The 54,241-nt window shown below is 60.6% G+C and carries 60 protein-coding genes and 1 tRNA gene (2 of these 61 only partly in view); 34 read left to right on the forward strand and 27 right to left on the reverse strand.

What is annotated here, in order from left to right; translation table 11 throughout:
• Window positions 1-87 carry the final stretch of a phosphatase PAP2 family protein gene (locus ACQZ6F_RS20135; protein ID WP_449093878.1) on the forward strand. 660 nt of this gene lie to the left of the window's left edge, so 87 of the gene's 747 nt are visible here — the last part of the coding sequence; the start codon falls outside the window, past its left edge; it ends in the stop codon at window positions 85-87.
• Between the two features lie 39 nt (window positions 88-126).
• On the opposite strand, the gene ACQZ6F_RS20140 is transcribed toward ACQZ6F_RS20135, so the two are convergent.
• Window positions 127-768 (reverse strand): DUF1007 family protein, encoded by a 642-nt coding sequence (locus tag ACQZ6F_RS20140; protein ID WP_449093877.1) that lies wholly within the window; start codon window positions 766-768, stop codon window positions 127-129.
• Window positions 769-988: 220 nt separating this feature from the next.
• A tRNA-Gly gene (locus ACQZ6F_RS20145) sits at window positions 989-1,063 on the reverse strand.
• A gap of 242 nt (window positions 1,064-1,305) precedes the next feature.
• On the opposite strand from ACQZ6F_RS20145, the gene ACQZ6F_RS20150 reads away from it, so the two are divergent.
• From ACQZ6F_RS20150 to ACQZ6F_RS20165, 4 genes are all read left to right on the forward strand, one after another.
• Entirely contained in the window at window positions 1,306-1,815 is a 510-nt protein-coding gene (locus ACQZ6F_RS20150; RefSeq protein WP_077472010.1) for a prolyl-tRNA synthetase associated domain-containing protein, read from the forward strand.
• A gap of 159 nt (window positions 1,816-1,974) precedes the next feature.
• Entirely contained in the window at window positions 1,975-2,949 is a 975-nt protein-coding gene (trxA, locus tag ACQZ6F_RS20155) for a thioredoxin (protein ID WP_449093876.1), read from the forward strand.
• Window positions 2,950-3,158: 209 nt separating this feature from the next.
• Complete coding sequence (locus ACQZ6F_RS20160; protein WP_068394584.1) at window positions 3,159-3,818, forward strand: LON peptidase substrate-binding domain-containing protein; 660 nt, start codon at window positions 3,159-3,161, stop codon at window positions 3,816-3,818.
• Window positions 3,819-3,828: 10 nt separating this feature from the next.
• A complete protein-coding gene (locus ACQZ6F_RS20165) occupies window positions 3,829-4,017 on the forward strand; it encodes a Trm112 family protein (RefSeq protein WP_037154712.1) in 189 nt (62 codons plus the stop codon).
• 34 nt (window positions 4,018-4,051) lie between these two features.
• On the opposite strand, the gene ACQZ6F_RS20170 is transcribed toward ACQZ6F_RS20165, so the two are convergent.
• Both ACQZ6F_RS20170 and ACQZ6F_RS20175 read right to left on the reverse strand, forming a co-directional pair.
• A complete protein-coding gene (locus ACQZ6F_RS20170) occupies window positions 4,052-4,735 on the reverse strand; it encodes a class I SAM-dependent methyltransferase (RefSeq protein ID WP_449093875.1) in 684 nt (227 codons plus the stop codon).
• Window positions 4,719-5,189, reverse strand: a complete 471-nt coding sequence (locus tag ACQZ6F_RS20175; protein WP_449093874.1) for an Rrf2 family transcriptional regulator — start codon at window positions 5,187-5,189, stop codon at window positions 4,719-4,721. Before ACQZ6F_RS20175 ends, ACQZ6F_RS20170 begins: the two co-directional genes overlap by 17 nt.
• Window positions 5,190-5,368: 179 nt before the next feature.
• Here ACQZ6F_RS20175 and ACQZ6F_RS20180 point away from each other — a divergent pair, with 179 nt between their 5' ends.
• The gene (locus ACQZ6F_RS20180) at window positions 5,369-6,019 is read left to right on the forward strand and encodes a glutathione S-transferase family protein (RefSeq protein ID WP_077472042.1); all 651 of its coding nucleotides are present in this window, start codon (window positions 5,369-5,371) and stop codon (window positions 6,017-6,019) included.
• Between the two features lie 58 nt (window positions 6,020-6,077).
• Here the strand turns inward: ACQZ6F_RS20180 and ACQZ6F_RS20185 are convergent, their stop codons facing one another.
• Entirely contained in the window at window positions 6,078-7,292 is a 1,215-nt protein-coding gene (locus tag ACQZ6F_RS20185; protein ID WP_449093873.1) for a ubiquinone biosynthesis hydroxylase, read from the reverse strand.
• A gap of 83 nt (window positions 7,293-7,375) precedes the next feature.
• On the opposite strand from ACQZ6F_RS20185, the gene tesB reads away from it, so the two are divergent.
• The 7 genes from tesB (at window position 7,376) to ACQZ6F_RS20220 (ending at window position 15,551) form a co-directional block, all read left to right on the forward strand.
• Window positions 7,376-8,260, forward strand: coding sequence for an acyl-CoA thioesterase II (tesB, locus tag ACQZ6F_RS20190; protein WP_449093872.1), 885 nt, complete (start codon window positions 7,376-7,378; stop codon window positions 8,258-8,260).
• Between the two features lie 214 nt (window positions 8,261-8,474).
• Complete coding sequence (locus ACQZ6F_RS20195; RefSeq protein ID WP_068394480.1) at window positions 8,475-8,825, forward strand: P-II family nitrogen regulator; 351 nt, start codon at window positions 8,475-8,477, stop codon at window positions 8,823-8,825.
• Window positions 8,826-8,852: 27 nt separating this feature from the next.
• Window positions 8,853-10,220 carry an ammonium transporter gene (locus tag ACQZ6F_RS20200; RefSeq protein WP_449093871.1) on the forward strand — a complete coding sequence of 456 codons (1,368 nt, stop codon included), beginning with the start codon at window positions 8,853-8,855 and terminating at the stop codon, window positions 10,218-10,220.
• Window positions 10,221-10,495: 275 nt separating this feature from the next.
• Window positions 10,496-13,168 carry a DNA translocase FtsK 4TM domain-containing protein gene (locus ACQZ6F_RS20205; RefSeq protein WP_449093870.1) on the forward strand — a complete coding sequence of 891 codons (2,673 nt, stop codon included), beginning with the start codon at window positions 10,496-10,498 and terminating at the stop codon, window positions 13,166-13,168.
• A 135-nt stretch (window positions 13,169-13,303) separates the two neighbouring features.
• A complete protein-coding gene (locus tag ACQZ6F_RS20210; RefSeq protein WP_449093869.1) occupies window positions 13,304-13,960 on the forward strand; it encodes an outer-membrane lipoprotein carrier protein LolA in 657 nt (218 codons plus the stop codon).
• A 196-nt stretch (window positions 13,961-14,156) separates the two neighbouring features.
• Complete coding sequence (locus ACQZ6F_RS20215) at window positions 14,157-14,960, forward strand: exodeoxyribonuclease III (protein WP_449093868.1); 804 nt, start codon at window positions 14,157-14,159, stop codon at window positions 14,958-14,960.
• A gap of 156 nt (window positions 14,961-15,116) precedes the next feature.
• Entirely contained in the window at window positions 15,117-15,551 is a 435-nt protein-coding gene (locus tag ACQZ6F_RS20220; protein ID WP_449093867.1) for an N-acetyltransferase family protein, read from the forward strand.
• A gap of 19 nt (window positions 15,552-15,570) precedes the next feature.
• On the opposite strand, the gene ACQZ6F_RS20225 is transcribed toward ACQZ6F_RS20220, so the two are convergent.
• Together ACQZ6F_RS20225 and ACQZ6F_RS20230 are read right to left on the reverse strand one after the other, a co-directional pair.
• On the reverse strand, window positions 15,571-16,026 hold the full coding sequence (locus tag ACQZ6F_RS20225) for a cyclic nucleotide-binding domain-containing protein (RefSeq protein WP_449093866.1): 456 nt from the start codon (window positions 16,024-16,026) through the stop codon (window positions 15,571-15,573).
• A 9-nt stretch (window positions 16,027-16,035) separates the two neighbouring features.
• Window positions 16,036-16,719, reverse strand: a complete 684-nt coding sequence (locus tag ACQZ6F_RS20230) for a response regulator transcription factor (protein WP_068394469.1) — start codon at window positions 16,717-16,719, stop codon at window positions 16,036-16,038.
• A 148-nt stretch (window positions 16,720-16,867) separates the two neighbouring features.
• Here ACQZ6F_RS20230 and ACQZ6F_RS20235 point away from each other — a divergent pair, with 148 nt between their 5' ends.
• Entirely contained in the window at window positions 16,868-17,416 is a 549-nt protein-coding gene (locus ACQZ6F_RS20235) for a L,D-transpeptidase family protein (protein ID WP_449093865.1), read from the forward strand.
• Window positions 17,417-17,561: 145 nt separating this feature from the next.
• On the forward strand, window positions 17,562-18,392 hold the full coding sequence (locus ACQZ6F_RS20240) for an aldo/keto reductase (RefSeq protein ID WP_449093864.1): 831 nt from the start codon (window positions 17,562-17,564) through the stop codon (window positions 18,390-18,392).
• Between the two features lie 75 nt (window positions 18,393-18,467).
• Here the strand turns inward: ACQZ6F_RS20240 and ACQZ6F_RS20245 are convergent, their stop codons facing one another.
• Window positions 18,468-19,103: an NADPH-dependent F420 reductase gene (locus ACQZ6F_RS20245; RefSeq protein WP_449094112.1), complete on the reverse strand. Its 636-nt coding sequence runs from the start codon at window positions 19,101-19,103 to the stop codon at window positions 18,468-18,470.
• A 90-nt stretch (window positions 19,104-19,193) separates the two neighbouring features.
• On the opposite strand from ACQZ6F_RS20245, the gene ACQZ6F_RS20250 reads away from it, so the two are divergent.
• The gene (locus tag ACQZ6F_RS20250) at window positions 19,194-20,090 is read left to right on the forward strand and encodes a LysR family transcriptional regulator (RefSeq protein ID WP_449093863.1); all 897 of its coding nucleotides are present in this window, start codon (window positions 19,194-19,196) and stop codon (window positions 20,088-20,090) included.
• 43 nt (window positions 20,091-20,133) lie between these two features.
• Here ACQZ6F_RS20250 and ACQZ6F_RS20255 read toward each other — a convergent pair whose 3' ends face one another.
• The gene (locus ACQZ6F_RS20255; protein ID WP_449093862.1) at window positions 20,134-21,588 is read right to left on the reverse strand and encodes an MFS transporter; all 1,455 of its coding nucleotides are present in this window, start codon (window positions 21,586-21,588) and stop codon (window positions 20,134-20,136) included.
• A gap of 136 nt (window positions 21,589-21,724) precedes the next feature.
• Between ACQZ6F_RS20255 and ACQZ6F_RS20260 the strand changes: the two genes are divergently transcribed.
• Window positions 21,725-22,651, forward strand: coding sequence for a LysR family transcriptional regulator (locus ACQZ6F_RS20260; RefSeq protein WP_449093861.1), 927 nt, complete (start codon window positions 21,725-21,727; stop codon window positions 22,649-22,651).
• On the opposite strand, the gene ACQZ6F_RS20265 is transcribed toward ACQZ6F_RS20260, so the two are convergent.
• Complete coding sequence (locus ACQZ6F_RS20265; RefSeq protein ID WP_449093860.1) at window positions 22,628-23,116, reverse strand: MarR family winged helix-turn-helix transcriptional regulator; 489 nt, start codon at window positions 23,114-23,116, stop codon at window positions 22,628-22,630. The genes ACQZ6F_RS20260 and ACQZ6F_RS20265 overlap by 24 nt on opposite strands.
• Before the next feature lie 82 nt (window positions 23,117-23,198).
• Here ACQZ6F_RS20265 and ACQZ6F_RS20270 point away from each other — a divergent pair, with 82 nt between their 5' ends.
• Window positions 23,199-24,101, forward strand: a complete 903-nt coding sequence (locus ACQZ6F_RS20270) for an EamA family transporter (RefSeq protein ID WP_449093859.1) — start codon at window positions 23,199-23,201, stop codon at window positions 24,099-24,101.
• Window positions 24,102-24,179: 78 nt separating this feature from the next.
• Here ACQZ6F_RS20270 and leuC read toward each other — a convergent pair whose 3' ends face one another.
• From leuC to rplS, 4 genes are all read right to left on the reverse strand, one after another.
• Complete coding sequence (leuC, locus tag ACQZ6F_RS20275) at window positions 24,180-25,589, reverse strand: 3-isopropylmalate dehydratase large subunit (protein ID WP_077471991.1); 1,410 nt, start codon at window positions 25,587-25,589, stop codon at window positions 24,180-24,182.
• Between the two features lie 276 nt (window positions 25,590-25,865).
• The gene (locus tag ACQZ6F_RS20280; RefSeq protein WP_077471990.1) at window positions 25,866-26,744 is read right to left on the reverse strand and encodes an amino acid ABC transporter permease; all 879 of its coding nucleotides are present in this window, start codon (window positions 26,742-26,744) and stop codon (window positions 25,866-25,868) included.
• A 34-nt stretch (window positions 26,745-26,778) separates the two neighbouring features.
• On the reverse strand, window positions 26,779-27,576 hold the full coding sequence (locus ACQZ6F_RS20285) for a basic amino acid ABC transporter substrate-binding protein (protein ID WP_068394448.1): 798 nt from the start codon (window positions 27,574-27,576) through the stop codon (window positions 26,779-26,781).
• A gap of 310 nt (window positions 27,577-27,886) precedes the next feature.
• Window positions 27,887-28,441 carry a 50S ribosomal protein L19 gene (gene rplS / locus ACQZ6F_RS20290; protein WP_068394446.1) on the reverse strand — a complete coding sequence of 185 codons (555 nt, stop codon included), beginning with the start codon at window positions 28,439-28,441 and terminating at the stop codon, window positions 27,887-27,889.
• A gap of 422 nt (window positions 28,442-28,863) precedes the next feature.
• Here rplS and ACQZ6F_RS20295 point away from each other — a divergent pair, with 422 nt between their 5' ends.
• Genes ACQZ6F_RS20295 through ACQZ6F_RS20310 form a run of 4 tightly spaced genes read left to right on the forward strand, consistent with a single transcriptional unit; the run spans window position 28,864 to window position 30,378 of the window.
• Window positions 28,864-29,187, forward strand: coding sequence for an ArsR/SmtB family transcription factor (locus ACQZ6F_RS20295; RefSeq protein ID WP_267552447.1), 324 nt, complete (start codon window positions 28,864-28,866; stop codon window positions 29,185-29,187).
• Window positions 29,184-29,594 carry an SRPBCC family protein gene (locus tag ACQZ6F_RS20300; RefSeq protein WP_449093858.1) on the forward strand — a complete coding sequence of 137 codons (411 nt, stop codon included), beginning with the start codon at window positions 29,184-29,186 and terminating at the stop codon, window positions 29,592-29,594. Before ACQZ6F_RS20295 ends, ACQZ6F_RS20300 begins: the two co-directional genes overlap by 4 nt.
• A gap of 37 nt (window positions 29,595-29,631) precedes the next feature.
• The gene (locus tag ACQZ6F_RS20305; RefSeq protein ID WP_449094111.1) at window positions 29,632-30,099 is read left to right on the forward strand and encodes a DUF1801 domain-containing protein; all 468 of its coding nucleotides are present in this window, start codon (window positions 29,632-29,634) and stop codon (window positions 30,097-30,099) included.
• 51 nt (window positions 30,100-30,150) lie between these two features.
• Window positions 30,151-30,378, forward strand: a complete 228-nt coding sequence (locus tag ACQZ6F_RS20310; RefSeq protein ID WP_449093857.1) for a hypothetical protein — start codon at window positions 30,151-30,153, stop codon at window positions 30,376-30,378.
• Window positions 30,379-30,426: 48 nt separating this feature from the next.
• Here ACQZ6F_RS20310 and ACQZ6F_RS20315 read toward each other — a convergent pair whose 3' ends face one another.
• Window positions 30,427-31,980 carry a winged helix-turn-helix domain-containing protein gene (locus ACQZ6F_RS20315; RefSeq protein WP_449093856.1) on the reverse strand — a complete coding sequence of 518 codons (1,554 nt, stop codon included), beginning with the start codon at window positions 31,978-31,980 and terminating at the stop codon, window positions 30,427-30,429.
• A 253-nt stretch (window positions 31,981-32,233) separates the two neighbouring features.
• On the opposite strand from ACQZ6F_RS20315, the gene ACQZ6F_RS20320 reads away from it, so the two are divergent.
• Window positions 32,234-32,956 carry an alpha/beta hydrolase gene (locus tag ACQZ6F_RS20320; protein WP_246662498.1) on the forward strand — a complete coding sequence of 241 codons (723 nt, stop codon included), beginning with the start codon at window positions 32,234-32,236 and terminating at the stop codon, window positions 32,954-32,956.
• Between the two features lie 128 nt (window positions 32,957-33,084).
• Here the strand turns inward: ACQZ6F_RS20320 and ACQZ6F_RS20325 are convergent, their stop codons facing one another.
• Window positions 33,085-33,645, reverse strand: a complete 561-nt coding sequence (locus ACQZ6F_RS20325; protein WP_449093855.1) for a YcxB family protein — start codon at window positions 33,643-33,645, stop codon at window positions 33,085-33,087.
• 277 nt (window positions 33,646-33,922) lie between these two features.
• On the opposite strand from ACQZ6F_RS20325, the gene ACQZ6F_RS20330 reads away from it, so the two are divergent.
• Window positions 33,923-35,110, forward strand: a complete 1,188-nt coding sequence (locus ACQZ6F_RS20330; RefSeq protein WP_449093854.1) for a GAF domain-containing sensor histidine kinase — start codon at window positions 33,923-33,925, stop codon at window positions 35,108-35,110.
• Between the two features lie 38 nt (window positions 35,111-35,148).
• Here the strand turns inward: ACQZ6F_RS20330 and trmD are convergent, their stop codons facing one another.
• The 5 genes from trmD to ffh all read right to left on the reverse strand — a co-directional run bounded on the left by trmD (window position 35,149) and on the right by ffh (window position 38,965).
• Window positions 35,149-35,829: a tRNA (guanosine(37)-N1)-methyltransferase TrmD gene (trmD, locus tag ACQZ6F_RS20335; protein ID WP_449093853.1), complete on the reverse strand. Its 681-nt coding sequence runs from the start codon at window positions 35,827-35,829 to the stop codon at window positions 35,149-35,151.
• A gap of 24 nt (window positions 35,830-35,853) precedes the next feature.
• Window positions 35,854-36,426: a ribosome maturation factor RimM gene (gene rimM / locus ACQZ6F_RS20340; RefSeq protein WP_077472039.1), complete on the reverse strand. Its 573-nt coding sequence runs from the start codon at window positions 36,424-36,426 to the stop codon at window positions 35,854-35,856.
• A gap of 184 nt (window positions 36,427-36,610) precedes the next feature.
• Window positions 36,611-36,967, reverse strand: coding sequence for a 30S ribosomal protein S16 (gene rpsP / locus ACQZ6F_RS20345; RefSeq protein WP_068394434.1), 357 nt, complete (start codon window positions 36,965-36,967; stop codon window positions 36,611-36,613).
• Between the two features lie 109 nt (window positions 36,968-37,076).
• Window positions 37,077-37,379, reverse strand: a complete 303-nt coding sequence (locus tag ACQZ6F_RS20350; RefSeq protein ID WP_068394432.1) for a chorismate mutase — start codon at window positions 37,377-37,379, stop codon at window positions 37,077-37,079.
• Window positions 37,380-37,396: 17 nt separating this feature from the next.
• Complete coding sequence (ffh, locus tag ACQZ6F_RS20355) at window positions 37,397-38,965, reverse strand: signal recognition particle protein (protein WP_449093852.1); 1,569 nt, start codon at window positions 38,963-38,965, stop codon at window positions 37,397-37,399.
• A gap of 375 nt (window positions 38,966-39,340) precedes the next feature.
• Between ffh and ACQZ6F_RS20360 the strand changes: the two genes are divergently transcribed.
• The gene (locus tag ACQZ6F_RS20360) at window positions 39,341-40,333 is read left to right on the forward strand and encodes a hypothetical protein (protein ID WP_449093851.1); all 993 of its coding nucleotides are present in this window, start codon (window positions 39,341-39,343) and stop codon (window positions 40,331-40,333) included.
• Window positions 40,330-41,349: an MBL fold metallo-hydrolase gene (locus tag ACQZ6F_RS20365; RefSeq protein ID WP_449093850.1), complete on the forward strand. Its 1,020-nt coding sequence runs from the start codon at window positions 40,330-40,332 to the stop codon at window positions 41,347-41,349. Before ACQZ6F_RS20360 ends, ACQZ6F_RS20365 begins: the two co-directional genes overlap by 4 nt.
• Before the next feature lie 82 nt (window positions 41,350-41,431).
• Here the strand turns inward: ACQZ6F_RS20365 and ACQZ6F_RS20370 are convergent, their stop codons facing one another.
• A complete protein-coding gene (locus ACQZ6F_RS20370) occupies window positions 41,432-41,875 on the reverse strand; it encodes an SRPBCC family protein (protein WP_449093849.1) in 444 nt (147 codons plus the stop codon).
• Window positions 41,876-42,099: 224 nt separating this feature from the next.
• Here ACQZ6F_RS20370 and ACQZ6F_RS20375 point away from each other — a divergent pair, with 224 nt between their 5' ends.
• From ACQZ6F_RS20375 to ACQZ6F_RS20405, 7 genes are all read left to right on the forward strand, one after another.
• Window positions 42,100-42,681 carry a hypothetical protein gene (locus ACQZ6F_RS20375; protein WP_449093848.1) on the forward strand — a complete coding sequence of 194 codons (582 nt, stop codon included), beginning with the start codon at window positions 42,100-42,102 and terminating at the stop codon, window positions 42,679-42,681.
• A 128-nt stretch (window positions 42,682-42,809) separates the two neighbouring features.
• Window positions 42,810-43,715: a diaminopimelate epimerase gene (gene dapF / locus ACQZ6F_RS20380; RefSeq protein ID WP_449093847.1), complete on the forward strand. Its 906-nt coding sequence runs from the start codon at window positions 42,810-42,812 to the stop codon at window positions 43,713-43,715.
• Window positions 43,712-44,986 (forward strand): tRNA (N(6)-L-threonylcarbamoyladenosine(37)-C(2))-methylthiotransferase MtaB, encoded by a 1,275-nt coding sequence (gene mtaB, locus ACQZ6F_RS20385; RefSeq protein ID WP_449093846.1) that lies wholly within the window; start codon window positions 43,712-43,714, stop codon window positions 44,984-44,986. The genes dapF and mtaB overlap by 4 nt, the downstream gene beginning before the upstream one ends.
• An 18-nt stretch (window positions 44,987-45,004) precedes the next feature.
• Window positions 45,005-46,510 (forward strand): signal recognition particle-docking protein FtsY, encoded by a 1,506-nt coding sequence (ftsY, locus tag ACQZ6F_RS20390; protein ID WP_449093845.1) that lies wholly within the window; start codon window positions 45,005-45,007, stop codon window positions 46,508-46,510.
• Window positions 46,511-46,548: 38 nt separating this feature from the next.
• Window positions 46,549-47,226 (forward strand): septation protein A, encoded by a 678-nt coding sequence (locus ACQZ6F_RS20395; RefSeq protein WP_449094110.1) that lies wholly within the window; start codon window positions 46,549-46,551, stop codon window positions 47,224-47,226.
• Window positions 47,223-47,813, forward strand: a complete 591-nt coding sequence (locus ACQZ6F_RS20400) for a DUF2585 domain-containing protein (RefSeq protein ID WP_077471976.1) — start codon at window positions 47,223-47,225, stop codon at window positions 47,811-47,813. The genes ACQZ6F_RS20395 and ACQZ6F_RS20400 overlap by 4 nt, the downstream gene beginning before the upstream one ends.
• A gap of 120 nt (window positions 47,814-47,933) precedes the next feature.
• Window positions 47,934-48,329 (forward strand): hypothetical protein, encoded by a 396-nt coding sequence (locus ACQZ6F_RS20405; protein WP_449093844.1) that lies wholly within the window; start codon window positions 47,934-47,936, stop codon window positions 48,327-48,329.
• Window positions 48,330-48,369: 40 nt separating this feature from the next.
• Here the strand turns inward: ACQZ6F_RS20405 and ACQZ6F_RS20410 are convergent, their stop codons facing one another.
• The 5 genes from ACQZ6F_RS20410 to ccmA form a co-directional block, all read right to left on the reverse strand.
• Window positions 48,370-48,987, reverse strand: coding sequence for a DsbE family thiol:disulfide interchange protein (locus ACQZ6F_RS20410; protein WP_449093843.1), 618 nt, complete (start codon window positions 48,985-48,987; stop codon window positions 48,370-48,372).
• On the reverse strand, window positions 48,984-49,157 hold the full coding sequence (gene ccmD / locus ACQZ6F_RS20415; RefSeq protein WP_077471973.1) for a heme exporter protein CcmD: 174 nt from the start codon (window positions 49,155-49,157) through the stop codon (window positions 48,984-48,986). Before ccmD ends, ACQZ6F_RS20410 begins: the two co-directional genes overlap by 4 nt.
• Before the next feature lies 1 nt (window position 49,158).
• The gene (locus ACQZ6F_RS20420) at window positions 49,159-49,920 is read right to left on the reverse strand and encodes a heme ABC transporter permease (protein ID WP_174072492.1); all 762 of its coding nucleotides are present in this window, start codon (window positions 49,918-49,920) and stop codon (window positions 49,159-49,161) included.
• A gap of 79 nt (window positions 49,921-49,999) precedes the next feature.
• Window positions 50,000-50,659: a heme exporter protein CcmB gene (ccmB, locus tag ACQZ6F_RS20425; protein WP_449093842.1), complete on the reverse strand. Its 660-nt coding sequence runs from the start codon at window positions 50,657-50,659 to the stop codon at window positions 50,000-50,002.
• 247 nt (window positions 50,660-50,906) lie between these two features.
• The gene (gene ccmA, locus ACQZ6F_RS20430; RefSeq protein WP_449093841.1) at window positions 50,907-51,554 is read right to left on the reverse strand and encodes a heme ABC exporter ATP-binding protein CcmA; all 648 of its coding nucleotides are present in this window, start codon (window positions 51,552-51,554) and stop codon (window positions 50,907-50,909) included.
• Between the two features lie 262 nt (window positions 51,555-51,816).
• On the opposite strand from ccmA, the gene acnA reads away from it, so the two are divergent.
• Window positions 51,817-54,241, forward strand: partial view of an aconitate hydratase AcnA gene (gene acnA, locus ACQZ6F_RS20435; RefSeq protein WP_449093840.1) — the 5' portion only. 266 nt of this gene lie beyond the right edge of the window; 2,425 of the gene's 2,691 nt are visible here — the first part of the coding sequence; the start codon lies at window positions 51,817-51,819; its stop codon lies off the right edge, out of view.

Here is a 54,241-nt window from a genome sequence, read left to right on the forward strand (position 1 = left end):
GGCTGCTGGCTTATCGCCCGGCGCTTCATATCGCCGTCGCGCGGGCCCAGTGGTGCGCCGCAAGCTGATCGGCCGCCACTGGAATGAGAGAGGCGTCAAATCGCCGGTGTCACGCAGGGCGCGATATCAGCACTGGACTTCGAGCCGTGTCGCCACGAGCAGCGAATAGTCCGTACCCTTCGGATCGCTGAAGAACATGCTGGTGAGTGCCGCCTGGTTTTCCGCCATGACTTCCTTCGGATTGGGCCTCACGACCTTGCGCTTGCAGCGGCCCGAGGTTGTTCCCGAAATGGTCATATCGTTGTCGGTGGCGAAATCGACGGCCGTGTAGAGCGTCTTGTCATAGATCCCGAAGATCGTGGTTCCCTTGAGGAAGGTCTTCTGCTCGGGCTTCAATGAGAAGGTGAGAATCAGCGAGCCGTCCTTGTAGTCGGCCTGAATGGCGTCGGGCTTGGCCATGGGCACTGCTTTGCCGTTGCTGGTGACGTTGGTGTAATAGCCGTATTGCGCCAGCGAATCCCTCACCGTCTTGCCCACGGCCTTGAGTTCGCTTGGCGTGAGCGTCTGGTCGCCGGCCTTGTCGTAATCCATGAGGACCGAGGAGGAGAACACCTCGTCGAAGTTCCAGACATTGCGCAACTCGCTGATGGAGCCGTCAGGCGCCGCCACGACCTCGAATTTTGCGTCGATGAAGATGTGCGGGTGGGCAAGCGCGGGCACGGGCAGAAGCGACAGTGCCGCAATCAGCAGGAGCGTCTTTCTCATCATGCCAGCAATACCGCGTTCCACCAGTCCATTTTATCTGGAGACCTGAACGTCAATTGAGACTGATTTGAGACCCAGGGAACATACATAGCCATCGACCTCTCCGATTCGGAGGATACTGGCAACGGGATCGCGCCCGTGTGTGCATAACCGTACTTGCCGGCGATGACCAATGCCAAGCCATTGCTGGCTTATTTGCTCTGAAATCTGTTTCGGAGGAAATTGGAGCGGGCGAAGGGATTCGAACCCTCGACCCCAACCTTGGCAAGGTTGTGCTCTACCCCTGAGCTACACCCGCTCATTGCCACAACAGTCCGGGGTAGTGTGTTGGACCGTGTGCGTCGTCTTGCGGCGACGGGCGCTATATGGCCCAACCGTTTTTCAAATGCAACAGGGAAATGACGAGTTCGCCAAGAAAAATCTCAAGCCCTTTGCTGCAACTCCCGGAAAGCCCTGAAACAGCAGGCTTCGGCCTCTGAAAGATTGCAATGAAATTGTGGGCGACGTATCAGGGGCGAACAATTTCCATCGCGAGGCGCCATGACCGAGACCAGCCCGAAGACACGCGACGATCTTTTCCTGTTCCTGGATGGACTCGGCGTTGCCCACAGCACCAAGGATCATGCCCCGGTCTTTACCGTTGCCGAATCGGTGTCCCTGCGCGACGAGATTCCCGGCGGCCACACGAAGAACCTGTTCGTGAAGGACAAGAAGGACAATTTCTTCCTGCTGACCGTCGAGGAAAATGCGAGCGTCGACTTGAAGACGGTGCACACGCTGATCGGTGCGGCCAGCAAGGTTTCCTTCGGCAAGCCGGAAAAGCTGATGGAATATCTCGGCGTCATCCCCGGTTCGGTGACGGCATTCGGGGCGATCAACGATACCGGCAACAATGTCACCTTCGTCCTCGATGCCGACCTGATGGCGCATGACATCGTCAATTGCCATCCTCTGTCGAACGATGCGACGACATCGATTGCCAGCGCCGATCTGCTGCGCTTCATGGAGGCGACGGGTCATGCGCCGCTGGTCTTGAAAGTGACAGGTTAAGGTACGATTTTAGCGCTAAGATTAAGGCGAGCGGCTTGTCTTTCGATTGTCCAGTCGCTTTGACTATTTCACGGAGCGTACTGCCATCCGGATGTGATCAATCCGTTTGGGAATCATGCTCTTCACAAGATCAAGGATGCCGGCAGGCGGGAGACACTCATGAGCGGTCCGAACAATCCCTATAACGCTTCCTTCGGTGGGCAGATGTCGGCCTCGGCTTCGTTCGGAGCTGCGCCCGCGGCATCCGGCGCTTCGCCGATCAAGGACACGACGACCGCGACCTTTGCCAAGGACGTCATCGAGGAATCGCGCAACCAGCCCGTGCTGGTCGATTTCTGGGCGCCCTGGTGCGGTCCGTGCAAGCAGTTGACTCCGGTGCTCGAAAAGGTCGTCACCGAAGCCCAGGGCCGCGTGAAGCTGGTCAAGATGAATATCGACGACCATCCGTCCGTTGCCGGCCAGCTCGGCATTCAGTCGATCCCCGCAGTCATTGCCTTCGTCGACGGCCGTCCGGCCGATGGTTTCATGGGTGCGGTTCCTGAAAGCCAGGTCCGGCAGTTCATCGATCGCCTCGGCGGTCCCGCAGGCGGTGCCGATGATCAGGCTGCCGAGATCGCCGCTGTCCTGGAGGAGGCCGGTGGCCTGCTTGCAGCCGGCGATATCAATGGTGCGGCCGAACTGTTCGGCGCAGTGCTCCAGGCCGACCCGGAAAACCCGAAGGCGCTTGCCGGCATGGCGGAATGCATGATTGCCGCCGGCCAGAGCCAGCGGGCGCGTGAAGCCTTGACGGACCTGCCCGAGACGCTTGCAAACGATGCCGGTATCCAGGCGATCGTCAAGAAACTCGATCAGATCGACGAAGCCCGCAAACTCGGCGACCCCGTTGCGATCGAACAGGAACTGGCCACCAACCCCGACAATCACGAGCAGCGTGTCAAGCTCGCCAAGATCCGCAATGTCGAAGGCAAGCGCGATGAGGCGGCAGAGCATCTGCTTGTCATCATGCGCAAGGATCGTGCTTTCGATGATGATGGCGCTCGCCGTCAGCTGCTCGAATTCTTCGATGTCTGGGGTCCGAAGGATCCGGCGACGATCGCGGCACGCCGCAGGCTTTCATCGATCCTGTTTTCCTGAGGGAGAACGAGGCCTTCGCACGATCGACCGCCAACGGGCGGTCGAAAGCGGAATGGGTCCATCGGTGCTCCGGCGCAAAATAGTCTTGTGTTTTCGGCAGACGGGCCCACATTGTCGGGTGCGCGGCGTGAGATGGGCAACGGCCGCGAGTATGTCGTTCCTGCGCGCCCATTGCGGCGCGCGGCGCAGTGATCAGCGGGATGGAAAACATGCAAGTCGGTAATGCCAGATATCTAAAGCCGAGCGATCTGCCCGAAACCGTAGCCGTTTTTCCCTTGTCCGGGGCGTTGCTGCTGCCCGGCGCGCAGCTTCCGTTGAATATTTTCGAGCCGCGCTATCTCGCCATGTTCGACATGGCCATTGCCGGCAACCGCTTGATCGGCATGGTTCAGCCGGCGATGGGCGAGCCGGCCGAGTCCACCAATCTGTCGCATGTCGGCTGTCTCGGGCGTATCACCTCCATCTCGGAAACCGGCGATGGGCGCTATATCGTTTCCTTGACCGGCATTTGCCGCTTCCGGCTGATGGAAGAGGTCACCGGTCATCAACCCTATCGCACATTCCGCATTACGCCGTTCATTTCCGATCTCAAATCGCGCGATGAAGAGGATACGGTCGATCGTGCGGCGTTGCTCGCAGCTTTCCGGGCCTATCTGGACGCAGACAATCTGGAAGCGGATTGGGACAGCGTCGAGCGGGCCGACAATATGATGCTGGTCAATTCGCTGTCGATCATGGCGCCCTTCGATCCAGCGGAAAAGCAGGCCCTTCTCGAGGCGCCTGATCTCAAGACCCGCGCCGAGACCTTCATCGCCATCGTCAAGATCGTGCTTGCCGGCTCGGGTGACACCGATCCCATCATGCAATAGGAATTTGCCGATGGATGTCACGGTCAGCAAAGTCGATCCGAAACTTCTCGACCTGCTCGTCTGCCCCTTGACCAAAGGGCGGCTGAGCTATGACCGCGAGAAGAACGAGCTTATCTCGGAAAAGGCACGTCTCGCCTATCCGATCCGCGACGGCATTCCGATCATGCTGATTTCGGAAGCACGCCGCATCGAGGATTGAAACCCGCTTCGGTGGACGTCGGCAGGGCCGCTCGCTAGGCGTAGGCCACCCATCCCTTGAAGCTGAATGCGGCGTAGAACAGGGTGACGTCGGAAAAGCCCGCCTCGCGCAGCATGGCTTCCTCCTCCTCGGGCGACAAAATATGTAACCGCTCGCGCATGGCATTGCGCGCATTTTCCAGCCTTCCGATGTCCGCTCCATCCGGTGCGCCATAGGCGACGTGGCGATCAATCCACATCGAACGGTCCGGCTCGGTTTGGGGAAAGCTGACATGCGCCAGAATGAACGGCGCGCCGGCCTTCAGGCGGCGGCGAACCTCCTTCAGTGTTTCTAGGCGCTGCGGCAGCGGCACATGATGGAAGGTCAGCAGGCAGGTAGCGGCGTCAAACGGCCCCTCGGGTGCGACATCGATGTTGCCGTTGTGAAGGCGGATTCGTTCAGCGCGGTCTCCGGCCACCTGTCGGGCGAGCAGCAACATGTCGGCGGAAGGGTCCACGCCGTCGAAAGACCAGCCGCGTTGCATGTCCACGAATGCCTTCAGCTCCAATCCTCCGCCGGCCCCCAGGACGAGCACCCGGCCGTTTTCGGGCGTCCGCTCGGCGAGCAGCATCGCCGTCATGCGATGGAGGCTTGAGAACCCAGGCACCTGCCGGGGCGGGCCTTCGAGGTAAGATCTGACGGCATCTCCGGCGAAGTTGGATTCATGATTTTGAGCCATGCGCAGCCTCCAGTTTCGGCAGGTGCTGGCGATCCGCTATTCCCACCTGAACATCGGCATGGAGTTTGGCGAGGGTGATCTCACCGAAGCGGGTCATCATCAGCAGTTGAGCTTCCTGCAGCGTTTTGTCGAGGTTTGAATTGACGGCCTGCTCCACGAGGCAATCCGGTGCCTCCGAGCGTCTGCCGAAAGAGACGAGTGCCGGGCTTCCAAGCGCCAAATAGATATCGAGGAGGGTGATCTCGGAAAGATGACGGGACAGTACCCAGCCGCCGCCATGGCCCTTCTCGGAGCGCACATAGCCCCGATCGCGCAGTCCGGCCATGATCCGGCGGACGACGACGGAATTGGTGTTCAGCGAGCGCGCCATGGCTTCCGACGTCACCGGCGCGCGCTCATATGCCATGTGCAGCAGGATGTGCAGCACATCTGAAAGGCGACTATCTCTACTCATGTAACTTTTACTATTACATGATGGGATGTGAGTCAAATCGCGGCAATGCCGGCGCAGCCGCAGCGACAACATTTGGTTCAGGGAGTGCTCGATCCGATCGCAGGGGCTATTTCGACTATGGGGTGTCGGGATCTCGGCTGGCCAATCGTCTTTTAGACAGACACGCTATGGAGGATGCCATGACGATTACCATTACTGCGTTTGAACGCTCGCCCGATCGTGGCAAGGGTCTGGCTCGCGATATGCGCCTTCGCTGGGCGCTCGAAGAGGTCGGCCAACCCTATGACGTTCGTCTTGTCTCGTTCAAGGAGATGAAGGAACCTCGACATCTCGCGCTTCATCCGTTCGGACAGATCCCGACCTATGAAGAAGCCGACCTGGCCTTGTTCGAGTCGGGTGCGATCGTGCTCCACATCGCCGAGCGCCATGGGCGCCTGCTGCCGGACGAGGCGAATGGACGGGCGCGCGCCATCACATGGATGTTTGCCGCACTCAACACGGTCGAGCCACCGATTTTCGAGCGCAGCCTTGCCACGATCCTCGAGCGCGAGGAACCCTGGTACGAGAAGCGTCTCCGCGCCCTCGACGAGAACATCCGGCGGCGGCTGGCCGGCCTTTCCAATCGGCTCGGCTATGCCGACTGGCTCGATGGCGAATTCAGCGCCGGTGATCTTCTGATGATTACGGTCCTGCTCCGATTGAAGTCATCGGGCATCGTGGACGAATATCCGAACCTTTCCGCCTATGTCGCCCGCGGCGAATCGCGGCCCGCGTACCAGCGCGCTTTCGCCGCTCAATTGGCGGTCTTTACCGCGTCTTTATCCGGCTGAAGCGAGGTCTGCTTCCCCCAATAGCGGGCATTTTGATTGCTGGCTCAGTCTCTGTCCGTCAGATAGCCTCTCCGGCGAGCAGGCGCGGATTGTTCTTGGCGGTCGTGCCTGCCGCCTGTCCGATGAAGAAGGATTTGAGGTTCGGCAGGCGTTCGACGATCCCCAGCCCGAAATCGCGGGCGATGCGCAGCGGCGTGTTGTCGTTGGAAAACAGCCGGTTCAGCACATCGGTCGTCACCCCCATGCGGAAGGTGTCGAAGCGCCGCCAGGTCTGGTAGCGCTCGAGGATATTGATCGAGCCGATATCGAGGCCAAGGCGATCGGCTTCGACGATGGTTTCGGCGAGCGCCGCCACATCCTTGAAGCCGAGATTGAGGCCCTGGCCGGAGATCGGGTGGATGCCATGGGCGGCATCGCCGGCAAGCGCGAAGCGCGCTGCGACGAAGGAGCGGGCAAGGGTCAGGCCGAGCGGAAAGGCGCGGCGGTCGCCGATGGTACGCAGGGCACCGAGCTTGTGGCCGAACCGGCGCTCCAGCTCCTCGTCGAAGACCAGATCGTCCGAGGCGACCAGCCGATCCGCTTCGGCTGTGCGTTCCGTCCAGACGAGCGAGGAACGGTTGTTCTTCAGCGGCAGGATGGCGAAGGGTCCCGACGGTAGAAAATGCTCTTCGGCGCAGCCGCCATGCGGGCGCTCGTGCTCGACGGTGACGACGATGCCGGACTGGCCGTATTCCCAATTGACCGTCTTGATACCTGCCATGTCACGCAGCTTGGAGCGCACGCCATCGCAGGCGACGAGAAGCCGCGTCTCCAGCGTGGTGCCATCCGAGAGCGTGAGGGTGGTCTTGCTATCATCCGTGACGAAACCGGTGGCGCTGAGGCCATGCTTGATGGTGACACCCAGGCGCTCGCAGGCGCCGCGCAACGCGCCAACCATGGCAAGGTTCGGGATCATATGGGCAAAGGGCTGTCCCTCGGTCACTTCGCCGTCAAAGGTCAGGAAGACGGGGCGCACGGGATCGCTGGTGCGCGAATCGGTGACGATCATGCGGGTAATCGGCTCGGCCTCGGGCGCGATCTCATCCCATACACCCAGGACATCGAGCATCTTGGAGGCGGCGGCAATGATCGCCGAGGCGCGCGTGTCCTTCTTCCATGCGGTTTCCGGAGCGGCTTCCACGATCATGACATCGAGGTGAGGAGCTGCTTGTTTGACGGCGACCGCTGCGGCAAGACCCACATATCCGCCACCCACTACCAGCATGTCCAACATAGCGCTTCCCTGTGTCCTACTGTCACTTCCTGTTCTATATAGAGCATCCTGTTCGTGGTTCCTACCATCGGAGTTCAAGCAAAATGTCGCGAGAGACCGAGAAGCTCACCCCCATGGAAGTCGTGCTGGCGACGCTCGATCTGGAAACGATCGAGATGAACCTGTTTCGCGGCAACAGTCCGCAGGTGGGCTGGCAGCGCGTCTTCGGCGGCCAGGTCATCGGCCAGGCGCTGATGGCGGCGCAACGAACGGTCGATGGCGATCGCTTCGCGCATTCCCTGCACGCCTATTTCATGCTGCCCGGCGACCCCGCGGTTCCGATCCTCTATCAGGTGGATCGCCTGCGCGACGGCTCCAGTTTCAACACCCGGCGCGTGCTGGCGGTTCAGCACGGCAAGGCGATCTTTGCGCTGACGGCGTCGTTCCAGGTCGATGAGCCCGGCTTCGAACATCAGGGGGAGATGCCTGACGTGCCGATGCCCGAGGATCTGATGGGCGAACAGCAAATCATGGAACGCTATCTGGCGCATGCGCCCGAGAATGTGCGCCGCTATTGGGAGCGCAAGCGGGCGATCGAGATCCGCCCAGTGTCGATCGAGAGCTATTTTTCTCGCTCGCAGCCAAGCCAGCGGCAGAATATCTGGGTGCGCCTGACGGGCCCGGTTCCGGACGACCGCCTCTACCACAATGCCGTGCTCGCCTATCTCTCCGACATGACCTTGCTCGATGTCGCGCTCAACGCGCATGGCACATCTGTCCTGGATCAGAGCATTCAGGTGGCAAGCCTCGACCACGCCATGTGGTTCCACCGCCCGTTCAAGCTCGACGACTGGTTGCTCTACAGCCAGGAAAGCCCCAGCGCCTCCGGTGCGCGCGGTTTCACCCGCGGCAGCCTGTTTACGCGATCCGGTGTCTTGATTGCGTCCGTCGCGCAAGAGGGCCTGATTCGTAAAAAGGCAAATGATTAAATAAAGTGCAAACTTATAAATTTGCACTTTATTTGTGCGACAACTGCGCCGCGAGTTGCCGCTTTATTGAGTTTCTGTAATAAATCCCTTTTATTTCAATAGTTTATAAATGTGTCACGAATCTGGCACGCCCCTTGAATGTGTATACCCGGTCGCTGCTGAAACTTTCGTCGGCGGCAAGGAGAGTCGGCTCCATGCCGAGGGTAAACAAAGGATGGGAAACCAGATGAAAATTGTGATGGCCATTATCAAGCCGTTCAAGCTCGATGAGGTCCGTGAGGCCCTCACGGCTGTCGGCATCCAGGGCCTGACTGTGACCGAGGTTAAAGGCTACGGGCGCCAGAAGGGACACACCGAGATCTATCGCGGCACCGAATACGCCGTCAGCTTCCTGCCGAAGCTGAAGATCGAGGTCGCAGTCGCGACCGAAATCGTCGACAAGGCCGTCGAGGCCATCGCGACGGCCGCCAAGACCGGCCAGATCGGCGACGGCAAGATCTTTGTCTATTCGATTGACCATGCCGTGCGCATCCGTACCGGCGAAACCGATTCCGAAGCTCTGTAAGACACGGCTGATCAGGGAGTTATTTGCATGTCATTTTCCAAGCTTTCCTCCACCTTGACACGGGTGGGTGCGCTTTCTGCGGCCCTGCTCGCGCCGGCGATCGCGTTTGCGCAGGACGCCGCTCCGGCTGCTGCAGCCGCTGCTGCTGCCACGCCCGTGCCGGACAAGGGCGATACCGCCTTCATGTTCATCTCCACCATTCTCGTGCTGTTCATGCTCGTGCCGGGTCTTGCGCTGTTCTACGGCGGTCTCGTCCGCTCGAAGAACATGCTCTCGGTCCTGATGCAGTGCACGATGATCGGCGCTGTCGTGATGATCCTCTGGGTACTCTACGGCTATTCCTTTGCCTTCGGCGGCGGCACCAGCCCTTATTGGGGTGGCACGGCCAAGATGTTCCTCTCCGGCGTCACGCCCACGAGCACGGCTCCGACCTTCTCCAAGGGCGTCGTCATTCCTGAATTGATCTTCATGCTGTTCCAGATGACGTTCGCCGCCATCACACCGGCGCTGATCATCGGCGCCTTTGCCGAGCGCATCAAGTTCGGCGCGGCCGTGCTCTTCTGCGCGCTGTGGGCGACCTTCGTCTACTTCCCGATCGCTCATATGGTCTGGGATTCCAACGGCATGCTCTTCAAGATGGGCGCCCTCGACTTCGCAGGCGGCACCGTCGTTCACATCAATGCCGGTATCGCAGGCTTCGTCGGCGCCCTCATGGTCGGCAAGCGCGTCGGCTTCGGCAAGGACATGATGGCCCCGCATTCGATGACGCTGACCATGGTCGGCGCTTCCATGCTCTGGGTTGGCTGGTTCGGCTTCAATGCCGGCTCGAACCTCGAAGCTTCGGGCGGCGCGATGCTCGCCACCGTCAATACCTTCGTCGCAACGGCCGCTGCCATCATCTCCTGGTCGCTGGTTGAAACCTTCACCCGCGGCAAGGCCTCCATGCTCGGCGGCGCTTCCGGCATGGTTGCCGGTCTCGTTGCCGTCACGCCGGCTGCCGGTATCGTCGGCCCGATGGGCGCGATCGTCCTCGGTCTGATCGTTTCGCCGCTTTGCTACTTCTTCGTATCCGTCGTGAAGAACAAGTTCGGCTATGACGATACGGCAGACGTCTTCGGCGTACACTGCATCGGCGGTATCTTCGGCGCACTTGCGACCGGCGTATTTGCCAGCGCATCGCTGGGCGGCGTCGGCTATGCCGATGGCGTGACGATGGGAAGCCAGGTCGTTGTCCAGGCAACTGCAGTCATCACCACGATCCTGTGGTGCGGCATCGGCTCGGCAATCCTCTACAAGCTGGTCGACGTCATCATCGGCCTGCGCGTTGCGCCGGAAGCCGAACGCGAAGGTCTCGACCTCGCTTCGCACGGCGAAGCTGCCTACCACAACTCCTGATCCGGGCTTGCGATGCCGGGGTAAAAAGCCCGGCATCGCTGAACATCCCGTCGCGTCCTGTCTGATTGCAGACAGGACGCTTTTGGCCCGAACTTCGGTTCGGGTCTTTTTTGTTTTGAGGCCCGGATATCCACCGCAGAACCCCTTGATTCGCCCGGTCTGGCTGCATGGTTAACATGCCATTAACCCTCCTCTGATTAGGTAGGGCTAACCTGCCGGCGAGTGGGCATAGACCGATTCGCTTGCGCTTTCGACACGGAACGGGGCTGGATATCATGGGCAGAAGCAATTCGGCGGCGTTGAGCGGTCGCCCCGACCGTTTATCGCTATCGAGTGTGGTTTGGCGTCAGGTCAAGGGTCTGACAGGCTTCGCGCTGCTGTTGCTGCTGGCGCTGGCCGTCGCGGCACTGGCGACCTGGAATGTCATGGACCCCAGCTATTCCTACGCCACGGCCAACGCCCCGACGAACCTGCTCGGCTTTCCCGGTGCTGCCTTCGCCGACATCATGATGCAGGCTCTCGGGCTTGCTTCCGTCGTCGCGATGCTGCCCGTTGCCGCCTGGGCCTTTGCGATGATAGCGAACCGCAAGCTCAATCGCGTGCCGTCACGTCTCGGCGCGTGGCTCGGCGGTTGCGTCGTAGCGGCCGGCTCCATCGCGTGCTTTCCCGCACCGCCCACCTGGCCGATCCCGAACGGCATCGGCGGCGTTGTTGGTGACATCTTGCTGCGCTTTCCCGCCCTTTTCATCGGCACCTATCCCAGCGGTGTCGTCGCCATCGTGATCGGGTCGGTTCTGGCCGTCCCGGCGATCTGGCTCATGCTCTTTGGCGCCGGCGTGATCGGGGAAAGCCTTGTCGAAGAAGAGGATGGCGAAGACGACTACGAGGAAACGCGCAGCCGCGCGCGTCGGGTCGGTGATGAGGACGAGGATGACGACCGCGGCGGCTTCCTCGGCAACCTTCTGGCCTTCGGTGCAGTCATGCATGCCTGGTACAATACCCAGGCCCGCCTTCGCCGTTTGTTCGGCATGGGGCCGCGCAAGCGCCGCGACCATGCTTTCGATGCCCCCTATGATTTCAATGACGACGAATTCGGCACATTGAACGAACCCATGCGCGCCAAGGCGCCGATGGCGCGAGGTGACCGTGTCGAGCCATCGCTTGAGAGCTCGGCTGCGCGCCGCGTCGTTTCCGCTCCCTCCATCAGCCTCGGTGACGATGATGACGAGGACGAGGATGCGTCCTATGAGCGCGACTTGCCGCGTCCGGCCGGCATTCTGGCCGACGACGAGGACGAGGATGAATGGCCGCTGCGTCCGGCAACGCCGAAGGCGGCAGCGGGACAACGCGTCATCCCGCCAGCGTCGCGCCCGAAGCCCGGCGTGCGGGCCGAGCGCGAAGCGCAGACTTCCTTCATTCGCCCCTATGGCTTCCAGCTTCCGGCCGTGCACCTGCTCGCCGAACCCAGGGCGGTTGCGCGCGATGCGACGCTTTCGGCCGATGCGCTGGAACAGAATGCCCGCATGCTCGAAGGCGTACTCGAAGACTTCGGCGTCAAGGGTGAGATCATTCACGTCCGTCCCGGCCCGGTGGTGACGCTCTACGAACTGGAGCCGGCGCCGGGCATCAAGTCCTCCCGTGTCATCGGCCTTGCCGACGATATCGCCCGCTCGATGAGCGCGATCGCCGCCCGCGTCGCCGTCGTCCCCGGTCGCAATGCCATCGGCATCGAATTGCCGAATTCGACGCGCGAGACGGTCTTCCTGCGCGAGCTCGTCGCCAGCCGCGATTTCGAGACCTCCAAGGCCAAGCTCGCCATGGCGCTTGGCAAGACGATCGGTGGCGAGCCTGTCATCGCCGATCTCGCCAAGATGCCGCATCTGCTCGTCGCCGGCACCACCGGCTCGGGCAAGTCCGTCGCCATCAACACGATGATCCTGTCGCTGCTCTATCGCATGACGCCGGAACAGTGCCGCCTGATCATGATCGATCCGAAGATGCTGGAACTCTCCGTCTATGACGGCATTCCGCACTTGCTGTCGCCTGTCGTCACCGATCCGAAGAAGGCCGTCGTTGCGCTCAAGTGGACCGTCCGCGAGATGGAAGAGCGCTACAAGAAGATGTCGAAGATCGGCGTGCGCAACATCGACGGCTTCAATTCCCGCGTCGAGCAGGCCGTCGCCAAGGGCGAGGCGATCAGCCGTACGGTGCAGACCGGCTTCGACCGCCAGACCGGCGAAGCCATCTACGAGACCGAAGAGTTCGATCTGAAGCCGATGCCCTACATCGTCGTCATCATCGACGAAATGGCCGACCTGATGATGGTCGCCGGCAAGGACATCGAAGGCGCGGTGCAGCGCCTGGCGCAGATGGCGCGTGCAGCCGGCATTCATGTCATCATGGCGACGCAGCGTCCGTCCGTCGACGTCATCACCGGCACGATCAAGGCGAACTTCCCGACACGCATCTCCTTCCAGGTGACGTCGAAGATCGACAGCCGCACCATTCTTGGCGAGCAGGGTGCCGAACAGCTGCTCGGCATGGGCGACATGCTCTATATGGCGGGCGGCGGGCGCATCCAGCGCGTCCACGGCCCGTTTGTCGCCGACGGTGAAGTCGAGGATATCGTCGCCTACCTGAAGACGCAGGGCTCGCCGCAATATCTCGACGCCATCACCGCTGATGACGATGAGGATGAAGACGGCCATGGTCCGGCAGGAACTGCCAACCTTTCCGATTCGGAAGATCCCTACGATCAGGCGGTCGCGATCGTTCTGCGGGATGGCAAGGCTTCGACCTCCTACATCCAGCGCCGCCTCGGCATCGGCTACAACCGCGCGGCATCGCTGATCGAGCGTATGGAGCAGGAGGGCCTGATCGGCCCGGCCAACCACGCCGGCAAGCGCGAAATTCTCGTTCCCACCGAAGCGGACATTCTGGATCGTTGAGGCGATCTGGCTTTCCGCGTCGGATATTCCGCCTATGTTCAAGGACATTTGATAGCGACCCCAGCGAACCACGGGCCGCCGCGCCATGAAGACGCCGATTTTGCGCGCCATGGACAAAGCATGAAGGAGAATTCGATGACAAAGATTGATGCGCAGCCCTCGACCCGACTTTCCCTGAGCCGCCGGCATTTCCTCGGCGCCATGGTCGCGGTCGGTGCGGCAGGCGCTCTGCCGGTTTCGGCTCTTGCTCAGGCCCAGGCGCAGGCCGCCGCCGTCAATCCCAATATTGCCCAGGCCATCGCCGATCACTTCTCGTCCATCAAGTCGATGAAGGGGGGCTTTCTGCAGATCGGGCCGCGCGGCGACCAGATGAGCGGCACGTTTTTCATCCTGCGCCCCGGCAAGATGCGCTTCAACTACGATCCGCCGTCTCGCATGCGCGTTATTTGCGATGGCAACAATGTGCAGGTCATCAACGACCAGACGAATACGAAGAATATGTATCAGCTGTCGAAGACGCCGCTGAGCCTTCTGCTTGCCAACAAGATCGACCTTTCCGCCGATATGGTGCGCAATGTCGAATCGCAGCTCGACTTGACCAAGATCACGCTCGGCAACCGCACCGTCTTCGGCGATTCCACGATTACGATGATCTTCGATTCGAAGACCTATGACCTGCGCCAATGGACCGTTATCGATCCGCAGGGCAAGACGACCGATGTCATCATCAACAATGTGAAGACCAATGTGGCCTTCGACGACAGCGTTTTCCGCATCGACTACATCCGCTGATCGCTGTCTGGATCTTTGGTAGCTGAGGAAGCGCCGAATGGCGCTTTTCTTTCCGCTGCGGCCGGTCTAAAGCCTTATCCTGAGTAGAGTGTTTCACGGAATCGCTGAACCGCTCCAGCTGTCTGTTTTGACACAATTCCGGCCGGAAAACCGCTGCGCACTTTTCCTGGAATTGCTTTATGGGAAAGGCGTTGGCATGGGATTTTCGATTGCGACCTGGAATATCAATTCGGTGCGGCTGCGCATGCCCATCGTCGAACAGTTCCTGATGCAGGGCCAGCCCGACATTCTCTGCCTGCAAGAGACCAAGGTTCCGAACGAGCTTTTTCCCTACGCGCCGCTGCGCGCGCTTGGCTACGAGCACATCATCATCCATGGCCAGAAGGGCTATCACGGCGTGGCGATCGCCTCGCGTTTTCCGCTGACCGAAGATCACCGCCAGGATTATTGCAACGTCGGCGACAGCAGGCACATCTCGGCGATCTTCGAGCGTGGCGGGCGCCGCATCCGTGTGCATAATTTCTATGTTCCGGCCGGCGGCGACGAGCCTGATCGCAGCATCAATCCGAAGTTCGGTCACAAGCTCGATTTCATCGAGGAAATGAAGCACCTGAGCGCCAATGCCGAGCCGAATACCTCGGCGATCCTGGTCGGTGACCTCAACATTGCGCCGCTGGAGCACGATGTCTGGTCGCACAAGCAGCTGCTCAAGATCGTCAGCCATACGCCGGTCGAGACTGATGGGCTGATCGAGGTGATGAAGCGAGGCTCCTGGCTCGATCTGATGCGCCTGAAGGTGCCGGAGAGTGAAAAGCTTTATACGTGGTGGAGCTACCGCGCCAAGGACTGGGAAGCTGCCGACCGCGGCCGCCGCCTCGACCACATCTGGTCGTCTTCCGATCTCGGCCCACACCTGCAGCGCATCGAAATCCTGAAGGCGGCGCGTGGCTGGGATCGCCCATCCGACCATGTGCCGGTCACGGCGCATTTCGATCTCTAGCGGGCGGCAAGGGTAGTATCTGCTGCTCCGTGATCGATCCACATGGCCGCCGTCAAACAAGGGCGCCAAAGGCTGGATTCGATCCGCCCACAGGTCTATCCTGCCATCATGAGTGGAAATAGAGATCCCATCCTTCGGGCAGCGCGACGGGAAGACATGGCCAACCTGCGTGCTGTTCTTCACGACACGTTCAACAGCACCTGGCGTCCCAATATCACTGAGACCGCTGCGCAGGCATTTCTCCAGGAAGAAAAGCCTACCGCCTATGTCGATATGCGCGGGCTTCAATTCCGGGTGGCTGAGGTTGCCGGTGAGGTCGTCGGCTTCGTCGATTGGGAGGACGACTTCGTGCACGCCCTCCACGTGCATTCAGCGCATGCCCGACAGGGAATCGGACGACGCCTGATGGACCATGCGGAGAAGCACATCGCCGCTGCCGGCTTTGCCACGGCACGGCTGGAAACCGATACATTCAATCATCCCAGCCAGGCCTTCTACGCAGCCCGAGGCTATCGCGAGGTTGATCGCTATCCGGACGAGGATTGGGATAGCGGGCTGACGACGGTCTTGCTCGTAAAGGCGTTGTCCTGAGGCGGGTCGTTGGTGAGGATCAGGAAAACCGGCCGAGAAGGGCTGCTGCCTGCCGGGCAAGCGCTGCGAAGTTTTCGCGAATGCGGTTCTGGATCAGCAGGCCGGCATCGGGATATTCCTCAATCAGCCGATGAAAGAGAGCCCGTGTAATGCGGATCACGTCGGATTCTTCAGCGGCAACCGCTGTGTATTTCCGCTCCACCAGCGTCACCATTGCCAGCTCGGACAGCATCGTTCCGGCTTGTACCACCGCTTCCACCTGTTTCTGCCCGGCGGGATCGATGGTGCTGAGTTCGAAGCTGCCGCGCGTGACGACATAGGCGCATTCGGCCGGCGACTTCTCCCGAAACAGGGTCTGGCCCTCGGTCACATGACGACGATCGGCGCCGAAGGCAATCAGCCGCAACGGCTCATCGCCCATGCCGTGAAACAGCGGCAGTTGCGACAGCAGCCGGATATCGTCGTTCAGCGCCATGTCTGTGGCCTATGGAATGATCTTGTAGCCACCGTTTTCCGTCACCAGGATTTCAGCGTTGGATGGATCGCGCTCGATCTTCTGGCGAAGGCGGTAGACGTGGGTTTCGAGCGTGTGCGTTGTCACGCCGGAATTGTAGCCCCAGACTTCTTCGAGAAGGATGTCGCGGGTCACGACCTTCTGGTCGGCGCGGTAGAGATAGCGGATGATCGCCGCTTCCTTTTCCGTGAGGCGGATCTTCTGCCCGTCTTCGGTGGTGAGCAGCTTCTGGCTCGGCTTGAAGAGATAGCGGCCGACGGTGAAAGTCGCGTCTTCGCTCTGCTCGTGCTGGCGCAGCTGCGCGCGGATGCGGGCGAGCAAGACGGCGAAGCGGAAGGGCTTGGTGACGTAATCGTTGGCGCCGGCTTCGAGGCCGAGGATGGTGTCGGAATCCGTGTCGTGGCCCGTCAGCATGATGATCGGCGACTTGAAGCCGTTCTTGCGCAACAGCTTTACGGCTTCGCGGCCATCCATGTCAGGCAGTCCGACATCCATGATCAGGAGATCGACAGGCACGGTGCGTGCGGTCTGCACGCCCTTTCCGGCCGTCATTTCCTGCAGGACGTTGAATTCCTCATAAAGCGATAATTGCTCGACCAACATTTCACGCAGGTCGTTGTCATCATCCACCAGGAGAATGGTGCGTGCGGTCATGCCGTTCGGATCCTCGTTCTAATCCCACCTAAGTCCTACGCCAAATTGCATTTTTAGCAAGTCGCGACGCGGCTCAGGCTTGGTGGTTTGGTTGTAACTGCTATGATTTCAAATGAAATCACGCGCAAAGCAAAAACATGTGAGGAAAATGGAAAAGACAAGGGCAGGGGCCAGGCGGTCCGCTTCCACGATCGTCGTACGTCCTGCGCCGGGTAAGAAGACGCGCGCGCTGGTCAAGGTCGGACCGTTGACTGTTCAGGCCGCGATCGGCCGATCCGGGCGCAGCATATTGAAGCGCGAGGGCGACGGCGCGACACCGATTGCCTCCATGAAGCTGCTTTATGGCTTCATGCGTGGCGATCATGTCCGCCTCCCGCAGACGGCTCTGCCGATGCGGCGTATTCGCAAGGACATGCTGTGGTGCGACCAGCCCGAGGATGCCAATTACAACAGGCTGGTGAAGGCTCCCTTCAAGCCCAGCCATGAGGAGATGCGACGGGGCGATGGGCTCTACGACATATGTCTCGTGCTCGACTGGAACGTGAGTTCGCGCCGGCGTCATCGCGGCTCGGCAATCTTCTTCCACCTGATCAGGCCCGGCTACGAGCCGACGGCCGGTTGCATCGCCGTCAGCCCTGGCGATATGCGGCGCATCCTGCCGCTGATGCGCAAGGGAACGACCGTCCGGGTTGTCTGAATGTCCGGCCGGGGTTAAACTCTCGGTATTCTCCACTATATAGGTTTTCGACCGGCGGCCCGCGCGGGCCAGGACGGGGACCCTTTCTTTCCGGATTTAATTCGCGCCTTCACTCCATCCACTTCCCATCACCTGGAGATTTATCGTGACCACACAACCGACAATCACTTTCAACGACGGCAAGTCCATTCCGCAGGTCGGCCTCGGGGTCTGGCAGACGCCGGAAAACGTCGCTCCTTTGGCCGTCAGCACGGCTTTGAAAGCCGGCTATCGCCATGTCGACACGGCAGCCATCTACGCCAATGAAGATGGTGTCGGCGAGGGCATGCGCCAGTCTGGCGTCGCCCGCAAGGACATCTTCCTGACCACCAAGCTCTGGAACGAGGCGCAGGGCTTCGATTCCACGCTGAAGGCCTTCGACGAAAGTCTGAAGCGGCTCGGCACCGATTATCTCGACCTCTACCTCATTCACTGGCCGTCGCCGCACCGCGACCGCTACCTCGATACCTGGAAGGCATTCGTGCGCCTCAAGGAAGAGGGCCGCGCGCATTCGATCGGCGTCTCCAACTTCGCCAAGGAACATCTCGACCGGATCATCGGCGAGACCGGCGTCACGCCGGTTTTGAACCAGATCGAGCTGCATCCGACCTTCCAGCAGAAGGCGCTGCGCGAAGTACATGACAAGCTCGGCATCAAGACCCAGTCCTGGAGCCCGCTCGGCCAGGGCAAGCTCCTGACAAACGCCGTGATCGGCAAGGTCGCCGCAAAGCATGGCCGCACGCCGGCGCAGATCATCATTCGCTGGCATATCGACAACGGCCTGATCGTCATTCCGAAGTCGGTTACGCCGAGCCGTATCGAAGAGAACTTCAAAGTCTTCGACTTCAAGCTCGACAGCGATGATCTGGCTGATCTCGACAAGCTCGATTCCGCCAGCGGCCGTATCGGCCCGGATCCGGTGAAGGCGAGCTTCTGATCCGGTTCGTCGGACTTTATTGATAGTGAGAGGCCCGGAGCGAGGAGCTCCGGGCCTCTTTTGTCTTGAACGACGTCAGACCTGAACCCAGGCGGGAGCCACGGAAGGTCCCTTGCCGAGGAAGAAGCCGAAGTGGATGTTCATCTCGCCAATGGGCTCGATGAAGCGGGCATTGGTGAGCGGACCTGCGTCGACGGGTTCGAAGCCGATCGATTGAACGAGGCTGGATACTGCCGCCTTGGCCTTCTCATCGTCGCTGGCCACGAAGGCCTGCAGCACCTTGCCTTTGCGTGCTTCAACCGGCAGGAGTGTCGCGAAGATGGTGTTGAACGCCTTCACCACGATGGCATCGGGCGCCAGCGCCTGGATTTCCTCGGCCGCCGATGTCGAGTGGCCGACAACGAGACCGCGGAAGTCCGCCGTGATCGGGTTGCTGATATCGACCAGTATCTTTCCCTTGAGATTGCCGGCTTCCCTGAGGGCGTCGGCCACCGCGCCATAGGGCAGCGCCAGTATGACGATGTCGGCGAGCTTGACGGCGGCGGCAATCCCACCCGCTTCGACATTCGCGCCCAGTTCGGCGGCAAATGCGGCCGCCTTTGCCGGATCGCGGTGGCCGATCACCACGCCCGAGCCCGTTCCAGCCAGCAGGCGTGCCAGGCCCGCACCCATATTTCCAGTACCGATGACAGCGATTTTCATGGTCGTCAGCTCCTTGTTGTTGCTGACGAATAGATAGTATTATCGCCATATCGGGATAAATGATCTAAATAGAGCTATACTTGAAATAGAACGTTTCTAATGGATCGCTTTTCCAGCATGAGCATTTTCGTCAAGGCGGTCGAGCTTGGCTCGTTCAGCGCTGCTGCCGATGCATTGAACATGTCGCCGCAGCTCGTCGGCAAACATGTGCGATTTCTCGAACAGCATCTGGGCGTTCGGCTTTTGAACCGCACCACGCGCCGCCAGCACCTGACGGAGATCGGCAGCCAGTTCTACGAGCGCTCACGAAATATACTGGCCGAAGTCGAGGCAGCGGAGGCTTTGGCGGCGGAAACGCGGGCGGTGCCCAGGGGAAAGCTGAAGGTCAATGCCCCCGTCACGTTCGGGATCAATGCCCTGGCGCCGAAACTGCCGAAATACCTCGGTGCCCATCCCGAGGTTTCGATCGACCTGTCGCTGTCGAACCGGTTGGTCGATCTGATCGACGAGGGCTATGATGCGGTCTTTCGCATCGGCGAACTCGCCGACAGCGGCTTGATCGCCCGCCGCCTCGCCCCCTATCGGCTCGTCATCTGCGCGGCGCCGAGCTATCTGCGCTCTCGCGGCGTGCCGTTAAAACCGAATGATCTTCAGGGTCACGACTGCCTCATCTTCTCGCACACCATGTTGAGGACGCATTGGGACTTCGAAGGGCCAGGCGGGAATGTCAGCGTCCCTATCTCGGGCCGGCTGATGGTCGATAATGGCGAAGCGCTGCTGCAGGCGGCGCTGGCAGGGCAGGGTATCATCCTTCAGCCGTTCGAGCTTGTTCGATCGAGCCTGGAGGCCGGGACGCTCTTGCCTGTCCTGCCTGAATACAGCGTGCCGACGCGACCGCTGCATATTCTCCACGCGCCCGATCGCCGTATCACGCCGAAGCTGCGTAGCTTCCTCGACTTCGTTTCCGCCGAATTCGGCAGTCACGGATCGTCTTGATCGGATGGCGGGCTTATCCTCCGCCATCCCCTTTGCTTCACTCTCACGAGACTTCCTGCGAGAGCACGGTGCGCTTTGCAAATGCCAGGCCCGTGATGGCGATCGCGAGCGTTGCGGTGATCACCAGGGCGCCGACCGCGAAGGTGATCTGCATCCCGCTCGCCACCGCTTCGGGCGCCGCCACGGTCACGTTGGCGGTTCCCGATGCCAGCGTGAAGATCGCGCCCATGACGGATGCGCCTGATATCAGCCCGAGGTTTCGCGACAGGCTCAGCATGCCTGAAATCACACCGCGCTGCTCGGAGCTTATGTCTTTCATGATCGTGGTGTTGTTGGATGCCTGAAACAGCGCATAGCTTGCCGTGGTGATGACGAGCGGACCGACATAGCCGGCAATCCCGAAGCTTCCCTGCAGTGCTGAGATCAGCGACAGGCCGATGATCATGCCGATGAGGCCTGTTACGGTCATGCGATGTGCGCCGAAGCGATCGACGATGCGGCCGGCGGGTATGCCCGTCAGCGCCGATACCAGGGGGCCGGCGGACATGATGGCACCGACATGGGCCGCATCGAAGCCGAGGGCGTGGGAGAGATAGAAAGGCCCGACCACCAATGTTGCCATGATAACCGTCGTGACCAGCGTGCTCATGGCAAGGCTCGTACTTAGCGATGAGTTTCTGAACATCGACAGGCGCAGCAGCGGCGACTTCACTTTCGTCTCGGCGAAGGCGAAGAGTGCTGCGCCCAAGGCCGCGGCCAGCAGCAGGCCGATATTCAGCGCGCCGAAGCTGCCATGGCCCATTGTCATGGCGAGCGCATAGGCGGCAAGCGTCAGAGCCAGCAGCAGCGTGCCGACCGCATCGGGGCGTCCCCGGACGACCTTCCGGTCGGGGCGATCTGCCGGCAGGAAACGGGCGGCGAGCAGGAGGTTGATGATCCCCAGCGGCAGATTGACCAGGAAGATGGTTTCCCAGCCGTACCAGGCAATCAGGATGCCGCCGAGCGACGGGCCGAGTGTCGTACCGATGGCGGACATGGTGCCGAGCAGGCCCATGGCGCTGCCCGTCCGCTCCTTCGGCACGGTCTCACCGACCATCGCCACCGTCAGTGCCATCATCATGGCTGCACCGAGGCCCTGCAAGGCGCGTGCTGCTATCAGCAGCCACAGCGTCGGCGCTATGCCGCAGAACAGCGAGGCGAGGGTGAAGAGCGCTATACCCGTCAACAGCAGTCGCCGCCGTCCCACGATGTCGCCGAGTTTACCGACGCTGACGATCAGCGTGGTGATGGCGAGCAGATAGGCAAGCACGATCCACTGCACCTGCTGGAAGGAGGCGCCGAAAGCCTCTGCCAGCGTCGGCAGGCCGACATTGGCGATGCTGGTATCGAGCGAGGGCATGAGCATGGAGAGCGAGAGGCTGGCAAGCGCCCACCGGATGGAAGGTTCTGGTCCTGTGCGCCGGGCTTTGCCCGGTTCTTCAATGATTGGCTTCAACATGAGCTCCAATTCTGGCGGTATAAGAAAGTCCCGGCAGAAAGGTAGCCATTGCGGCGATATGGCGGAACGCGCAGCATTTGCACTTCATTCGTGCGTTTGACGCTATATACTGGTGAATTTATGCTATGGTCGCGCCATGTCCACGCCCGATCTCAACCTGCTGGTCACTCTCAACGCCCTGCTTGCGGAGGGCAGCGTCGCGCGCGCTGCCCGGCGATTGCGGCTGAGCCCTTCCGCCATGAGCCGGGCCCTGGCGCGCCTGCGCGAGACGACGGGTGATCCATTGCTGGTGAGAGCCGGTCGCGGCCTTGTACCGACACCGCGAGCACTGGAGTTGCGCGAGCGTGTCGGCCAGCTCGTGGAGGAGGCCGAGGCAGCCTTGCGGCCCTCCGAGACGTTGAATTTGAAACAGCTCGTTCGGACCTTCACGCTGCGCGTCCGCGAGGGCTTCGTGGAGAATTTCGGCGCCGAACTGATCACCCGGATCGCGGAGCAAGCGCCGGGCGTGCGGCTCTATTTCACGCAGAAGCTGGACAAGGACAGCACGCCGCTGCGTGACGGCACGATCGATCTGGAAACCGGCGTCGTCGGCGACGATACAAGCCCGGAACTGCGAACGCAGGCCCTGTTTCACGACCGCTTCATCGGCGTAGTCAGGCGCGGCCATCCCTTAAGCGAGGGGCCAATGACGCCGGAGCGCTATGCTGCCGGGCAACACATTCTCGTTTCGCGGCGCGGCTTGCGGAAAGGACAGATCGACGAAACGCTGGAACGGCTGGGGCGCGAACGGCAGATCGTCACCATCGTCGGCAGCTTTTCGGCGGCGCTGGCCCTGGCGCGCTCCTCCGACCTGATCGTCAGCGTACCCGAGCGCTATACCGGCAACCTCAGGGCCGGCATGCATAGTTTCGCGCTGCCGGTGCCGACATCGGATGTGACGATCTCGCTGCTCTGGCACCCGCGGCTCGATGCGGATCCGGCGCATCGCTGGCTGCGAGGCTGCATTCGGGATGTCTGCGCCGAGCGGTGTTCGGATCTCTTAGCGAGATTCGAAGCTGGCTAAATAATTGCGCAGCAGGCCGTCGAGGGCAGCTCTTTCCTCCTGCGAGAGGGCGGAAACAAGCCGAGCTTGCGTTTCGACATGCGCCGTCACGGCGGCATCGATGAGCTTGAAGCCCTCCGGCGTCAGGGAAATCAGAAAGCTGCGGCCGTCATTCGGGTTCTGGGTGCGAGCGACGAGACCGGCCTTTTCGAGCTGGTCGATGCGGTTGGTCATGGTGCCCGATGACACCATCATCGTATCCATCAGGTCGCTGGGAGAGAGGGTGTAGGGTTCGCCTGAGCGGCGCAGGGTCGCCAGCATGTCGAAGTTCGCCGAATTCAGGCCGAAGCGTCCGAAGGTCTTCTCCATCTCGCGCGAGAGATGAAGCGTGAGATTGCGCATGCGCCCGAAGAGGCCCATGGCCGTCGTGTCGAGATCGGGCCGCTCGCGGCGCCATTGGTCAAGAATTTTGTCGATACGATCCATGCCTGGACATCGCCATGAATTTATCTTGACGTCAAGATATTTCGGTTTATCTTGAGGTCAAGATAAATTTGGGGCCAGGGCCATGAACCGTAATGTCGACCTTCTGCTGACGGCCATCGCGCCGGCGATCTGGGGCAGCACCTATCTGGTGACGACGCAGCTCCTGCCCGCCGGCTATCCCCTCACGGTCGCAACCCTGCGTGCGCTGCCGGCCGGGCTTTTGCTGCTGCTCATCGTGCGTCGGCTGCCGCATGGGATCTGGTGGATCAAATCGCTCGTCCTCGGCGCGTTGAATTTCTCGATCTTCTGGTGGCTGCTGTTCATCTCGGCCTACCGCCTGCCCGGTGGCGTGGCCGCGACCGTCGGCGCGGTCCAGCCGCTGATCGTCATCGTGCTGGCGCGACTGCTGCTCGGCTCACCGATCAAGAGCCTCTCCATCATCGCCGCTGTCGCCGGCATCGGCGGCGTGGCGCTGCTGATCCTGACGCCAAATGCAACGCTCGATCCCATCGGCATTGTCGCCGGTATTGCCGGTGCCTTCTCCATGGCTGGCGGAACAGTGCTCAGCCGCCGCTGGCGGCCGGCTGTCTCGCCGCTCACCTTCACGGCGTGGCAGTTGACGGCCGGTGGCGTCTTGCTGCTGCCATTCGCCCTTCTGCTCGAGCCGCCGCTGCCGCATCTGACCGGCGCCAACATCATCGGCTTTGCCTATCTCGGGCTGATCGGCGCGGCGCTTACCTATATCCTCTGGTTTCGCGGCCTGTCGCGGCTCGAGCCTTCGGTGGTTTCGCCACTCGGCTTCCTCAGCCCGACGACCGCGGTGATCCTGGGCTGGGTGGTTCTCGGCCAGCAGCTGAGCCCGATGCAGATCTTCGGCATCGTTGTCGTGCTCGGCAGCGTCTGGCTCAGCCAGCGCGCGCAGCAAGTACAACCAGCAGCGACGCCTGTGTTAAGCGAAGGTCAAGCCGCCGCATCGAAACACTAAACTCGGAATCGAACTCTTCGCGACAAACGAAAAGGGCGGCCTAAGGGCCGCCCTTTCCTATTCATGCTTTGAAGCGGATCAGTTCCACTCGCGGATATCGACGAAGTGTCCGGCGATCGCAGCGGCCGCGGCCATGGCCGGCGAGACCAGGTGCGTGCGGCCCTTGAAGCCCTGGCGGCCTTCGAAGTTGCGGTTCGACGTCGATGCGCAACGCTCGCCCGGCTTCAGGCGGTCGTCGTTCATGGCGAGGCACATGGAACAGCCAGGCTCGCGCCAGTCAAAGCCGGCCGCCTTGAAGATCTTGTCGAGGCCTTCGGCTTCCGCCTGTTCCTTCACGAGGCCGGAGCCCGGAACGATCATGGCGTCGACGGTGGAGGCAACGGTCTTGCCTTCGACGACCTTGGCGACGGCGCGCAGGTCTTCGATGCGGCCGTTGGTGCAGGAGCCGATGAAGACGCGATCGACGTTGATCTCGGTCATCGGCGTGCCCGGCTTCAGGCCCATATAGTCGAGGGCGCGCCACTTGGACGTACGCTTGGTCTCATCCTGGATTTCGTCCGGGTTGGGAACGACACCCTGAACGGAGATGACGTCTTCCGGCGATGAACCCCAGGAAACGATCGGCGGCAGCTGGGCGGCGTTGAGCGTGACGATACGGTCGTAATGTGCGCCTTCGTCCGATGTCAGCGTCTTCCAGTAGGCGATCGCTTGTTCCAGCTCTTCGCCCTTCGGCGCGCGCGGCTTGCCCTTGATATATTCGAAGGTGATCTCGTCCGGCGCGATCAGGCCGGCGCGGGCGCCGCCTTCGATCGACATGTTGCAGATGGTCATGCGACCTTCCATCGACAGCGCGCGAATGGCTTCGCCGGCATATTCGATGACGTAGCCGGTACCGCCGGCGGTGCCGATTTCGCCGATGATGGCAAGGATGATGTCCTTTGCGGTGACGCCGGGCGGCAGCTGGCCGTCGACCTGCACCAGCATGTTCTTGGCCTTCTTCTGGATCAGCGTCTGCGTGGCGAGCACATGCTCGACCTCGGAGGTGCCGATGCCGTGCGCCAGCGAACCGAAGGCGCCGTGCGTCGAGGTGTGGCTGTCACCACAGACGATGGTCATGCCTGGCAGGGTGAAGCCCTGCTCAGGGCCGATGATGTGAACGATGCCCTGACGCTTATCGTTCTCGGAGTAGTATTCAACGCCGAATTCGGCGGCATTCTTGGCCAGCTGTTCGACCTGGATGCGGCTTTCCTCGTTCTTGATGCCGAGGTGGCGATCGGCCGAGGTCGGAACATTGTGGTCGACGACGGCAAGCGTCTTCTGCGGTGCGTGGACCTTGCGACCGGTCATGCGCAGGCCTTCGAATGCCTGCGGCGACGTCACCTCATGAACGAGGTGGCGGTCGATATAGAGAAGACAGGTGCCGTCATCCTGTGCGTCGACCAGATGGTCATCCCAGATTTTATCGTAAAGTGTGCGTGGAGCGCTCATGGCTACAGATCCATATTGGCAGTGTCGTAAATGGGGATTGACGGATCAGGACCGCCGGCCTCGGGTGTGATCAGCGAAGTCGGCTGTTGAGCGCGCCAGAAATCATCGCAAAGAAGCGTGCCGGCAGGCGCTTATGGTCCTGCAGCACGAAAGCCGTGACGTAACGTCCGTCTTTGCTCATGATCTTACTCATGGCCATGCTCATATCAATTTTCAAAACCTTCGGCAATGGCGACGATAGGCTCTATCGGTACGGCCGGCATTTGACCGAACCGATCACACCTGTGCCCCGGGTGGCTGGCCCGCAGCCATCCGGGGGAAGGCGGAGCGATCGCTGCCGGAGCGGCGACGCATCCAGGCTTCGAGCTGCCGCAGCAACAGAGACAGGCCGACTGTCAGCAAGAGATAGATGAAAGCGAGGATCGACAACGTTTCGAAATAGCGGAAATTGGCCGAATAGTAGAGCTTGGCGAGCTGGCTGATATCGGCAACCCCGAGGACTGATACCAGCGAGCTGTCCTTGACCATCGCGATGAAATCGTTGGAGAGCGGCGGGAGGATGACGCGGATTGCCTGCGGAAAGACGACGAGGCGGAAGCGCTGGAAGCGGCTGAGGCCGAGTGCCTTTGCTGCCTCGATCTGGCCCTGGTCGACCGCCTGGATGCCGGCGCGGAAGATTTCGGCGATGAAGGACGAATAGGCGATCGTCAGCGCGATGATCGTGCGCCAGACGAAGGGCACGTCGCGGGTGATGAGCGGATTCGTCCAGCCGGCGGAGACCAATGGGGACGTGATGAAGTTATAGACGGCAACGAAGGCCGGCGTGCCGACAAAGGCGATATAGGAGAGCAGTACCAATATCGGGATGCCGCGCACAATCTCGATATAGAGGCGTGCCACTTGCCGCAGCACGAGGAAATCCGACAGGCCGAGCAGTGCAAGCCCCAGGCCAAGCAGCATGGCAAGCGTGAAGGCCACCAGCGTCACGAAGATTGTGACGCCGATGCCGTTCAGCAGAAGAGAGAAAATCTGGGTATAGAGGCCGTTCGCCGCAATTGCGAAAGAGGCGCCGATACCGAGGATGGCAAGGACGACCAACCACCAGGGAAAGTCTTCCTTGCCGCGGTGCCCGCCCGGGCCTGCCAAAGGTGCCATCAGAGCGGGCTTCCGGTATGTCGATCTGCAGCGTTCATTGGCCCATCTTGTAGTCGAGGAACCACTTCTTGTTCAGCGCTTCGAAGGTCCCGTCGGCCTTGAGGCTGGCAATCGCCGCGTTGACCGGAGCGACGAGATCGGAGCCCTTCTGGAAGATGAAGCCGAAATCCTCGGAGCCGAGGGGGCCGCCAATCAGTTTGAGGCCACCGTTGGAGGCATCGACATAGCCCTTGCCGGCCGTGCCGTCGGTCAGCACCATGTCGACGTCACCGGTCTTCAGAGCCTGCACGGTGGCGCCGAAGGTTTCGAAGGTCTTGATGCGCGGGTTCTGCTCGTTGCCGTCAAGGACCGAATAGACGGCGGTGTAGAAGGGCGTTGTGCCTGGCTGCGCGCCGATCAGGCCGTCCTTGAAGGCGGCGAAGCTCTTCGCCTCGGTGAAACGCTTCTCGTCACCGCGCACGAGCATGAACTGCTCGGAGCGCATATAGGGGTCGGAGAAATCGACCTTCTGCTTGCGGTCATCCTTGATGGTGATGCCGGTCATGCCGATGTTGTACTGGCCTTCGGAAACGGCCTGGATCATCGCGTCCCAGCTGGTGTTTTGGTACTCAACCTTGAAATTCAGGCGCTTGGCGATCTCGTTCATCGCGTCATATTCCCAGCCGATTGCCTTGTTGGTCTTTGGGTCGATGAACTGGAGCGGTGGGTAAGCATTTTCCGTAACGACGATGACGGTCTTGCCGTTAAGGTTCGGCAGGTCAGCGGCGAAGGAGGTGAAAGGGGCAAGCACGAGGGCGCTGAGGCCCAGAAGGAACGAACGACGGAATGCCATGGAAATTTCCCCGATTAGCGTGGCGCGAAAGTGTCATATTTGGAAAGCCAATGGCAAGGCTGTTGCCATGGCGGCAATCATAAAAAATGGGAAGGGAATTCTAAAAACAAGCGGTTGGTAGAAAATTTTTTACGGCATAATAAAGCAATTTTTTTCATAAATTAATCAAAATAATTGCTTCATGTAAATCATAAGAACATCTTTTATAGAAGCAGCCGGCGCATTTCTCTTGGAAATCCTCGAGGCGTCAGGCAATAAAAAAGGCGACCCGAGGGCCGCCTTTTTCATCGTGATCCCGATGGATCGAGACTTATTCTGCTGCCGGTTCAGCGGCTGCGGCGGCTTCAGCAGCTGCTGCTGCTTCGGCTGCGGCCTTTGCTTCGGCGGCTTCTGCTGCTGCCTTTTCGGCTGCCAGAGCCTGGGCTGCTGCAATCTTTTCAGCTTCGATGCGAGCCTTTTCCTCGGCAACTGCCTGGCGCTCGGCGTCGTTGAGCTTGCGGGCGCGGGTACCGGTGTTTTCAACGATACGGGCAGCCTTGCCGCGCAGGTCGCGCAGGTAGTACAGCTTGGCGCGACGGACCTTACCGCGGCGAACGATTTCGACGCTTTCGATCATCGGCGAGTAGATGGGGAATACGCGCTCGACGCCTTCGCCGTAGGAGATCTTGCGAACGGTGAAGTTCTCATGCAGGCCGCCGCCGGAGCGAGCGATGCAGACGCCTTCATAGGCCTGAACGCGGGTACGGTTGCCTTCCGTGACCTTCACGTTGACGCGAAGGGTGTCGCCAGCGGAAAAATCAGGGAGCGTGCGCTTGGCTTCGATCTTGGCAGCCTGTTCGGCTTCCAACTGCTGAATGATGTTCATGTTATCAACCTCGTTGTTGCTTCAACAGCCAGAGCGCCCAGAACGATCTATCCCCGGCCGGACCTCTAGAGGTCTCGCCTCGGATATATGCCTTTAAAGGCAGGGGCGAATACGTCTGCTTTTCTTTGGTGGTTGATGGGAAACTTCCCATGCCGGCCGCGCACATATCGCATTGTCATGGCTTTGTCACCCCTTTGCGGGGAATTTCGTCGCCTTTGTTGGATCTGGCGGGTTCAAAGGGCAGTTTTTGCCGCGAATTGGCTCGCATCGGAATTATCACCCGCCAAGGCAAATAGCCACGGGCGCTTGGGCATGGATGGTCGATCGCGCCTCTGGTGCGGATTCTTGTGTCCATGCCGCTTGACTCATTCATAGCTAACTGGCTATACGTTAATCCATAGCCAACGAGGTATGGGTTCCAGGTGGCAAACATTCATGACGCGCTCTTTAAAACGCTTGCCGATCCCACCCGCCGGGCCATTTTCGAACGGCTGTGCCGCGAAGGTGAGAAGACGGTCGGGGTTCTGACGGAGCGGGCCGGCGTTTCGCAACCGGTTGTCTCGAAGCATCTGGCGGTGCTGAAGCGGGCCGGGCTGGTGCGCGACCGTCACGAAGGCCGCCAGACACATTATAGCGCGCAGCTTTCGGCGCTTGCGCCGCTGATCGATTGGACGAGCCAAATGGCCGGTTTTTGGGAAAGCCGGTTCGATGATCTCGAAGATCTTCTGAAAAGGATGGACCAATGAACGACACATCGACTGAAATTCGCACCGTCGTCGTCGAACGGGAGGTGGCGTTTCCGCCGGAAAAGATCTGGCGCGCACTTACGCAGCCGCACCTGATCCAGGAGTGGCTCATGAAGAACGACTTCAAGCCCGTCGTCGACCATTCCTTCAAGCTGACCGCCGAATGGGGTTCCGTCGACTGTCAGGTTCTCGAGGTCGAGCCGAACAAGACGCTGGCCTATACCTGGAACGCCCATGGCCTCGAAAGCGTCGTCACCTGGATCCTCACGCCGAGGGGTGCGGGCACTCATCTGCGCATGGAGCAATCCGGCTTCCGGCGGGATCAGGAGCAGGCATACCAGGGCGCCAAATACGGATGGCAGCGGTTCTTTGCAAATCTGGAACAGGTTCTTGCGGGGCAAAGCTGAAGTCTGCCGCGACAACGAACCGCCGGTGATGACAATGATGAGGAAAGCGAGCGCAGCGATGAAGAAAAGCGACACGAGCGAAAACCATGAAGGGGCCACTCCCTCTCAGATCATCGATGCGAAAATCGCGGAGTTGGCTGGCTGGCGGGGCGAAATGCTGGCGCGCATCCGGCGCGTCATCAAGCAGGCCGATCCCGATGTGGTCGAGGAATTGAAATGGAGAGGCGTTCCGGTGTGGTCGCATGCCGGGATCATCTGCACCGGCGAAACCTACAAGAGTGCGGTGAAGATGACCTTTGCAAAGGGCGCTTCGTTGGAGGATCCGTCAGGCCTGTTCAACTCCAGCCTCGAAGGCAACACCCGGCGCGCGATCGATTTTCATGAAGGCGACGAGATCGATGAAGAGGCATTGAAGGCGCTCATTCTCGCCGCCGTGGCCTTGAACATGTCCTCGGCCAGTCGGCCGAAGGGGAAGTCACCCGCGCGTCCGGCAAAGCAGGCGTAGAGCAATCACCCATGCCGCCGGCCTTCGGCGCGTTCCCAAAGGGAGGTATCAATGAACTGGAGCAAGCATATCAGGCAGACCCATCGCTGGCTGTCGATCGTCTTCGCGGCAACGGTCATTGCAAACTTCGTCGCCATGGCCTTGGGGACGCCGCCCGCCTGGGTGGTCTATTCGCCGCTGTTGCCGCTCTTCCTGCTGCTATTCAGCGGCCTCTACATGTTCGCACGGCCTTATATCGCCAAGTGGCGCGGTGCCCAGCTTGGGCAGCCGGCGCCATAAGCGCAGACAGATGATCCGCAGCGGCTGGGGAGTGTCATCGGCAGCGCGCTAGTGCGGGAGGTCGGAGACGCAAATTCCCGCTTGGCGAAGCCCGAAAGCGACCCTGGCGAGGTCGTCGGGGTTTCTAAATGGCATACGGCCTATACCGTCGGCATAGGTATATCTGGGGTGTATCGCGAGAAGTTCGCGCCACGTCTCCCGAGCCTCGTCGATACGGCCCAGGCTTCCAAGCGCCGAGGCGAGGCACGCCCTGCTCATATCGGTTTCCGGGACCAGCGCGATCCTTTCCTTCAGCAGCGACACGGCTGTTTCGCAGTTGCCGATAATGATGTGGGCGACGCCAAGATGGTGAAGATAGGTCTGTGAAAAATGCGGATCCAATCTTATCGCCCGCTCGAGGTCGCGGATCGCCGCCCCGGGATTGCCGCTATACATTCGCAGCGTCCCTCTCAGGGACAGCGCCGGCGCAAAGTTCGGATTGAGGGAAAGGGCCGTCTCGACCTCGGTCTCCCACATCTCATAGTTCGTTTGGTATTTGGCGATCAGGGCTGCGACGCCGTGGGCGAGCGGATCATTCGGATCGCGCGCAATCGCCTCCGCCACGAGTTTGGCTGCTTCGTCTAGTGATCGATCCGAGTCCTCGGTCCAGCGATTGTAGTGATTGTGCGAGAGGGCCATTGCAAGAGCGGCATAGGGTGCCGCATATGCCGGATCGTGTGTCATGGCCTGGCGGAAGCATTCCACGGTGCGCCGGAATATATCGGCGTTCTGGGTGGCGCCCCGCTGCATCGCCCTGCCGCGAAGATAGGCCTGATAGGCGTCGGCGCTGGCCGTGCCTGCCGGGGAGAATGCGGGCCATTCGGCCGCTTCGACGGGATTCAGCACGGCGAGCAGTTCGGTTCCGATCCTGCGGGCGATGTCATCCTGAAGCGAGAAGATATCCGAAAGATCCCGGTCGTATTTTTCGCTCCATAGCTGCCCGCCTGTCATCCCGTCGCAGAGTTGGGCGATGATCCGGACCCGGCCGCCGCTCCTGCGGACGCTGCCTTCGAGCACAAACCGAACTCCCAGTTCCTCGGCGATCCTGCGGATATCGACGGAGCGGCGGCGATAGATGAAGCTGGAGGTGCGCGCGATCACCACCAGGCCGGGAACCTTGGACAGAGTCGTGATGATTTCATCGGCAAGACCATCGGCGAAGAAATCATCCTCTTCCTCTGAGCAGAGGTTTGCGAAGGGCAGCACGGCTATCGACAATCTTTCGCGCCGGACGCTGCGTTCGCTTGCTTCCTTCGGCTGCGCGCGAAAACAATAGCCGACGCGCGGAATGGTATCGATCCATTCACGCCCCTCGGCATCGAGCCCGATTGCCTTGCGAAGAAGGGCAATCTGGACGGAAAGATTGCTCTCCTCCACGGCCCGCCCGGCCCAGGCGGCATCGATCAGCTCTTCCTTGGCTACGATTTCACCTTGCCGCCTCAGCAATACCTCGAGCAGCAGAGCGCCTCTTCGACCAAGCGGCACTCTTTGGCCGTTTCTGGTCAGCGTCCCATTTTCCGGGTTGAGGAGGAATTCGCCGAAGGCAGAACGTCGTCTCAGCATCAAATTGGTTTTCCGCCGGCTTTGGCGTGCAGGAACGGCAGAGGTCGATCCGTTGCCATTCATGGACCTATGGTTTCACGTCGTCAGTTGAGGCGCAGTATAGGCATCCGATTTCAAACTTCTTCGGAAATTTTTCGGCAGATCTTCGATACCCGCCCGGGCCGTCTCTATAGGCTTTCTCCGTTGTATCAATCACGGGAGAGATCCATTGATAAAATTATCCTCGGTTCTGGCAATCGCGGCGGCGAGCCTTCTGGCCGTTCCGGCCTTTGCAGCTGACAGCGCCAAAAAATCAATCGTTCTTGTTCATGGCGGCTTTGTCGATGGATCGGGCTGGGAGGGCGTTTACAGCAAGCTGAAGAAGGACGGTTACGACGTCACGATCGTTCAGAATCCCACCATTTCGCTGGCCGACGATGCTGCCGTCACCAAGCGTGCGATCGATGCCGCCAAGGGCGATGTCATCCTGGTCGGCCATTCCTATGGCGGCGCCGTCATCACGGAAGCCGGCAGCGATCCGAAAGTCGCCGGTCTGGTCTACATCACTGCTTTTGCTCCGGATGCCGGGGAATCCGTTATCTCGGTGCTGAAGACCAATTCGCCGAAGGACGCGGCACCGCCGCCGATTCTTCCGCCGCAAGACGGCTTCCTGTTCCTCGACAAGACGAAGTTCGCGGCAGCTTTCGCCGCCGACGTGAAGCCTGACGTTGCGCAATTCATGGCAGCCTCGCAGGTTCCCTGGGGCCTTGCTGCGGCCAGCGGCACGGTCACCAACCCGGCATGGAAAAACAAGAAGAGCTGGTACCTGGTGACGACCGAAGACCGCATGATCCCGCCGGCAGTGCAACGGATGATGGCCAAACGCGCCGGCGCCACCACGGTCGAAGTGGCCGGAAGCCACGCCATCTATGTCTCGAAGCCTGCTGCTGTTGCCAAGCTTATCGAAACAGCCGCGGAAAGCGCCGCCACGAAATAGGCGTGGTCGGGGTCTCCGCTACCGAGCCGCCGAGGGCATCCCGCTGCATCTGCACGGGATGCCTGCCTTTAATGGCGAAAGGGACGATGATGGGCTGCGCACAGGCGAAAAAGGGACGAACGAGACTGTCAAAACTGGCGATGATCCGGCACATTGATGGCGAAAGCCTGTAATTCGTCGATCTGATCATTCGTCAGGACGCGCTTTGGCACGATCCTGTAGAGACGCTGCGATTCATAGAACAGCATGCAATGGCGATCCTGCCGTGCCTTCAGGAAATCACTCCATTGCAGCCGTGCTTCGCCAAAATCGCTCCAAAGGTGCACCCCATTCTCGGTCCATGAAAAATGATAGGGTTTCTGCAGCGTTTTTTGCTCGCGGAAGGTTCGTCTCGCTGCTCGTCCGCCCATCGTGTAAACGATCAGAAAGGGGATGCCGATGATCGCGATGAGCGCCGGGATCGCGAAACCGAGGATGGATAGAAATGCGCCGTGCGCATCGACCAGGCCACCCACGAGAATTCCGTAAGCCACCATTCCCAGAAGCCATGTGATCGCAAGGCGGATCAGTCCGCCTCTGCTGCGAAGGTGTTGCCGAAAATGCAGGCGGAGTGCGTGGACCAGATCCTGCGGCTCGAGCTGAATGACAATGTCCGCTCGTTTTTCATCGTCACGCTTGAGTTCAGACAAAGACTTCCTCCAATTGCAATTCTGCCCATGGCCGTCAGGGGGCGTGGGTTGATGTGCAATTCCTCAATCACGTTCGCGGCCCTACGACTTTTGGCAGCAATTCCCGAAAGATAGTGCGGCACTTCCAAAAGCACATGGCCGCCGTCAGTGTCGATTGACCCATTCAGATATGCCGCGCAAACGGGTTGTTGCGGTATGTCAAAAGTTATTGCGTCCACAGATGGTGGACGTTATCGTCCGGCATACAAATTGATATTACACCCTGCTTAATGGGCGAATGACACAAGATTTTCAGAGCGACATTCAGGCGGTTCAACGGATAGCCGCCGTACCGACGATTCTCGACGTTGTGTGCAGCACGACCGGCATGGGTTTTGCTGCTGTTGCGCGCGTTACCGAGGACCGGTGGATCGCCTGTCAGGTGCTGGACAATGTCCACTTCGGTCTGCCTGCCGGAGGAGAGCTCAAGGTTGAGACGACGCTTTGCCACGAGGTGCGCCAGCATCACGAGGTCATCGTCATCGATAATGTCGCCGAAGACCCGATCTATGCCGATCATCATACCCCGCGGATATATGGCCTGCAGAGCTATATTTCCGTCCCGATCGTTCTGCCTGACGGCACCTTCTTCGGGACATTATGCGCCATCGATCCCAAGCCGCATAAGCTCAGCAACCCACAGACGCTTGCAACCTTCAAGCTGTTCGCCGAGTTGATAGCCTATCATCTCGACGCCGGCTCCAAGCTGAGTGCCGCACGCACGGATCTGCTCGATGCGCAGGCGGCATCGGAATTGCGCGAGCAGTTCATCGCCGTGCTCGGCCATGACCTGCGCAATCCGCTGGCCTCGATCGATGGCGGCACCCGCATGCTGCTCAAGGAGCCCCAGAGCCAGACCGCGCAGACGATTTTGACATTGATGCGCGGCAGCGTGCTTCGCATGTCCCGGTTGATCGACAACGTGATGGACTTTGCGCGCGGGCGATTGGGCGGCGGTATAGGACTCGAGAGAATTTCCGGGATATCGCTCAATTCCACGCTTGAGCAGGTTGTGGCGGAAATTACATCTGCTCATCCTGAACGCAGCTTCGAAACCGATATAGATGTGCAGGATGACGTGCGCGTCGATCATGGCCGTATCGGCCAGATGCTATCGAATATCCTGGGCAATGCGGTCACGCACGGATCCGCCGATGCGCCGGTTCGCGTCTCAGCCTTCGTCAAGGACAGCACTCTTTACATATCGGTTGCGAATGGGGGCAATCCCATTCCGGATGCTGCAAAAGTGCTGTTGTTCCAGCCGTTCAGCCGAGGCGAAGCGGGAACGAGCCAGCAAGGGTTGGGGCTGGGGCTCTATATCGCTTCCCAGATCGCCGAGGCTCATGGCGGACGCCTGGAAGTCAGCTCGGATGAACGTGAAACGAAGTTCACCTTCACGATGCCGATAGAGCCGACCCGGCCATGATCTGATCGTCGCCGGACCGGCGAGGTGGCTAAACCCTGTTACTTTTCCAAGAGATCCGGCCGGCGTGCCCGCGTCAGTTCTTCGGCCTGTTCTTTCTGCCATTTCGCGATGGCGGCGTGGTTGCCCGAGGTCAGCACGGCAGGGATCTCGCGATCCTCCCAGATCTGCGGACGAGTATAGTGCGGGTGCTCCAGCAGGCCGCCCTCGAAGCTTTCGTGCAGGCCCGAAAGGTCGTTGCCCATGACGCCGGGCAGGATGCGGACGATGGCATCGAGCAGGATCAGCGCCGCCGGCTCGCCGCCGGAGAGGATGTAGTCGCCGATCGAGATTTCCTCCAGATCACGCCCGTCGATCACCCGTTGGTCGACGCCTTCGAAGCGGCCGCAGATGATGATGACGCCATCGCCAGCGGCAAGCTCGCGCACGCGCTTCTGGGTCAGCGGCTTGCCGCGCGGACTCATCAGCAGGCGCGGCCGGCTATCGTTTTTGCTGGCATGGTCGATGGCGCGGGCAAGCACATCCGGTTTCAGCACCATGCCGGCGCCGCCGCCGGCGGGCGTGTCATCGACGGTGCGATGCTTGTCGGTGGTGAAATCGCGGATCTGCACGGTGTCGAGTGCCCATTGGCCGCGCTCGATCGCCTTGCCGGCAAGGGACGTGCCGAGATGGCCGGGAAACATCTCCGGATAAAGCGTGAGGATGGTCGCCCGGAAACTCATGGCGCGGTCACTTCCCAATGAGGATTACTTCTTCGTCTTGCCTTCCGGCTTCTGCGGCTTGCCGATGAGGTCGTCGGGGTTGTCGACAAGCCCGGCTGCCAGAGGATCGATCAGGATCTTGCCGCCTTCCAGATCGATTTCGAGCACGGCTGCTTCGGAAAAAGGGATCAATACCGGGCGCTTGCCCGGGCCCTTCAGCTCCAGGAGATCACCGGCGCCGAAATCATAGACGCCGCTGACCGTGCCGTAGCCGGTACCCTTGTCGTCGACCGCTTCCAGTCCTTCGAGATCAGCGTAGAAGAATTCGTCGTCGTCGAGCTCGTCATCCGGCAGGTTGTCGCGCTCGATGTAGAGCTCCAGCCCGTTCAAAGCCTCGGCGGCGTTGCGGTCGTTGACGCCGCGCAGCCGCACCACGACCACGTTCTTGGCTTCGCGGATTTCCAGCACCTCGAAGCTGCGGCCGTCCATGCTGTGCAGATGGCCATAGTCGCCGAGTGCCGTGGGGTCGGAGGTATAGGCGCGAGCCCGCACCTCGCCCCTGAGGCCCTGTGCCGCGCCAATGGTCGCCATCAATACCGGGTTTTGCAGTTTCGTCATGGTCTCTTCGCCGATTGCCGGGATCATCGCATAATTCCTCAAATCGGAATCGACTTTATGAATTATGCAGCAGATCTAAGGCGCTGTCGTTGCGTTCTCTCATAGGATGAACATTTGCCGATGGGAAATAAAAAACGGGCGACATGTCGCCATGCCGCCCGTTTTTGATGATTGCAAAGGCCGATTATTCGGCAGCAGCGGCGTCAGCGGCCTTCTGTGCCTTTTCAGCAGCGCGTTCCTGAGCGCGCTTGCCCGGCTTTGCCTTTTCCGGGTTGTTCTTGGCTTCGCGGGTAGCGACGCCTGCTTCAGCGAGGAAGCGCAGAACGCGGTCGGTCGGCTGAGCGCCGTGGTCGAGCCAATGCTTGATGCGCTCGGCATCGAGCTCAACGCGCTTGGCGTCGTCCTTGGCGAGCATCGGGTTCCAGGAACCGACCTTCTCCAGGAAACGGCCATCGCGCGGCGAACGAGCATCGGCGATAACGACGTGGTAGTACGGGCGCTTCTTGGAGCCACCGCGGGCGAGACGAATTTTCAGTGCCATAATTTCTACTCCTTAGGCTTTTCTTGACCGCTTCGTTGAGGCGGTATGTTCGTTTCTGTTATGCGTGTCGCAGGCGTTCTCTCGATAAGCCGCTTGACGCAATTCGGGATCACGCCTTCAGATCGGCTGCGATCTGCTCGTGATGCCGGATGACTTCCTTGATGACGAAGTTCAGGAACTTCTCGGCGAAATCCGGGTCCAGATTGGCGTCCTTTGCCAGACGGCGCAGGCGTTCGATCTGGTATTCTTCGCGCGCCGGGTCGGCCGGCGGCAGTTCGTACTTGGCCTTCAGCACGCCGACCTCTTTGGTACAGCGGAAGCGTTCAGCCAGCATATGCACCAGCGCGGCATCGATATTGTCGATGGACTGGCGGTAGTTGCCCAATTGGGCCTTTACTTCTGGATCAATCATGGGGGTCAACGATCCTTTCACTTCTTCTTCGGCAAACCGGGAAGTCCCGGGAAACCACCACCGAGGCCCGGCAGCTTGGCGCCGCCCAGACCTGGCAATCCGCCACCGCTACCGAGGCCCGGCAGGCCGCCTGGACGGCCGAGGCCGGCGGCTTCGGCCTGCTTTTGCAGGGCTTCGAGCTGTTTTGGGTCCATGTTCGACAGGTCGGGCATTCCGCCCATTCCGCCGCCAAGACCCATCTTGCCGGCAAGGCCGCCCATCAGCTGCTTCATCATGCCGCCTTTGCCCTTGCCGCCCATCATCTTCATCATATCCGCCATCTGGCGGTGCATCTTCAGAAGCTTGTTGATGTCGGAGGCGTCGGTACCGGAGCCGGCGGCGATGCGCTTCTTACGGGAATGTTTCAGGATGTCCGGGTTGGCGCGCTCGGCCTTGGTCATCGAGGAGATGATGGCGAGCTGGCGGCCGAAAAGCTTGTCGTTCAGACCGGCGGCGGCCATCTTGTCCTTCATGCCGGACATGCCGGGCATCATTCCCATGATGCCGCCCATGCCGCCCATGTTCTGCATCTGGCGCAGCTGGTCTGCGAGGTCGTTCAGGTCGAACTTGCCCTTGGCCATCTTGGCGGCCATGGCGGCCGCCTTTTCGGCGTCGATATTCTCGGCTGCTCTCTCGACCAGCGAAACGATGTCGCCCATGCCGAGGATACGGTCGGCGATACGGCGGGGATGGAATTCCTCCAGCTCGCCCATCTTTTCGCCGACACCGATCAGCTTGATCGGCTTGCCTGTCACGGCGCGCATCGAAAGGGCCGCACCGCCGCGGCCATCGCCGTCCATGCGGGTCAGCACGAGGCCGGTAATGCCGACGCGCTCATCGAAATTGCGGGCGAGATTGACCGCGTCCTGACCGGTCAGCGAATCCGCGACCAGAAGGATTTCGTGCGGGTTGGACCGCTTCTTGATGTCGGCCATCTCGACCATGAGCGGCTCGTCGATATGCGTGCGGCCGGCGGTATCGAGAATGACGACGTCATGGCCGCCGAGCTTGGCGGCCTGCACGGCGCGGGCGGCGATATCGGTCGGCGACTGGCCGGCGATAACGGGAAGCGTGTCGATGTTGGCCTGGACGCCGAGCTGGCGCAGCTGCTCCTGCGCTGCCGGACGGCGCGTGTCGAGCGAGGCCATCAGGACCTTCTTGCGGTCGCGGCTCGTCAGGCGATGGGCGATCTTGGCAGAAGTGGTGGTCTTGCCCGAGCCCTGGAGGCCGACCATCATGACGACGACCGGGGCCGGCGCGTTGAGGTCGATGCCCACACCGTCGCCGCCGAGCATTTCGATCAGCTCGTCATGGACGATCTTGACGACCATCTGGCCCGGCTTGATCGACTTCAGGATCTCGGCGCCGACGGCCTTTTCACGGACGCGGTCGGTAAAGGAGCGAACAACGTCAAGCGCCACGTCGGCTTCGAGAAGCGCACGGCGAACCTCGCGCAGTGCTGCGGAAACATCGGCTTCCGAAAGCGCGCCGCGGCCTGTCAGTCCATTCAGAATGGAACCAAGACGGTCCTGGAGGTTTTCAAACATCAGTTCTTCCTTATCGATCGCCTGGAGCTTTGGATTTGCGCATATGCGCGGGTCTTTGCCCGAAAACGTCGTGCTTTTCCATGACGAAAACAAGACGCAAAGCCAAAAACCACCCGAGGGCGCATCGCGCTGTCGGGTGTTGACCTCCGGGATCTCTTTATACCTTTATGGGTCCCGGTCGGTGGCTCGGAGGCTTGTGCTCGTCGCAGATTGCGGGCGATAAACAGGAAAAGGTCATCAAAGTCAACCCAAAGCGGCGGAAATGCCTGGGATGCATGCCCAATATCACTATATGAACGTCGCTTTGCCACCAATACAAGCCTCCCACTATCCTATCGACCCCCGCCTAAAGATGATTTTCCGAGACAGATCAGAATGAATGATGCAGCCCTGACCAATCTTCTTGCCGCCTGTCGCATCTATGCCGGCGGCCGGGTCGATGCGCGGTTCAACGCGGCGGCGCAGGCCTTTTATGCCGACGCCAAGGTGCAGCCGAAAATCGTAACGAGGGCGGCACGGGAGCTGCGCGGCCTGCCGCCGCCCGGAGCGGCGATCCTGGCCAATATGCTCGGCACCATCGCCGAGACTGGCGGTTCGGCGGAGCGCAGCGGCCCGGCCGTGTGGGAGCTTTTTACCGCCTGGCTGCCGCAGATCCATCGTGGCTTTGCCAGCCGCAAGGAATTGAGCCCCAAGCAGCGGCAGCTGCTCGAGGCCTTTCAGCTGCTTGGCCAGTCCGCCGTCACGCATCTCGCCGCGATGCCGAAAGAGCGCGCGCTTGCCGCCGGTGACGTCAATCTGATGGCGCAGCTGGCCCAGCTGCAGGACTATACTCCGGGGGCTGCCTGGGTGCGCCATATGCTTCTGAGCCGCAGCGACCGCTTGCTCGTCCTGCATGGGCCGAGTGGACGCGGCTTCCGCTTGCGGTACGAGAATATCGTCAACTGCTTTCATCTGTTGACGCTGATCCAGTCCGCCTTCGGTGAGACGCTGCCGGGCGGCCGCGCGCCCAACAGGTTCATTGTCGATATGGCGCGCTGCGTCACCGTGGTGGAGGAGGGCAATGACGAGCCCTGGTGGCGCTATGAAACGGTGCAGCCCGATTTATCCGGCACCACAGAGATATCGGGCGAGGCCTCCGTTGATACTATTGCGCGCGTCGAGGGCACGCAGGTCATTCTGCTGTCGCCCTCGCTCGAAGGCGCGGCGTTCTGGGATACGAGCTTCTTCACGCCGCAGCTTTTTGCCATGCCTGCGAATGTCGTGATCGAGGAAACGCTCACGGCACGCGAGACCGAAGAGTGGCTGGCAAAGGTTGGTCTACCAGCGAAACCTGAAGCGACGGATGAGCGAAAGGCGGACGGAGAATGACGACAGCATCAGGTCCCGGCCGAAAGCGGAATCCCTATTATCAAGGCCCGACATCAGACCATTTCGATGGCCTGCGCTTCTTCAATCCGGGCGGGGTCGGGCCGGGCAATTCGCTTGATCTGCTGAAATGGCAGCTCGCCGGCGGCCGGGTGCGCTGGCCCAATCCTGTCATCAGCATGTTTCCGCCCGCCAAGCCCGACCGGCATGTATTTGGCCAGCAGATGCGGGTGACGATGGTCGGGCATGCCTCGATGTTGGTGCAGATTGCCGGCCTGAACATCCTGACGGATCCGGTCTGGTCGGAGCGGGTCAGCCCGTTCCGCTCGGTCGGGCCGAAGCGCGTGGTGCCGCCCGGCATCCGCTTCGAGGACCTGCCGCCCGTCGACCTCGTCCTCGTCACGCATAATCATTACGACCATTTGGATGTTGCGACGCTCGCGCGGCTGCAGACGGCACACCGGCCGAAGATCGTCACCCCGCTCGGCAACGATACGATCATCCGCCGCGCCGTTGCCGATGCCGATATCGCCGTTGTCGATTGGGGCGATCGCATTGCCGTCAAGGGCGGGGTGACCATTGACGTCGAGCCCTGCCATCACTGGTCGGCGCGCGGTATGGGCGACCGGCGCATGGCGCTTTGGGCGGCTTTCGTGCTGACGACGCCGGCTGGCAAGATCTACCATGTGGGCGATACCGGCTTTCACGATGGTATCAATTATGAGGCCGTCAGGCAGAAGCATGGCGGCTTCCGGCTCGCGATCCTGCCTTTTGGCGCCTACGAGCCGCGCTGGTTCATGAAGGGCCAGCACCAGAACCCGGAAGAGGCAGTGAAGGGCATGAAGCTCTGCAGCGCCGCCTATGTCGCCGGGCATCATTTTGCGACGTTCCAGCTGACGGACGAGGGGATCGATGCGCCGGTGCAGGCGCTGGACGTGGCGTTGAAGGCGGAGGGCGTGGAGCCGGATCGCTTTCGTCCGCTCAGGGCAGGGGAAGTGTTCGACGTGCCGGTGGTTTGACGAATGGCGCCGGTGGGAACCGAAAACCCCTTCTCCCCGGAGGAGAAGGGGTTGTTTGCAGAGGCCTTCTGGCTGCTGCGCTTTACTGCGTGATCTCCGGCTCGGCGAGCTTTGCCAGATTGATCAGCGATTCCTGCCAGCCGAGATAGCAAGCCTCTGGCGGAATGAGGTCCGGTATGCCTGCCTGGGTGATGTTCACCTCGGTTCCGACGAGAACCTTCTTCAAGGTCACGGTCACTTCCATTTCGCCCGGCAGGTTAGGGTCGTCGAATTTATCGGTGTAGCGCACCAGCTCGCCGGGGACGAGTTCGCGAAACTCTCCGCCGAAGCTGTGGGTTTCGCTGGTCGTAAAATTGCGGAACGACATCTTGAAGGTACCGCCGACGGTGCCTTCGAAATGATGCACGCTGCAGGCAAAGCCATTCGGCGGCAGCCACTTGGCAAGCGCATCCGCTTCGATGAATGCGCGATAGACCTTCTCCGGGCTCGTGGCCAGGACGCGGTGCAGGCGGATGGTATTCGGCATGGCTATGTTCCTTCTGGTTTGACGGAGTGGACGAGCCTAGGACGAGTGAGGTTTCCGTGATCCGACACTTGGATCGAATTTTTTATGAGATAGTCAGTTCTCGGGCCAAATCGACCACACCGCGATAGCCTCAGAGGCTGACTTCAATCATTTCTAGCGTATTGAAACAGCAACCGAAGGTATATCATATTGGTGCAGACGGTAGTTTGACGAGTGATTGTTCGATGAATAAGTCAATAGGTGGAAATGTGGGACATCCGCGTGGCAAGCCAATCAGGATTCTTTTTGGAACCTGGCTGTTGCTCGGTATTCTACCTTTTCCCATCGCCTTGGGCGGCATGGTACTTGGCTATCGTTTTCTGCCATCGACCGAATGGGTTTCGACAGTTGGCGGCTTTGGCACCTCCACGGGTTTGGCGCTGGGGATATTGATATGCGGGCTCTCTCTAGTCCGGCAGGATTTATTACCAGGAGGTAATATCAAGAAAGCGATGGTCGTCTTATTCTCCCCTCTGTTTGGTTATGTTTTGGGAAGGAATGCGGTGATCATCGCTGGACCGATGGTCTTGGCTTTAGTGGCAGGGCATCATGTGGAACTTCCTTATACGATTGCACGTGCTAATAAATCCAATGAGCGGCACTGCGATTCGCCGCTGAAACTTCAGGGGCTGGTGTTCTACTTCGACACATTATGCGATGTCCCTGATGACATCAGGAAAGGTCTCAGGCTTGGTATGCCCATCCTGGTTGAAGGTCGTGGTACAAGTTACGGTGTTTTCGCAAGTGGATTGCCTCAAGACGATTGATGCCAGCGATCGGCACGCCTCCCCACTGTTATCAAGCCCGCCGTAGCGAGCCGAGGGATTATCATCCCACTGGTAATTCCCCCGCATTTCCGCCATATACAGCTCGAAACACAGACGGACATACCACCATGAGCAATACGGTCGAATTCGCGAGGATGAACGGGCTTGGCAACAAGATCCTGATTATCGACATGCGTGGCCGCAAGGATGCGGTGACGGCCGAGGCGGCGATTGCGCTCAATGCTGATCCGGCCACCCAGTTCGATCAGATCATGGCGATCCACGATCCGAAGGCTCAGGGAACCGATGCCTGGATCGATATCCTCAATTGCGATGGGACCAAGGCGCAGGCCTGCGGCAACGGTACGCGCTGTGTCGTGCAGGCGCTGGCGGCCGAGACGGGAAAGAAGGTTTTCACCTTCCAGACTGTCGCCGGCATTCTGAATGCCGTCGAGCATGAGGACGGGACGATCTCCGTCGATATGGGTAAGCCGGTATTCGCTTGGGACAAGATCCCCGTTGCCGAAGAATTCGTCGACACCAGCCGCATCGAGCTGCAGATCGGGCCGATCGACAATCCCATCCTGCATTCGCCTTCCGTCATGTCGATGGGCAATCCGCATGCGATCTTCTGGGTCGACAAGGACCCGATGTCCTTCGATCTCGCCCGTTTCGGGCCGCTGCTGGAAAACCATCCGATGTTTCCCGAGCGTGCCAATATCACGCTGGCGCAGGTTCTCTCTTCGACGACGGTACGCACCCGCACCTGGGAGCGCGGTGCCGGTCTCACGCTTGCCTGCGGTTCCGCCGCCTGTTCCGCCGCCGTCAGTGCCGCCCGCACGGGCCGCACCGGCCGCAAGGTGACCATCGATGTCGCCTCCGCGCCGGCGCCGAGCCAGCTGACCATCGAATGGCGGGAGACGGACGACCATGTCGTCATGACCGGCCCTGCCGAATGGGAGTGGTCCGGCACCGTCGATCCCGTGACGGGCAGCTTTTCGCGCGATCCGGAGCAAGGGGCTCAGGCGCGGTGAGCGGGGTCGAGGTCATTACCTTCGGCTGTCGTCTCAACACCTATGAATCCGAAGTGATGAGGGCTGAGGCGGAAAAAGCCGGGCTCAACAACGCCATTCTGGTCAACACCTGTGCCGTGACGGGAGAGGCTGTGCGCCAGGCACGCCAGGCGATCCGCCGCGCGCGACGTGACAATCCGCATGCCCGCATCATCGTCACAGGCTGTGCCGCGCAGACCGAAAAGCAGACCTTTGCCGAAATGGCCGAAGTGGATGCCGTTCTCGGCAACGAAGAGAAGCTGAAGGGCGCCTCCTATCGAGCGCTTCCGGATTTCGGCGTTTCGGCGGAAGAGAAGCTGCGCGTCAACGATATCATGAGCGTGCGGGCGACCGCCCCTCAGATGATCCGCCATATCGACGGCCATGTGCGCGCCTTCATCCAGGTGCAGAACGGTTGCGATCATCGCTGCACTTTCTGCATCATTCCCTATGGCCGCGGCAATTCGCGCTCGGTGCCGATGGGCGCGGTGGTCGATCAGGCTCGTAACTTGGTCGAAAGCGGTTATCGCGAGCTCGTGCTGACCGGCGTCGATGCCACGAGCTATGGCGCCGACCTGCCGGGAACGCCGACGCTCGGCCTGCTTGCCAAGACGCTTTTGAAGCAGATCCCCGAAATCCGCCGGCTGCGGCTCTCCTCGATCGACAGTATCGAAGCTGATCAGCATCTGATGGGCCTCATCGCCGACGAGCCGCGCTTCATGCCGCATCTGCATCTCTCGCTGCAGCATGGCGACGACATGATGCTCAAGCGCATGAAGCGGCGGCACTCGCGCGCCGATGCTTTTCGTTTTATCGAGGATGTGCGCCGCCTGCGACCCGAAACGAGCTTCGGCGCCGATATGATCGCCGGCTTTCCCACTGAGACGGAAGAGATGTTTGCCAATGCCGTTGGTCTTGCCGAAGAGGCCGGCATCGCGCATCTGCATGTTTTTCCGTATAGCCCACGCCCCGGCACGCCGGCCGCCCGCATGCCGCAGCTCGACCGTAATCTGATCAAGGAACGCGCCGCCCGTTTGCGCGCGGCTGGACAAAGACTGCATCTGACCCATCTCGACAGCATGGTCGGAACGCGGCAATGGCTGCTCATTGAGAATAATGGGCTTGCCCATACCGAAAACTTCACGCTTGCCGCCGCCCCCGGCCTTCGCCCGCGCGACCTTGTGCAGGTCGCAATCACCGGCCACAATGGCAAGCACCTCGACATGCAACTTCTAGCCGCCAACGCGGCTTAATGCTTCAACGGATACTTCATGGCGCTCGGTTTCATCAAAAAAGTCTTCACCTTCGGCCGTGAAAAGCCGGTTGAAGAGCCGGCGCCTGCGGAGGTAGTTACGCCGGATGTAGCTGCGCCGGAGACGGAGGCGGTTGTCGTTGAGCCTTCCGCTACGCCCGAGTTCGCTGAGCCTGCGTCGCCCCCCTCTGTCCCTTCGGGACATCTCCCCCACGAGGGGGGAGATCGTTTGGAGGATGCCGCGCCTGTTCAACAGGTGCAACAGCTTGAAAAGCCTGAAGAGGCAGCTGTTTCGCCTCAAGTGGAGGCTTTGGCGTCCGAGCTAGCCGTAGATTCCGAGCCCGCCTTAGGTAATGTGGTTGCTGAACCCCAACAGGCCGAAAGCACCGAAGCTGATGTGGTGTCGGAAGAGCACCCCATCGAAACGATCTCCCCCCTTGTGGGGGAGATGTCCGATAGGACAGAGGGGGGTGACGAAGGCGCGGCAGACGCGGACCTAACGTCGAAAGACGCCAACACCGCCCCCGTGCTCCCCAAGGGCTTCGCCACCGTCACCAACGTCCCCGAGCCCACCCCGGAAGCACCGAAACAAAAGCTTTCCTGGTTCCAGCGCCTGCGTGCCGGTCTTGCGCGTACCTCGTCGCAGCTAACCGGCCAGATCGCAGCGCTCTTCACCAAGCGCAAGCTCGACGATCAGACTCTACAGGATCTGGAGGATCTGTTGATCCAGGCCGATCTTGGCGTCGAGACGGCGATGCGGGTCACCGATACGCTGGCCTCCGAGCGCTATGGCAAGGACGTCACGAGTGAGGACGTTGGCCGCATCATGGCGCAGGAAATCGCCAAGGTGCTGAAGCCGGTCGCCAAGCCGCTGCAGCTCGATCTCAGCCACAAGCCGCATGTCATCCTCGTCGTCGGCGTCAACGGCACCGGCAAGACGACGACCATCGGCAAGCTGGCCTCGAAACTCTCAGGTGCCGGGCTGAAGGTCATGGTCGCCGCCGGCGACACGTTCCGTGCTGCCGCCATCGAGCAGTTGAAGATCTGGGCCGACCGCACCAAGTCGGAGTTCATCGGCACCAAGCTCGGAGCTGATGCCGCCGGCCTTGCCTTCGATGCCTTCCAGCAGGCCAAGGCCAATAAAAGCGACGTGCTGATCATCGACACCGCCGGCCGCCTGCAGAACAAGGCGGAGCTGATGGCCGAGCTTGAGAAGATCGTCCGTGTGCTCGGCAAGCTCGATCCGGATGCGCCGCATACCGTGTTGCAGACGCTTGATGCCACCACGGGCCAGAATGCCTTGAACCAGGTGGAAATCTTCCGCAATGTCGCGGGCGTCAACGGGCTGATCATGACGAAGCTCGACGGTACGGCGCGTGGCGGCATTCTTGTCGCCATCTCGGCCAAGCATAAGCTGCCGGTCTATTTCATCGGGGTCGGCGAAGGTGTAGACGATCTCGAGCCGTTCGAGGCGGAGGATTTCGCCAATGCCATCGCAGGGACAGGCGGCGGAAGCAGCCAATGAACGACAAGAACAAATTCGACGATAGCGAAAGTGCCGCAATGACGACCAGCGACAACGAACTCACCCCAAGTGCCGCCGACAAGCATCATCCGATGCTGAAGCTGGTGCTGGAACTCGGGCCCTTGCTGGTATTCTTCTTCGGCAATCTGCGTGGAGAGTGGCTGGCACAGCAATTTCCGCAGTTGGCGGCGCTTGGCGGCCCCCTTTTCGTCGCCACCGGCCTGTTCATGGCGGCAACGGTGCTCTCGCTCGTCGTCTCGAAGGTCATGCTCGGCCATCTGCCGCTGATGCCTTTCGTATCGGGCATCGTCGTCCTCGTCTTCGGCGCGCTCGGCATCTACCTGCAGAACGAAACCTTCATCAAGATGAAGCCAACCATCGTCAACGCCCTGTTCGGCGTGGTGCTGCTCGGCGGCCTTGCCTTTGGCAAGTCGCTGCTTGGCTATGTCTTCAATGCCGCCTTTCAGCTGGATAGCGAAGGCTGGCGCAAGCTGACGCTGCGCTGGGGCCTGTTTTTCCTGGTTCTGGCCGTGCTCAATGAGGTCGTCTGGCGGCTGTCGAACTGGTACTACCTGCCCGACACCAAGGCTGCCGACAATCTCTGGGTCAACTTCAAGGTCTGGGGAACGATGCCGATCACCATCCTCTTCACCCTGTCGCAGATGCCGTTGATCATGAAACATACGATCGAGCAACCGGCGGAATCAGGTAAATGACCGAAGCCGTCGACGCGCAAAACCGCTACCGGCAGCAAAACTTCTGGTTCATCGCCTGCGCTCTCGTTCTGCTCGTGCAGATCGTGGCGGAATATATGATGGGCCGCGTGCCGATCTGCACCTGCGGCTACGTGAAGCTTTTCGAGCCTGTGGTGAAATCCAGCGGCAATTCGCAGCATATCGCCGACTGGTACACGCCATCGCACATCATCCACGGCTTCCTCTTCTTCGGCCTCACCCATCTGATCATGCGCCGCAAGCCACTGTCGATGCGCCTGTTCGTTGCCATGCTGATCGAATCCGGCTGGGAGCTTTTGGAAAACTCGCCCATCATCATCAACCGTTACCGGGCGGCGACGATCTCGCTCGATTATGTCGGCGACAGTATTCTGAACTCGGCGATGGACGCGGTGTTCATGGTGGTCGGCTTTTTCTTTGCCTGGCGCGCACCGGTGGTGGTGACGATTGCCATCGCCATCTTCTTCGAGCTGCTGACGGGCTACCTGATCCGCGACAATCTCACGCTCAATGTGCTGATGCTGGTTTGGCCGGTCGAGGCGATCAAGACCTGGCAGGGTGGGATTTAGCCGATTTTTAAATTTGGCGATGGCAGCGTTCGCCATTGCCAAAAATCGCCATAAAATTGCATTTACTCACGTAATGTCACGGCAAAGTCGTTGCTGGTGTACGATCTTGCGGGGGAGCAGATGTCGAGCATCGCAGTCGCAGTGCTATTGGCCGTAATCACATCCAAATCGCCGGCAGGGTTCACCGAGGCCGGACCTCTGATTGCCGATTGTAGCAGCTCTCGGCAACTTGTTTCCGGCTATGTCATCGGCTGGCTGGACAAATGGAATCGAGACGATTTTCTCGCGCGTCGCGGCATTGCTCAATCGATCCCCAATGTCCGGGCGATGACGAACTGGGGCTATTTCGGCGAGTCCGTCGGCGTTGATATCTGCATTCCGCCGCAGATTGATCCAGCAAAAATCACCGGCATGTTCTGCGATTTCCTTACCCACAATCCAACACTGAAGGATGCGCCGGCAGAAGACGTCATGAACACGTTCACGCGCGGCAATTTCCTCTGTGACAAGAAATAATTGCCGTTGTTTCGGCTCAAAGCAGAATGTGTGTCGGACTTCAGGATGCTGGCTTCCCCAGAGCCTTCTCAATCGCCGGATAGAGCCCTTCCTTCAGGCTGGTGGCCGTAAACGGACCGACCTGCTTGTAGAGGATCGTGCCGTCAGGCGAGACGAGGTAGCTCTCCGGGATGCCGTAGACGCCCCAGTCGATGGCGGCGGTGCCGTTGGGGTCGATGCCGATGGCGTTATAGGGATTGCCGAGTTCGCCGAGGAAGCGCAAGGCGTTCTCGCTCGTATCCTTGTAATTGATCGCGACGATGTTGAGCCGGCCGTCCTTGGCAAGTTCTTTCAGCACAGGATGCTCGTCGCGGCAGGGAATGCACCACGAGGCGAAGACGTTGACGAGGGTGAGCTTACCCTTGATGGCGTCGTCGGTCAGCGACGGCAAATTGGAGCCTTCGAGCGGCGGCAAAGCGAGTTTCGGCGCCTTCGTGCCGATCAGTGCCGAGGGGATGGCGGAGATGTCAGTGCCGTGAACTTCCTGGTCATACATGACCTTGCCGACAGCAAGCGCGATGCAGGCAAAGACGATCAGCGGGATCAGCGCCAGCAAATAGCGCGCGGTGCCGCCGCCGCCGGATTTCGGCTGGTCCTTGTTATCGGCATCGGTGGTCATTTTGCATCGCCTTCGGGCGGGCGCTGCGAACGGCGGCGAATGCCGGATGCTTCGAGAGCCGCCAGTTCGCGGCGGCGCAGGCGTCCGTCGATCCATGTCCAGGCGATGATGGCCAGGATCATGACGGCGGCAAAGCCGTAGGAGCCGAAGACGTAGAAGGGATGGGTCATGCTATTCCTCCCGGCTTGCCATGCGCGCGGCGATGCGGCGCTGCGCGGCGATGCGGCGGCGCCAGATCTCGTTGCGGATCGCCATCAGATGCAGCGTGAAGAACAGCAGCGTGAAGGCCAGCGCCATGATAAAGAGCGGCCAGAGGAATTCCGCGTCGATGGCCGGGCCATCCATGCGCATGATGCTTTCCGACTGATGCAGCGTGTTCCACCAGTCGACCGAGAACTTGATGATCGGAATGTTGATGAAGCCGACCAGCGTCAACACGGCGGCGACGCGGGCGGCCTTGGACGGATCGTCCATGGCGCGGTTGAGCGCGATCAGGCCGAGATACATCAGGAACAGGATGAAGACCGAGGTCAGGCGCGCATCCCAGACCCAATAGGTGCCCCACATCGGCTTGCCCCAGAGCGAGCCGGTGACGAGCGCGATCAGGGTGAAAGCGGCGCCGAGCGGGGCGGCAGTCTTGCCGGCGACGTCGGCCAGCGGATGGCGCCAGACCAGCGTGCCGATCGCCGACATGCTCATGATCGTGTAGCACATCATCGAAAGCCAGGCGGCGGGAACGTGGATATACATGATGCGGACGGTATCGCCCTGCTGGTAGTCGCCTTCGGTGGAGAAGGAAAGATAGAGGCCGATCGCTAGGAGTATGGCCGTGATCGCCGCCAGCCAGGGAATGAGACGCGCCGAAAAAGCCAGGAACCGCGTGGGGTTGGCGAGGTCGGAAAATCGGCTGATCGCAGGGCTGATATCGCTCATGCGGCTTGTTTAACCCGATATGGCTTTTCCGGCAATCGACAGCATTGTCTCAGATGAGCGAAACAGTATCTCATCGCGATCAATCAGTCGTGTTCCGCAATGCCAAGGCTGCCGCCGCCGGGCCGAGCACGGCGAAGAACAGGGTGAGCGCGATGAGGATAAGGAAGGGCGGCAGGAATGGTTGCGGTCCTTCGACCGCGGCATAGGTGGCGCTGACGCCGAAGATCAGCACCGGGATCGCCAGCGGCAGCACCAGGATCGATACCAACAGGCCGCCGCGCGGCAGTGCTACCGCCACTGCCGCCCCGACCGCACCGATAAAGGTGAGCGCCGGCGAGCCGACAAGCAAGGTGAGCGCCGTCGCCGCGATTGCGGTCTCGCTCATATTCATAAAGAGACCGAGGAGCGGCGAGGCGATGACCAGCGGCAGACCGGTTGCCATCCAATGCGCGGCGCATTTGACCAGAACGGTCAACACCAGCGGCGTTTCCTGCATGACGAGCAGATCGAGCGAGCCATCATCGCGTTCGGCCTGGAACAGACGGTCGAGGCCGAGAAGGCAGGCAAGCAGAGCGCCGATCCAGACGATGGCCGGGCCGATTCGCGAGAGCAATTTTAGATCGGGGCCAACGCCGAAGGGGATGACGGCGACGACGGTGAGGAAGAAGAGGATGCCAATGAGAGCGCCACCGCCGGCGCGGACCGAGAGCTTGAGGTCGCGGAGGAAGAGGGCGGTCATGGGGTGATCCTGCCGTGGCGAGAGATACCCCCCTCTGTCCCTTTCGGGACATCTCCCCCACAAGGGGGGAGATTGGTAACTTGTAGCGCGCACGAGCCCCTATCTAACATCGAATCCGCAGAGACAGAGCTTAGCACCTTTGTAAGCAGATGCCCCAGGCTCCCAACGATCTCCCCCCCTGTGGGGGAGATGTCCCGAAGGGACAGAGGGGGGTGACGCAGGTTCGGCAAACTCCTCATTGTCGACATCATCCCCAAATCCCTTCACTCACCCCGGCAAACCCCGTCATCCGCATTTCCTGCACATTCTCCAATCCCAGTGGCTGATGCGTCGCGGCAAGGATAATGCCGCCCTTCCTCTGGTGCACCGAGATCAGGCCGGTGAAGAGCTGGTCTGCAGACGTGTCGACCGCCGCCGTCGGCTCGTCGAGAATCCAGATCGGGCGATGGGCGACCAGGAGTTTGGCGAAAGCGATTCGGCGCTGCTGGCCGGCGGAGAGATAGCCGAATGGGAGATGGGCGATATCGGCAAGTCCGACGGCATCAGCCGCCGCCTCGATGCCGAGACCGGCGCCCCCCGCCATATCGCCGAGGAAGGTTTTCCAGAATGTCAGGTTTTCGGCGACGGTCAGCTCGGATTTCATTGCATTGCGATGACCGAGATAGTGGCTGGCTTCGCCGGGCGCGCGCTCCGAATCGCCATCGATGCCCGACAATGTGACGCGACCTTTTTCCTGCCTTAGAAGACCGGCCACAACACGCAGAAGCGTCGACTTTCCAGAGCCGTTACGGCCAGTGAGAACGAGGGCGTCACCATCCTCCAAGCTAAAGGAAACGTTCGAGAAAATCAGGTCTTCGCCCCGCCTCGCCGCCAGATTTTCAGCGCTTAGATGCATTCGCTCAGGCTTTCCTATTTTCTTTACCGCAATGCGCAAAAAATTGTCCAAATTTGCATCTTGTCACTCTGGCAAGTCTTTACGAAATTATCTATAAGACCTGCAACCACGCCAGCGGTCGGCGTGAATTTCATCCTTGCGCCGAACATAAGGTTTTCTGCCTTACGTGCGGACAGCGGAAATGGCCGTACCCGCATCCTGATGTGCATAAAGTGCATAGGCGTTCGCACGACTGTGTTGGCTATCAGAAACGGGGTATCTCGTGTCTAAATCTCTTGACAGTTTCAATTGTCGTTCCACGCTGACCGTGGACGGAAAAGACTATGTCTATTTCAGCCTGCCCAAGGCTGAAGCGAATGGTCTGCCCGATGTTTCCAAGCTGCCTTACTCCATGAAGGTGCTTCTGGAAAACCTGCTGCGTTTTGAAGACGGGCAGTCGGTCACCAAGGACCATATCCTCGCCGTCGCCGAATGGCTGACCAACAAGGGTACCGTCGAGAACGAAATCGCCTATCGCCCGGCGCGCGTGCTGATGCAGGACTTCACCGGCGTTCCCGCCGTGGTCGACCTTGCCGCCATGCGTGACGCGATGGTCTCCCTCGGTGGCGATCCGGAAAAGATCAACCCGCTGGTTCCCGTCGATCTCGTCATCGACCACTCGGTCATCGTCGACGAATTCGGCACGCCGCAGGCTTTCGCCCGCAACGTCGAGCTCGAGTATCAGCGCAATGGCGAGCGCTACCGCTTCCTGAAGTGGGGCCAGCAGGCGTTCAAGAACTTCCGCGTCGTTCCTCCCGGCACCGGCATCTGTCATCAGGTCAACCTCGAATATCTCGGCCAGACCGTCTGGACGAAGGAAGAGGACGGCGAGACGATCGCCTATCCCGATACCTGCGTCGGCACCGATTCGCACACGACCATGATCAACGGTCTCGGCGTTCTCGGCTGGGGCGTCGGCGGTATCGAAGCTGAAGCCGCCATGCTCGGCCAGCCGGTTTCCATGCTGCTTCCGGAAGTCATCGGCTTCAAGCTGACCGGCAAGCTCAAGGAAGGCGTTACCGCGACCGACCTCGTGCTGACCGTCGTGCAGATGCTGCGCAAGAAGGGCGTCGTTTCCAAGTTCGTCGAATTCTTCGGCCCCGGCCTCGACGCGCTGCCGCTCGCCGACCGCGCCACCATCGGCAACATGGGTCCGGAATACGGCGCTACCTGCGGCTTCTTCCCGGTCGACAAGGAAACGCTGAACTACCTCAACATGTCCGGCCGCGCGAAGGATCGCATCGCGCTCGTCGAAGCCTATTCCAAGGCTCAGGGCATGTGGCGCGATAATGACGGTTCCGACCTCGTCTTCACCGATACGCTCGAACTCGATCTTGGCGACGTCGTACCGGCCATGGCAGGCCCGAAGCGTCCGGAAGGCCGTATTCCTCTGGAAAACATCGCTTCCGGTTTCGCCGGTTCGCTGGAAACCGAATACAAGAAGCCTGGCCAGCTCTCCAACCGCTATGCGGTCGAAGGCACGGACTTCGATCTCGGCCATGGCGACGTTGCGATCGCCGCGATCACGTCGTGCACCAACACTTCTAACCCGTCGGTGCTGATCGCTGCCGGCCTGCTGGCCCGCAACGCCGTTGCCAAGGGCCTGAAGAGCAAGCCGTGGGTCAAGACCTCGCTGGCGCCAGGATCGCAGGTCGTCGGCGAATATCTCGCCAAGTCCGGCCTGCAGGCCGACCTCGACAAGCTCGGCTTCAACCTGGTCGGCTTCGGCTGCACCACCTGCATCGGCAATTCCGGCCCGCTGCCGGCGCCGATCTCGAAGACGATCAACGACAAGGGCCTGATCGTATCAGGCGTGCTTTCGGGCAACCGCAACTTCGAAGGCCGTATTTCGCCTGACGTCCAGGCCAACTACCTGGCCTCGCCACCGCTCGTCGTCGCCTATGCGCTTGCCGGCTCGGTACAGATGGACCTGACCAAGGAGCCGATCGGCGAAGACCAGAATGGCAAGCCGGTCTATCTGAAGGATATCTGGCCGACCTCGCATGAGATCCAGGAATTCATCCTGAAATACGTCACCCGCGAACTCTACGAGAGCAAGTACGCCGACGTGTTCAAGGGCGATGCCAATTGGCAGGCCGTACAGGTTCCTCCGGGCCAGACCTATGCCTGGGACGACAATTCGACCTACGTGCAGAACCCGCCTTACTTCGTGGGCATGGGCAAGAAGGGCGCCGGCATTTCCGACATCAAGGGCGCCCGCGTTCTCGGCCTTTTCGGCGACAAGATCACCACCGACCACATTTCCCCGGCCGGTTCGATCAAGGCTGCCTCGCCGGCCGGCGCCTACCTCATCGGCCATGGCGTCGGCGTTGCCGACTTCAACCAGTACGGCACGCGCCGCGGCAATCATGAAGTGATGATGCGCGGCACCTTCGCCAACATCCGCATCCGCAACCACATGCTCGGCCCGAACGGCAAGGAAGGTGGCTACACCATCCACTATCCGTCCAAGGAAGAGACGTCGATCTACGATGCGGCCATGCAGTACAAGGCCGAGGGCGTTCCGCTCGTCATCTTCGCCGGCGTCGAATACGGCAACGGCTCGTCGCGTGACTGGGCTGCCAAGGGCACCAACCTGCTCGGCGTACGCGCCGTGATCGCCCAGTCCTTCGAGCGTATCCACCGCT

The organism is Rhizobium sp. A22-96 (genome assembly GCF_053521805.1).

Bases quoted from the DNA above. Each gene is read 5' to 3' on its own strand.
- ACQZ6F_RS20200 (WP_449093871.1), top strand. From the start codon at position 8,853: ATGTCATTTTCCAAGCTTTCCTCCACCTTGACACGGGTGGGTGCGCTT.
- ACQZ6F_RS20220 (WP_449093867.1), top strand. From the start codon at position 15,117: ATGGCCAACCTGCGTGCTGTTCTTCACGACACGTTCAACAGCACCTGG.
- ACQZ6F_RS20330 (WP_449093854.1), top strand. From the start codon at position 33,923: ATGACACAAGATTTTCAGAGCGACATTCAGGCGGTTCAACGGATAGCC.
- ACQZ6F_RS20215 (WP_449093868.1), top strand. From the start codon at position 14,157: ATGGGATTTTCGATTGCGACCTGGAATATCAATTCGGTGCGGCTGCGC.
- rplS (WP_068394446.1), bottom strand. From the start codon at position 28,441: ATGAACATCATTCAGCAGTTGGAAGCCGAACAGGCTGCCAAGATCGAA.
- ftsY (WP_449093845.1), top strand. From the start codon at position 45,005: ATGGCGCTCGGTTTCATCAAAAAAGTCTTCACCTTCGGCCGTGAAAAG.
- ACQZ6F_RS20170 (WP_449093875.1), bottom strand. From the start codon at position 4,735: ATGGCTCAAAATCATGAATCCAACTTCGCCGGAGATGCCGTCAGATCT.
- ccmD (WP_077471973.1), bottom strand. From the start codon at position 49,157: ATGACCCATCCCTTCTACGTCTTCGGCTCCTACGGCTTTGCCGCCGTC.
- ACQZ6F_RS20370 (WP_449093849.1), bottom strand. From the start codon at position 41,875: ATGCCGAATACCATCCGCCTGCACCGCGTCCTGGCCACGAGCCCGGAG.
- ACQZ6F_RS20150 (WP_077472010.1), top strand. From the start codon at position 1,306: ATGACCGAGACCAGCCCGAAGACACGCGACGATCTTTTCCTGTTCCTG.
- ACQZ6F_RS20255 (WP_449093862.1), bottom strand. From the start codon at position 21,588: ATGTTGAAGCCAATCATTGAAGAACCGGGCAAAGCCCGGCGCACAGGA.
- ACQZ6F_RS20235 (WP_449093865.1), top strand. From the start codon at position 16,868: ATGGAAAAGACAAGGGCAGGGGCCAGGCGGTCCGCTTCCACGATCGTC.
- ffh (WP_449093852.1), bottom strand. From the start codon at position 38,965: ATGTTTGAAAACCTCCAGGACCGTCTTGGTTCCATTCTGAATGGACTG.
- ACQZ6F_RS20265 (WP_449093860.1), bottom strand. From the start codon at position 23,116: ATGGATCGTATCGACAAAATTCTTGACCAATGGCGCCGCGAGCGGCCC.
- ACQZ6F_RS20280 (WP_077471990.1), bottom strand. From the start codon at position 26,744: ATGGCACCTTTGGCAGGCCCGGGCGGGCACCGCGGCAAGGAAGACTTT.
- ACQZ6F_RS20195 (WP_068394480.1), top strand. From the start codon at position 8,475: ATGGGAAACCAGATGAAAATTGTGATGGCCATTATCAAGCCGTTCAAG.
- ACQZ6F_RS20225 (WP_449093866.1), bottom strand. From the start codon at position 16,026: ATGGCGCTGAACGACGATATCCGGCTGCTGTCGCAACTGCCGCTGTTT.
- ACQZ6F_RS20410 (WP_449093843.1), bottom strand. From the start codon at position 48,987: ATGACCACCGATGCCGATAACAAGGACCAGCCGAAATCCGGCGGCGGC.
- trmD (WP_449093853.1), bottom strand. From the start codon at position 35,829: ATGAGTTTCCGGGCGACCATCCTCACGCTTTATCCGGAGATGTTTCCC.
- ACQZ6F_RS20180 (WP_077472042.1), top strand. From the start codon at position 5,369: ATGACGATTACCATTACTGCGTTTGAACGCTCGCCCGATCGTGGCAAG.
- ACQZ6F_RS20310 (WP_449093857.1), top strand. From the start codon at position 30,151: ATGAACTGGAGCAAGCATATCAGGCAGACCCATCGCTGGCTGTCGATC.
- ACQZ6F_RS20160 (WP_068394584.1), top strand. From the start codon at position 3,159: ATGCAAGTCGGTAATGCCAGATATCTAAAGCCGAGCGATCTGCCCGAA.
- ACQZ6F_RS20230 (WP_068394469.1), bottom strand. From the start codon at position 16,719: ATGACCGCACGCACCATTCTCCTGGTGGATGATGACAACGACCTGCGT.
- ACQZ6F_RS20250 (WP_449093863.1), top strand. From the start codon at position 19,194: ATGGATCGCTTTTCCAGCATGAGCATTTTCGTCAAGGCGGTCGAGCTT.
- ACQZ6F_RS20375 (WP_449093848.1), top strand. From the start codon at position 42,100: ATGAATAAGTCAATAGGTGGAAATGTGGGACATCCGCGTGGCAAGCCA.
- ACQZ6F_RS20175 (WP_449093874.1), bottom strand. From the start codon at position 5,189: ATGAGTAGAGATAGTCGCCTTTCAGATGTGCTGCACATCCTGCTGCAC.
- ACQZ6F_RS20360 (WP_449093851.1), top strand. From the start codon at position 39,341: ATGAATGATGCAGCCCTGACCAATCTTCTTGCCGCCTGTCGCATCTAT.
- dapF (WP_449093847.1), top strand. From the start codon at position 42,810: ATGAGCAATACGGTCGAATTCGCGAGGATGAACGGGCTTGGCAACAAG.
- ACQZ6F_RS20140 (WP_449093877.1), bottom strand. From the start codon at position 768: ATGATGAGAAAGACGCTCCTGCTGATTGCGGCACTGTCGCTTCTGCCC.
- tesB (WP_449093872.1), top strand. From the start codon at position 7,376: ATGTCGCGAGAGACCGAGAAGCTCACCCCCATGGAAGTCGTGCTGGCG.
- ACQZ6F_RS20400 (WP_077471976.1), top strand. From the start codon at position 47,223: ATGACCGAAGCCGTCGACGCGCAAAACCGCTACCGGCAGCAAAACTTC.
- rpsP (WP_068394434.1), bottom strand. From the start codon at position 36,967: ATGGCACTGAAAATTCGTCTCGCCCGCGGTGGCTCCAAGAAGCGCCCG.
- ACQZ6F_RS20365 (WP_449093850.1), top strand. From the start codon at position 40,330: ATGACGACAGCATCAGGTCCCGGCCGAAAGCGGAATCCCTATTATCAA.
- ccmB (WP_449093842.1), bottom strand. From the start codon at position 50,659: ATGACCGCCCTCTTCCTCCGCGACCTCAAGCTCTCGGTCCGCGCCGGC.
- ACQZ6F_RS20270 (WP_449093859.1), top strand. From the start codon at position 23,199: ATGAACCGTAATGTCGACCTTCTGCTGACGGCCATCGCGCCGGCGATC.
- ACQZ6F_RS20420 (WP_174072492.1), bottom strand. From the start codon at position 49,920: ATGAGCGATATCAGCCCTGCGATCAGCCGATTTTCCGACCTCGCCAAC.
- leuC (WP_077471991.1), bottom strand. From the start codon at position 25,589: ATGAGCGCTCCACGCACACTTTACGATAAAATCTGGGATGACCATCTG.
- ACQZ6F_RS20395 (WP_449094110.1), top strand. From the start codon at position 46,549: ATGACGACCAGCGACAACGAACTCACCCCAAGTGCCGCCGACAAGCAT.
- ACQZ6F_RS20300 (WP_449093858.1), top strand. From the start codon at position 29,184: ATGAACGACACATCGACTGAAATTCGCACCGTCGTCGTCGAACGGGAG.
- ACQZ6F_RS20315 (WP_449093856.1), bottom strand. From the start codon at position 31,980: ATGCTGAGACGACGTTCTGCCTTCGGCGAATTCCTCCTCAACCCGGAA.
- ACQZ6F_RS20285 (WP_068394448.1), bottom strand. From the start codon at position 27,576: ATGGCATTCCGTCGTTCGTTCCTTCTGGGCCTCAGCGCCCTCGTGCTT.
- ACQZ6F_RS20185 (WP_449093873.1), bottom strand. From the start codon at position 7,292: ATGTTGGACATGCTGGTAGTGGGTGGCGGATATGTGGGTCTTGCCGCA.
- ACQZ6F_RS20210 (WP_449093869.1), top strand. From the start codon at position 13,304: ATGACAAAGATTGATGCGCAGCCCTCGACCCGACTTTCCCTGAGCCGC.
- ACQZ6F_RS20165 (WP_037154712.1), top strand. From the start codon at position 3,829: ATGGATGTCACGGTCAGCAAAGTCGATCCGAAACTTCTCGACCTGCTC.
- ACQZ6F_RS20350 (WP_068394432.1), bottom strand. From the start codon at position 37,379: ATGATTGATCCAGAAGTAAAGGCCCAATTGGGCAACTACCGCCAGTCC.
- ACQZ6F_RS20260 (WP_449093861.1), top strand. From the start codon at position 21,725: ATGTCCACGCCCGATCTCAACCTGCTGGTCACTCTCAACGCCCTGCTT.
- ACQZ6F_RS20305 (WP_449094111.1), top strand. From the start codon at position 29,632: ATGAGGAAAGCGAGCGCAGCGATGAAGAAAAGCGACACGAGCGAAAAC.
- ccmA (WP_449093841.1), bottom strand. From the start codon at position 51,554: ATGCATCTAAGCGCTGAAAATCTGGCGGCGAGGCGGGGCGAAGACCTG.
- rimM (WP_077472039.1), bottom strand. From the start codon at position 36,426: ATGACGAAACTGCAAAACCCGGTATTGATGGCGACCATTGGCGCGGCA.
- ACQZ6F_RS20405 (WP_449093844.1), top strand. From the start codon at position 47,934: ATGTCGAGCATCGCAGTCGCAGTGCTATTGGCCGTAATCACATCCAAA.
- trxA (WP_449093876.1), top strand. From the start codon at position 1,975: ATGAGCGGTCCGAACAATCCCTATAACGCTTCCTTCGGTGGGCAGATG.
- ACQZ6F_RS20205 (WP_449093870.1), top strand. From the start codon at position 10,496: ATGGGCAGAAGCAATTCGGCGGCGTTGAGCGGTCGCCCCGACCGTTTA.